The sequence below is a fragment of the Photorhabdus noenieputensis genome (assembly GCF_018448935.1).
GTDB lineage: Bacteria > Pseudomonadota > Gammaproteobacteria > Enterobacterales > Enterobacteriaceae > Photorhabdus > Photorhabdus noenieputensis.
Genome location: NZ_RCWC01000032.1, coordinates 1 through 57,671, shown reverse-complemented (window position 1 = coordinate 57,671; position 57,671 = coordinate 1). Strand labels below are relative to the sequence as shown.

At 40.1% G+C, this 57,671-nt stretch carries 49 protein-coding genes; 26 read left to right on the top strand and 23 right to left on the bottom strand.

The genetic code is table 11. From position 1 onward, the window contains the following. Positions 1–708: 708 nt before the first annotated feature. From EAE91_RS18360 to EAE91_RS18330, 7 genes are all read left to right on the top strand, one after another. On the top strand, positions 709–2,073 hold the full coding sequence (locus EAE91_RS18360) for a sulfatase-like hydrolase/transferase (protein WP_214089743.1): 1,365 nt from the start codon (positions 709–711) through the stop codon (positions 2,071–2,073). Between the two features lie 383 nt (positions 2,074–2,456). Further along, the gene (locus EAE91_RS18355; RefSeq protein WP_214089742.1) at positions 2,457–2,978 is read left to right on the top strand and encodes an AidA/PixA family protein; all 522 of its coding nucleotides are present in this window, start codon (positions 2,457–2,459) and stop codon (positions 2,976–2,978) included. 36 nt (positions 2,979–3,014) lie between these two features. Beyond that, positions 3,015–3,605: an AidA/PixA family protein gene (locus EAE91_RS18350; RefSeq protein ID WP_214089741.1), complete on the top strand. Its 591-nt coding sequence runs from the start codon at positions 3,015–3,017 to the stop codon at positions 3,603–3,605. Between the two features lie 535 nt (positions 3,606–4,140). Next, positions 4,141–4,722 carry an AidA/PixA family protein gene (locus EAE91_RS18345; protein WP_214089740.1) on the top strand — a complete coding sequence of 194 codons (582 nt, stop codon included), beginning with the start codon at positions 4,141–4,143 and terminating at the stop codon, positions 4,720–4,722. Positions 4,723–4,761: 39 nt separating this feature from the next. Further along, the gene (locus EAE91_RS18340) at positions 4,762–5,358 is read left to right on the top strand and encodes an AidA/PixA family protein (protein WP_214089739.1); all 597 of its coding nucleotides are present in this window, start codon (positions 4,762–4,764) and stop codon (positions 5,356–5,358) included. 599 nt (positions 5,359–5,957) lie between these two features. Continuing rightward, positions 5,958–6,539 (top strand): AidA/PixA family protein, encoded by a 582-nt coding sequence (locus EAE91_RS18335; RefSeq protein ID WP_214089738.1) that lies wholly within the window; start codon positions 5,958–5,960, stop codon positions 6,537–6,539. A 39-nt stretch (positions 6,540–6,578) separates the two neighbouring features. After that, entirely contained in the window at positions 6,579–7,175 is a 597-nt protein-coding gene (locus EAE91_RS18330; protein WP_214089737.1) for an AidA/PixA family protein, read from the top strand. Positions 7,176–7,542: 367 nt separating this feature from the next. On the opposite strand, the gene EAE91_RS18325 is transcribed toward EAE91_RS18330, so the two are convergent. Further along, entirely contained in the window at positions 7,543–8,115 is a 573-nt protein-coding gene (locus EAE91_RS18325) for a tyrosine-type DNA invertase (RefSeq protein WP_214089736.1), read from the bottom strand. Positions 8,116–8,799: 684 nt separating this feature from the next. Here EAE91_RS18325 and EAE91_RS18320 point away from each other — a divergent pair. From EAE91_RS18320 to EAE91_RS18275, 10 genes are all read left to right on the top strand, one after another. Next, positions 8,800–9,339 (top strand): fimbrial protein, encoded by a 540-nt coding sequence (locus tag EAE91_RS18320; protein ID WP_214089735.1) that lies wholly within the window; start codon positions 8,800–8,802, stop codon positions 9,337–9,339. Between the two features lie 83 nt (positions 9,340–9,422). Next, positions 9,423–9,971 carry a fimbrial protein gene (locus EAE91_RS18315; protein ID WP_214089734.1) on the top strand — a complete coding sequence of 183 codons (549 nt, stop codon included), beginning with the start codon at positions 9,423–9,425 and terminating at the stop codon, positions 9,969–9,971. 19 nt (positions 9,972–9,990) lie between these two features. After that, positions 9,991–12,546, top strand: coding sequence for an outer membrane usher protein (locus EAE91_RS18310; protein WP_214089733.1), 2,556 nt, complete (start codon positions 9,991–9,993; stop codon positions 12,544–12,546). Positions 12,547–12,637: 91 nt separating this feature from the next. Beyond that, the gene (locus EAE91_RS18305; RefSeq protein WP_214089732.1) at positions 12,638–13,387 is read left to right on the top strand and encodes a fimbria/pilus periplasmic chaperone; all 750 of its coding nucleotides are present in this window, start codon (positions 12,638–12,640) and stop codon (positions 13,385–13,387) included. Positions 13,388–13,411: 24 nt separating this feature from the next. Continuing rightward, positions 13,412–13,996 carry a fimbrial protein gene (locus EAE91_RS18300; RefSeq protein WP_214089731.1) on the top strand — a complete coding sequence of 195 codons (585 nt, stop codon included), beginning with the start codon at positions 13,412–13,414 and terminating at the stop codon, positions 13,994–13,996. Then, the gene (locus EAE91_RS18295) at positions 13,989–14,555 is read left to right on the top strand and encodes a fimbrial protein (protein ID WP_214089730.1); all 567 of its coding nucleotides are present in this window, start codon (positions 13,989–13,991) and stop codon (positions 14,553–14,555) included. The genes EAE91_RS18300 and EAE91_RS18295 overlap by 8 nt, the downstream gene beginning before the upstream one ends. 14 nt (positions 14,556–14,569) lie before the next feature. Continuing rightward, on the top strand, positions 14,570–15,061 hold the full coding sequence (locus EAE91_RS18290; protein ID WP_214089729.1) for a fimbrial protein: 492 nt from the start codon (positions 14,570–14,572) through the stop codon (positions 15,059–15,061). Positions 15,062–15,072: 11 nt separating this feature from the next. Beyond that, positions 15,073–15,618 (top strand): fimbrial protein, encoded by a 546-nt coding sequence (locus tag EAE91_RS18285; RefSeq protein ID WP_214089728.1) that lies wholly within the window; start codon positions 15,073–15,075, stop codon positions 15,616–15,618. A 27-nt stretch (positions 15,619–15,645) separates the two neighbouring features. Further along, positions 15,646–16,464 (top strand): MrpH family fimbial adhesin, encoded by an 819-nt coding sequence (locus tag EAE91_RS18280; protein ID WP_214089727.1) that lies wholly within the window; start codon positions 15,646–15,648, stop codon positions 16,462–16,464. 30 nt (positions 16,465–16,494) lie between these two features. Continuing rightward, entirely contained in the window at positions 16,495–16,800 is a 306-nt protein-coding gene (locus EAE91_RS18275; protein ID WP_214089726.1) for a helix-turn-helix domain-containing protein, read from the top strand. 190 nt (positions 16,801–16,990) lie between these two features. Here the strand turns inward: EAE91_RS18275 and EAE91_RS18270 are convergent, their stop codons facing one another. From EAE91_RS18270 to EAE91_RS18235, 8 genes are all read right to left on the bottom strand, one after another. Continuing rightward, on the bottom strand, positions 16,991–17,137 hold the full coding sequence (locus EAE91_RS18270) for a hypothetical protein (protein ID WP_214089725.1): 147 nt from the start codon (positions 17,135–17,137) through the stop codon (positions 16,991–16,993). Positions 17,138–17,329: 192 nt separating this feature from the next. Next, positions 17,330–17,758 (bottom strand): NUDIX domain-containing protein, encoded by a 429-nt coding sequence (locus EAE91_RS18265; RefSeq protein WP_214054628.1) that lies wholly within the window; start codon positions 17,756–17,758, stop codon positions 17,330–17,332. Positions 17,759–17,774: 16 nt separating this feature from the next. Next, on the bottom strand, positions 17,775–19,034 hold the full coding sequence (locus tag EAE91_RS18260) for an adenylosuccinate synthetase (RefSeq protein WP_214089724.1): 1,260 nt from the start codon (positions 19,032–19,034) through the stop codon (positions 17,775–17,777). Between the two features lie 180 nt (positions 19,035–19,214). After that, positions 19,215–19,874, bottom strand: a complete 660-nt coding sequence (locus EAE91_RS18255; protein WP_214089723.1) for an HAD family hydrolase — start codon at positions 19,872–19,874, stop codon at positions 19,215–19,217. 2 nt (positions 19,875–19,876) lie between these two features. Continuing rightward, on the bottom strand, positions 19,877–21,079 hold the full coding sequence (locus EAE91_RS18250) for a phosphoribosyltransferase (RefSeq protein ID WP_214089722.1): 1,203 nt from the start codon (positions 21,077–21,079) through the stop codon (positions 19,877–19,879). Positions 21,080–21,081: 2 nt separating this feature from the next. Beyond that, positions 21,082–21,858 carry a HisA/HisF-related TIM barrel protein gene (locus EAE91_RS18245; RefSeq protein WP_214089721.1) on the bottom strand — a complete coding sequence of 259 codons (777 nt, stop codon included), beginning with the start codon at positions 21,856–21,858 and terminating at the stop codon, positions 21,082–21,084. Positions 21,859–22,714: 856 nt separating this feature from the next. Next, positions 22,715–24,055 (bottom strand): MATE family efflux transporter, encoded by a 1,341-nt coding sequence (locus tag EAE91_RS18240; protein WP_214089720.1) that lies wholly within the window; start codon positions 24,053–24,055, stop codon positions 22,715–22,717. Between the two features lie 1,357 nt (positions 24,056–25,412). Beyond that, positions 25,413–25,844: a bleomycin resistance protein gene (locus EAE91_RS18235; protein WP_244868924.1), complete on the bottom strand. Its 432-nt coding sequence runs from the start codon at positions 25,842–25,844 to the stop codon at positions 25,413–25,415. 550 nt (positions 25,845–26,394) lie between these two features. Between EAE91_RS18235 and tnaC the strand changes: the two genes are divergently transcribed. The 3 genes from tnaC (at position 26,395) to mtr (ending at position 29,366) form a co-directional block, all read left to right on the top strand. Next, positions 26,395–26,493, top strand: a complete 99-nt coding sequence (gene tnaC / locus EAE91_RS25065) for a tryptophanase leader peptide (protein ID WP_214089719.1) — start codon at positions 26,395–26,397, stop codon at positions 26,491–26,493. A 122-nt stretch (positions 26,494–26,615) separates the two neighbouring features. Next, on the top strand, positions 26,616–28,016 hold the full coding sequence (gene tnaA, locus EAE91_RS18225; RefSeq protein WP_214089718.1) for a tryptophanase: 1,401 nt from the start codon (positions 26,616–26,618) through the stop codon (positions 28,014–28,016). A gap of 105 nt (positions 28,017–28,121) precedes the next feature. Then, a complete protein-coding gene (mtr, locus tag EAE91_RS18220) occupies positions 28,122–29,366 on the top strand; it encodes a tryptophan permease (protein ID WP_214089717.1) in 1,245 nt (414 codons plus the stop codon). 347 nt (positions 29,367–29,713) lie between these two features. Here mtr and EAE91_RS18215 read toward each other — a convergent pair whose 3' ends face one another. Continuing rightward, on the bottom strand, positions 29,714–30,925 hold the full coding sequence (locus EAE91_RS18215) for a Tm-1-like ATP-binding domain-containing protein (RefSeq protein WP_214089716.1): 1,212 nt from the start codon (positions 30,923–30,925) through the stop codon (positions 29,714–29,716). 236 nt (positions 30,926–31,161) lie between these two features. Here EAE91_RS18215 and EAE91_RS18210 point away from each other — a divergent pair, with 236 nt between their 5' ends. From EAE91_RS18210 to EAE91_RS18185, 6 genes are all read left to right on the top strand, one after another. Beyond that, on the top strand, positions 31,162–31,782 hold the full coding sequence (locus tag EAE91_RS18210; RefSeq protein WP_214089715.1) for a TetR/AcrR family transcriptional regulator: 621 nt from the start codon (positions 31,162–31,164) through the stop codon (positions 31,780–31,782). Positions 31,783–31,849: 67 nt separating this feature from the next. After that, entirely contained in the window at positions 31,850–32,818 is a 969-nt protein-coding gene (locus EAE91_RS18205) for a threo-3-hydroxy-L-aspartate ammonia-lyase (RefSeq protein ID WP_214089714.1), read from the top strand. A gap of 396 nt (positions 32,819–33,214) precedes the next feature. Then, positions 33,215–35,530 (top strand): hypothetical protein, encoded by a 2,316-nt coding sequence (locus tag EAE91_RS18200; protein WP_214089713.1) that lies wholly within the window; start codon positions 33,215–33,217, stop codon positions 35,528–35,530. 134 nt (positions 35,531–35,664) lie between these two features. Further along, complete coding sequence (locus tag EAE91_RS18195) at positions 35,665–38,553, top strand: Tc toxin subunit A (RefSeq protein ID WP_214089712.1); 2,889 nt, start codon at positions 35,665–35,667, stop codon at positions 38,551–38,553. Positions 38,554–38,599: 46 nt separating this feature from the next. Continuing rightward, on the top strand, positions 38,600–43,015 hold the full coding sequence (locus tag EAE91_RS18190) for a Tc toxin subunit A-related protein (protein WP_214089711.1): 4,416 nt from the start codon (positions 38,600–38,602) through the stop codon (positions 43,013–43,015). Between the two features lie 105 nt (positions 43,016–43,120). Continuing rightward, on the top strand, positions 43,121–43,360 hold the full coding sequence (locus EAE91_RS18185; RefSeq protein ID WP_244868923.1) for a type II toxin-antitoxin system HicB family antitoxin: 240 nt from the start codon (positions 43,121–43,123) through the stop codon (positions 43,358–43,360). A 50-nt stretch (positions 43,361–43,410) separates the two neighbouring features. Here EAE91_RS18185 and EAE91_RS18180 read toward each other — a convergent pair whose 3' ends face one another. The 13 genes from EAE91_RS18180 to EAE91_RS18120 form a co-directional block, all read right to left on the bottom strand. After that, a complete protein-coding gene (locus EAE91_RS18180) occupies positions 43,411–43,722 on the bottom strand; it encodes a helix-turn-helix domain-containing protein (RefSeq protein WP_214089710.1) in 312 nt (103 codons plus the stop codon). Positions 43,723–43,802: 80 nt separating this feature from the next. After that, a complete protein-coding gene (locus EAE91_RS18175; RefSeq protein ID WP_214089709.1) occupies positions 43,803–44,165 on the bottom strand; it encodes a helix-turn-helix domain-containing protein in 363 nt (120 codons plus the stop codon). 119 nt (positions 44,166–44,284) lie between these two features. Next, positions 44,285–45,340, bottom strand: coding sequence for a ferric ABC transporter ATP-binding protein (gene fbpC / locus EAE91_RS18170; RefSeq protein WP_214089708.1), 1,056 nt, complete (start codon positions 45,338–45,340; stop codon positions 44,285–44,287). A gap of 15 nt (positions 45,341–45,355) precedes the next feature. After that, the gene (locus EAE91_RS18165) at positions 45,356–47,434 is read right to left on the bottom strand and encodes an ABC transporter permease (RefSeq protein WP_214089707.1); all 2,079 of its coding nucleotides are present in this window, start codon (positions 47,432–47,434) and stop codon (positions 45,356–45,358) included. 121 nt (positions 47,435–47,555) lie between these two features. After that, entirely contained in the window at positions 47,556–48,587 is a 1,032-nt protein-coding gene (locus EAE91_RS18160; RefSeq protein ID WP_214089706.1) for an ABC transporter substrate-binding protein, read from the bottom strand. A 17-nt stretch (positions 48,588–48,604) separates the two neighbouring features. Next, entirely contained in the window at positions 48,605–49,945 is a 1,341-nt protein-coding gene (gene uhpC / locus EAE91_RS18155) for an MFS transporter family glucose-6-phosphate receptor UhpC (RefSeq protein ID WP_214089705.1), read from the bottom strand. Between the two features lie 73 nt (positions 49,946–50,018). Next, on the bottom strand, positions 50,019–51,563 hold the full coding sequence (locus tag EAE91_RS18150; protein ID WP_214089704.1) for an MASE1 domain-containing sensor histidine kinase: 1,545 nt from the start codon (positions 51,561–51,563) through the stop codon (positions 50,019–50,021). Continuing rightward, entirely contained in the window at positions 51,560–52,192 is a 633-nt protein-coding gene (locus tag EAE91_RS18145; protein WP_214089703.1) for a response regulator transcription factor, read from the bottom strand. Before EAE91_RS18145 ends, EAE91_RS18150 begins: the two co-directional genes overlap by 4 nt. A 658-nt stretch (positions 52,193–52,850) precedes the next feature. Then, positions 52,851–53,123 carry a PAAR domain-containing protein gene (locus EAE91_RS18140; RefSeq protein WP_214089702.1) on the bottom strand — a complete coding sequence of 91 codons (273 nt, stop codon included), beginning with the start codon at positions 53,121–53,123 and terminating at the stop codon, positions 52,851–52,853. A 3-nt stretch (positions 53,124–53,126) separates the two neighbouring features. Next, entirely contained in the window at positions 53,127–54,272 is a 1,146-nt protein-coding gene (locus tag EAE91_RS18135; RefSeq protein ID WP_214089701.1) for a DUF3396 domain-containing protein, read from the bottom strand. A gap of 37 nt (positions 54,273–54,309) precedes the next feature. Beyond that, positions 54,310–55,455 (bottom strand): DUF3396 domain-containing protein, encoded by a 1,146-nt coding sequence (locus EAE91_RS18130; protein WP_214089700.1) that lies wholly within the window; start codon positions 55,453–55,455, stop codon positions 54,310–54,312. 16 nt (positions 55,456–55,471) lie between these two features. Next, positions 55,472–56,830 carry a VRR-NUC domain-containing protein gene (locus EAE91_RS18125; RefSeq protein WP_214089699.1) on the bottom strand — a complete coding sequence of 453 codons (1,359 nt, stop codon included), beginning with the start codon at positions 56,828–56,830 and terminating at the stop codon, positions 55,472–55,474. A 2-nt stretch (positions 56,831–56,832) separates the two neighbouring features. Then, positions 56,833–57,671, bottom strand: an 839-nt coding sequence (locus tag EAE91_RS18120; RefSeq protein ID WP_422615664.1) for a bacteriophage T4 gp5 trimerisation domain-containing protein, incomplete at its 5' end; no start/stop codon positions are given.

Below are 57,671 nucleotides of genomic sequence, written 5' to 3'. Positions count from 1 at the left end.
TTTGTAATAACAGATAGTTTGGTCTGACTCGCTTCCTCTATTACTGAATATCGATTGAGAGGATAATATTTCTTTGAGATGCGCAGTGCTTATGGCAGATGTTTTTACTATTTTTCAATTAGTTACTGTTATCTCCAGATATATGCTTTCGTACATAAACCATTTATTAAGTATAGTTTAAAATCACGATCAGGATCGATATATTCAGAACTTTTGCTATTAACAAAAAAAACGCATATTATTTACATGCCGTTAATCAAATATGGACAATTAATAACTGTCTTGCTTAGGAAATCCTCAACTAAGTTATAGATAAATGAGTAAGGTGTTTTTTTATGCGTTAGTTTAATGACTCAGTGTAGCAATCTGCATGGTGCTGCTTGGAATTGTGGCACGTGGTAGTTGATTAACCCCAGATTTTCTTATTGAAAAACCACGCCTATTGATAAGAAAAGATTATGAATTTTTTGATGTTGTATTACGTAGATTATTGCATAGATTTAAAGGAAATGAGTGAGTATGCTGTTGAGTAAAAAAATCCAAGAAAATTTCACTTTGATATGCTTATTTGGTTTTATTTCATTGGCCCATTTAAGCCTTGGATATCAGCTAAAGTTTATATATGTATTTAGTGCTTTTTCAATGCTGATATTATTATCCAGTTTTAACAAATATATATATTATATTTTGGTATTTATGATTGGGTTAATGAGTGTGATCTATTCCCCTGTAGGATTGAATTATGGTTGTCCCGATATCAATTCAGTGGGATCTTTAATTTACACGAATAAAAATGAAGCGTTAGAGTTTATCAGCGGGCTGCCTCTTTTTACCTATTTAGTGGTGTCGGCTATTATTCTATTAATGATTTTATCTTTTAAGGTAAAAGTGACGCTGAAGAGAAAGAGTACAATATTTTTATCACTGTTTTTTGTGTTTTCAGCTTTCTGGTCACCGGTAAAAGGGTATATAAATTCCGGTTTCAATCCTGATTTTAATCTATTGGCATCAGGATTACCCGAAGTGAGATTTTTTAGTGATGTCGTTGAGAGCTATAAAGAAGTTAATTCAGAAAGAATTAGGTTCGCTGAAATAATAAAACAGAAAGACTCTTGGCAGCCGGTGGTAAAAGAGGATAAATATGAAACCTATATCATGGTCATTGGTGAAAGTGTTCGAAAGGACTTTATGAATGTGTATGGCTTTCCTTATAACAATACGCCGTGGCTGGATAAAGCTAATGGCAAGATATTTACAAATTATATCTCATCGGCGGCATCGACACAGTTATCTTTGACTAACTCACTGGCTCTGAAAGGTGAGAATGCGATCAATTTGAATGATAGTGTCATAACGTTGGCGAAAAAAGCTGGGTTTTATACCTATTGGATATCTAATCAGGGGATGAAGAGTGCTTTTGATTCTCCGGTGGCGTTGATTGGGCAACAGGCAAATAGCGTCCACTTCCTGAAAAGTGGAAGTTCTGATGACCGGCGTTATTTGCCTGATGATAAATTGATGCCTTACATTAAAAAGGCATTAATACCGGAAAAGAAGAAAAAACTGATTGTTATTCACCTGATGGGATCTCACCCACAAGCGTGCGTCAGAACGAATGGAAAATATGATCTGTTCTTACAATCGGAAGAAATTTCTTGTTATGTCAAAAGTATATCTAATACAGATAAATTGCTTTCTGACATTGCGTCTGAGGCTAATCATCATCATTTAAGATGGACGATGCTTTATTTTTCGGATCATGGGCTTTCTTATGTTGATAAAGGAACCGATCAAGAAAACCTGACACATGATGATGAAAATAAACAGAGTTTTCAGGTGCCGTTTTTTATTACCGGCAGTGATTATTCTTATCGTGAAGAGATAACGGCACAAAGAAGTGGATTACACTTTCTGACGCTATTTTCTGAATGGCTTGGAATAAGAGAAAAGAATATTCCCGACGATTGTCATATGATGTCTAATAGTCAATGCAGTGGGCAAACTAAGATAGTTACCTTTAAAAATGAAGTTAAAGATTATGATGAATTAAATGAAGATTTTCCCGATACATAATTCTTGTCGAAAAATATCAATTGATGATTTAATCATTGAGTAAAATTGTATGAAGATAAGGGATTTCCTCTTTGAGGAAATCCCTTATGCAATCGCTCACACTTTAGTTAAATGCTGATGACATATATTGTTTTACCTTTTAAAAGAATACTAATCTGTTTATGAACTAATATCGTCATGATATTAATTTGATTTGAATTCTTTTTTAAAACAATAAATTATCGGTAGGATTTGGCTGTGTCTAAAAAGATTTCTGATAAATATATAAGTAAATTTCTTATCTAAACTGTGATTTATACCAGTAGTTATTTCAGGTTTAGTAGTTAATTATTAGAGTGATAGAGGACTCTTAGGGCGACTTAATCCAATGAAGGGGTAAAAAAATGAATGAAACTGTAGATGTTCTTATTTGTGTGGATGTTGATGGTATTATTAATAACTACAATAAACTGGGAACAAATCCAGACAACCCTGCAATGGTAGATAATAAATATTTTCATTACATTACTAATAATGAAAATGCTGATATACCTGAAGATAATGCTACGGGTAAATTGATAGTAAAAGTGGGTGTCGGCGATACTGTCAGGTGGAGAGTAATATCTTTAACTCAACAATTAATACATTCAGTAAACTTATACAAAAAAACTAAAGAAAATAGTTATAAAACTATCGCACCGATAAAGTATATTCAAGAAGTCACAAGGGTCAATTACCCAGAACAAGATGATAAGCAGTTACCCGGTACACCGTTTAAATATGGAGTAGAATCTGTAACACAATCTTATATAGAATCAGAAGGTAAGAAATCAGGTAGAGAAAAATTGACTTTTATAATAAGCATACATTATAACCTTGAGTTAATTGGGTATATTTCTCATAGCTCTTTTGTTCACGTTTTGTAAATTACAAAATCAATATAAGATAATAGGGCCAACATTATGAATACTGATGATAATGCTGAATTTTCTAAGAGTATAGATATTTTAATCTGTATTGATGTGCAATCTATCTTAAATAAGTTTGACCGTCTGAGCCAGGATTATAAAAAGCCGACTAAAATTGATGATAACTTGTTATATTATATTACCACTGAGTATCAAGCATATTCTCCCGAGAAAAACGCTACAAATTCACTTAAAGTTACAGGTAAGGTAGGTGATATGGTTAGGTGGCAATCTTCTAGCATATCTGCTCAATTTAACCATAAGGTGTTTTTATATCGTCTGGAAAAAAAGGATGCTGATGATTGCATTTCTCAACCAATGACTATATATACATTAACGAATGTTGTTGTTCCCAAGATTAAAAAAGCGCTAATGCCTCCGAAAGAAGATATTATTGAATTGCCACAAGAGCCTTTATCCGATTTTTTCTATGAAAAAAGACATATTTACTATCAAAAATCTACGCTGCGTAGACCTGGTATAGTTCAATATGCATGGTATCTATCTATCTATGATGACTCAAATAAGCTTGTTGGTTATTGCTATCATACGCCATTAACTAGTATCGTTATTTCTGAAGATTAATTGTAATCTAACTATTTAACTAGCTAATGTAACTTAGTATTTTAGTTTGACGAATTAATATACGTGTTACGCCAAGGATAGGCAGAATGGTATTAAATATAAAAACTTAAAGTTTCACTGCCATATTACTTACTAAATATATTAAATTTATTTTCATTTTATTATTAAAATATAAATTTATAGTTAAGTTAATTATTTAATATTTTATTTTTACTACAATATTTTTATTGTTAATTTCTTATAAATAACAGTAAAAAATTAATTTTACGGTTAAATATCACAAAAGTATAACTTTAACTCAAGAGAGAATGTTGAATTATTTATGTTTGCAAATGGTGATTTAATACTAAAAATAATAATTTTTCATTTCAATATTAATATGGAATTTATTTATATATTAAATTAATTATTTTAAATATATGGATAATTTATTTTTAAAAACTATGATTTATATCAGTGGTTTTTTTTAACTGAATTATTAATATAATAGATGATTGTTAAACAATCTAACACTTTATTGTGAAGGAGAATAGATATGAGCGACGTTATAGCGATTTTGAAAGATCAAGTTATAGATATTCTCATTTGTGTGGATGTAGAAGCTATCCTTAGTAATTATGATTTAAGTAAATCAAAAACACTAGGGACGGCAAAATCAGTACATAATAAATATTTTTATTATGTAACAAGCACTGGAAATCTTTATACGCCTAAAAATAATGCCAAAGGAGAGTTGGAGGTAACTGTTAACGTTGCTGATGTCATTAGATGGAGGCCAATGTCTTTGACGCAGCAATTTGAATATACAATACTTTTATGCTACATGAGATTACAAGTTAATGACGGCAATGGCGTTTCGCTTATAACATTACCACAACTTGATTTTGGTGATATTTCTATTCCTTATTTGGCTAAAGATGATAATAATAATATAAGTAGTGTGGTATATAAAAGGGATGGAGAAGATAACGGCGGGCTAATAACAAGATATTATCATGAGTCAATAGCCCAGAGAGCGGGGCGTGGTTCGTATGTCTGGTATATGAAAATATATCGTAAAAAACAACTAATCGGATATATTGGTCATGACCCTTTCATTACAGTTCTAGATAATTAAATACTTATAAAACCAATATATAAAAAGAGGAATAGTATTATGAGTAATATTGAATATACAGATCTAGATGATATAAAACCCATTATTGGTGTACAATTTATTGATGTTCTTGCCGTTGTTGATGTAAAAGCTATCACAAACGATCTGAGTAATTCCATTAGTCAGGACCCTAGCAAACCAACGGTAATGGATGATAAATACATTTATTACATTACTTCTCAAAATAATATCTATATTCCCAAAAATAATGCTCAAGGTACACTTTTAATTCAAGGTAAGGTAGGGGATATTGTTAGATGGCGAGCTTCGACGCTATCAGCTCAATTTGATGATCAGGTATTTCTATATCATATGGCCGGGGTAGGCACCCAATCGCTGGTTTCGCCACCAACGCTAACTTCAGCGATATCTCAAGTCGCGGCCCCAAGCAAAGGGGCAACGTCAGGGACTAATCAAGACTATCCTGTCGTGTTTGAAACTCGTAATATTTTCAATCAAGGATCTAAATTACGTACTCCAGGTATAGCCAAATATTCATGGTATATATCCATTTTCGAAAGATGGAATGTGAAAGACAACGTTGGTAATCTTGTTGGCTATCTTACTCATTCTCTAAATATTCAAGTCGTTGATTAAATTTAACATTGCCTAAAAAATGAATAAATCAACCATGAAATATTAACAGTTGGTAAATTATCACTGGAAAACAGAGTATAATTTCCAGTGATTTTACTTCATTTACGATGATTAATGGTAATCTAATTATTCAACTGATTGATATATGTGTTATGCCAAGGGTAGGCAGAATGATATTTAATATAAAAGTTTCACTGCCATATTACTGACCAAATATATAAAGTTTTCCCTTATTTTATTATTAAACTAAAGGTTTAAAGTTAAATTAATTACTCGATATTTTATTTTTTACTCAGTGTTTTTATTGTTAGTTATGAAAAAAATAATTTCATAGTTAAATATCAGGAAAGTATAACTTTAACGCAAGAGAGAATGTTGAATGACTTATGTTTACAAGTAGTGATTTAATACTAGAAATAATAATTTTGTAATTCAATATTAATGTGAGTCTTATTTATATGCTGGAAAATCATTATAAAAATACAAGTAATTTGATTTTAAAAACTATGATTTATATTAGTGGTTTTTTTGGTCTTACTTATTAATATAAAAGATGATTATTAAACAATCTAACACTTTATTGTGAAGGAGATAGAGATATGAGTGACTCTATAACGATTTTGAAAGATCAAGTTGTAGATATTCTGATTTGTGTCGATGCAGAAGCTATCGTTAGTCGTCATGATTTAAGTAAATCACAAACATTAGGAACTGCAAAAGCGGTATCTAACGATTATTTTTATTATATAACAAGTACTGGGAATCTTTATGCGCCTAAAAATAATGCTAAAGGCGAGTTGGAGATAACTGTCAATGTTGGTGATGTCATTAGATGGAGACCAATGTCTTTGACACAGCAATTTGAATATACAGTACTTTTATGCCAAATGACAGGAACAGCAATTGGTGGTGGTGGTGTTACGCTTATATCATTACCGGAACTTGATTTTGGTGATATTTCTATTCCTTATTTGGCTAAAGATGATAATAATAATATAAGTAGTGTAGTATATAAAAGAGATGGAGAAAATAGTGGCGGATTAATAACAAGATATTATCATCACTCGACGGCTCAGAAAGAGGGATACGGTCAATATACCTGGTATATGAAAATATATCGTAAAAGACAACTCATTGGATATGTTTGTCATGATCCTTTCATTAAAGTTCTGGATAATTAAATACTTATAAAACCAATATGTAAAAATAGGAATGGTATTATGAATAATATTGAATATGCAGATCCGGATGATATAAAATCCGCTATTGGTGTACAATTTATTGATGTTCTTGCCGTTGTTGATGTAAAAGCTATCACAAACGATCTGGGTAAGGCCATTAGTCCGGACCCTAGCAAACCAACGGTAATGGGTGATAAATATATTTATTACATTACCTCTCAAAATAATATCTATATTCCCAAAAATAATGCTCAAGGTACACTTTTAATTCAAGGTAAGGTGGGGGATATCGTTAGATGGCGAGCTTCAACCCTATCAGCTCAATTTGATGATCAGGTCTTTCTATATCATATGGCCGGGGTAGGTACCCAATCGCTAGTTTCGCCACCGACCCTAACTTCAGCTATATCTCAAGTGGCGGCCCCAAGTAAAGGGGCAACGTCAGGGACGAACCAAGACTATCCTGTCGTGTTTGAAACTCGTAATATTTTCAATCAAGGATCTAAATTACGTACTCCAGGCATAGCCAAATATTCATGGTATATATCCATTTTCGAAAGATGGAATGTTAAAGACAACACGGGTAATCTTATTGGCTATCTTTCTCATTCTCCAAATATTCAAGTAGCTGATTAAATTTAACATTACCTAAAAACTGAATAAATTAACCATGAAATATTAAAAGTCAGCAGGCTATCACTGGAAAACAGGGTATAATTTCCAGTGATTTTATTTTCTTCATTCCTGTGAAAATATCCATTTATGTAATAATATAATTTATTGTTTAAATTACCCTTAAATACATGGTTTTATTTATTTTTTTCTAAACAAGTAATTATAAGAAATAATAGGTAATATCTTATGAGATGAATAACGATTTTATCGAATAAAAATCCTCATCAATAGATGGACGAGGATTTTTACAATTGAATAATGAGATGATTTTTTGTTTCAAAGAGAAATAGTTTCTCATGTTACATATCTTACATAAAAAATATTGAAATTAATCGAGTCCTTTCGTAGGAGCCTCCCATATCTTGAAGAATCGTTTCACATTGCTTGCGGTGTAAATAACGGTATGGGATATATTTCGATGACCGAGGTAATCTTGAATAAGGCGTGTATCTCTTCCTAAATCAGCGAGAGCGTAACCACAAGCATGTCTTAACATGTGTGGATGAGGTGAAATATTAACTAATGCTTGCTTGCCATAACGTTTTAATAAACCATAAACTTGCTGGCGTGAAATAGCCCCTGATTTTTGTGATAAAAAGACCCATTCCGTATCTGATTCTCGCCAACTTTTTCTAATATTAAGCCATTGATTTAGTGCTTTAATTTCTTCGGGTATTAGCGGGTGTGTTGTTGATAATCCCCCTTTTAATCGCCTGACGTGAATAATTTCCGAACTAAGATCAAGATCGGATAACGTTAGATTACATAGTTCGCTCACTCTAAAACCATGAATAAAGCACATCAATAACATGCAATAATCTCGCTCGGCGTGACGTCCCTGACGTGCTTTTTCTAAAATCGCATTAATTTCATATCTGGTTAAAAACTTACGTTTCTTCATGAAAATAATTCCTGTGCAATTGGGGCGGATAGTTATAGGTAGAAAAATAATATTAATCTACCGGAATATATCAATTAATAGAACTTCTATAAAATTATTAGCTGGTAACTCTATTGATTTTGACAAAAATCTATAAATATCGTTTTTAGATAGTTATAAATAGCCATTTTTTAATAGAAAATATCAACTTGTTAGCTTTGTAATTATATATTTGGAAATTATTTAACAATAAAAAGAAACTGAACAGAATGCACCAAACTGTAAATATGTTCCTATAAAACGACTGATTAAGTCAAATTTTGTGTAATGCCAAATTGCCAATGCTTAACTATTTATAATATATGATTTTTTTTGATTATTTTTTACTATTTTTTATACTCTGCCATTAATTTATTGTAAAAAATTAGTGGGTTCATCTGAATTCAATCAAATATTAATCGATTAATTAGATTATAAGTTCAAATTAATATATTTTTTCAAGTGTTAACTCCGAAATATTATGCACTCTTAGTGTTTTTGACTAAAAAAAACAGTTTGGTGCATTTTGTTTGGTTTAGAAAAATATTAATCCGATATTTTTAAATTATTTTGCGCTGAATATTGGGTGCATGGAGCTGGAATCCTGCACGGTTATTTTTTTATGGTATTGGGTATTTTATCCTTAAATTCAAGGAATTAATTCACATGAGATTGAATAAATTGGTTATGGCCCTGGGGTTAGGTGTAGCTTTGGCTGCGGGTTCTGTCAATGCAGCGAATCCTAGCCAAGGTCACGGAACGGTGACTTTTACCGGGTCTATTACTGATTCACCTTGTTCTATCACCCCGGAAACAGTTGATCAGGTAGTCCCACTAGGCTCTATTTCTAGCTTATCTTTGCAAAACGGTGGCCGTTCTTCTTCCACGCCATTCAAAATTTCTTTAGATAACTGTACGACTGAAACGATAAGTACAGTCACCACGACGTTTGTTGGCGCTAAATCTAGCATCACCGGCGGTGATGGTTTGCTAGGTATCGAAGGAATTGCTAAAGGTGCGGGTATTGCGATCACTGATGCGGGTGGTAACAAAATCAAACTAGGTACCCCTTCACCGGCTGTCGCTCTGCGTGATGGTAATAATGATCTGCGTTTTGCTGCCTATCTTCAGGGGGATACTTCACCTGATGCTGTTGTTCCGGGTAATTTCACCGGCATTGCCAACTTCCAGTTGACTTATCAATAAGTCTTTTCATGCACGGAAACGCTGACAGGGAGGCGGGCGTTTCCTAATCAAAAGTTTTGAATAAGTTTAGCTGGAGAGAAGTGATGAGTCGATATGCTGCCGTTGTTGTAGCGCCCTGCCTGTTAATGTTTTCTTGTGTTATTGAAGCTGAAACGGCTGCTTCACGAGGAACGCAAGGATATGGTCGCGTTAGCATGCAAGGCACCATAATTGATACGGCCTGTGCAATTGACGCAGGTAGCCGTGACCAGACGATTGAGTTAGCCACAATCCCGGTAAGCCGGATGATACATGATGGACAGGGACCCGTTCGCCCCTTTTCCATCCGTTTGATTAACTGTGTACTGACTTCCGCCACCTTGGGTAAACCCGATTGGCACCGCTTTCAGGTGACGTTTGACGGGGTGCCGGATGGGAACAATTTCCGGTTATCTGGTGTGGCTCAAGGAGTGGCATTACAAATTACAGATACATACGGCAATCAGGCGCATCCGGGAACTCCACTACCGGTGGGGGACTTACAGGCAGGGAAGATGACGCTTAATTACGCGATGCGATTGGTGGGTAATCACCAGTTATTGCAAGCGGGGCAGTATCGAACCACGGTTCGGTTCAGGCTGGATTATCATTAATCATCGATCTGGGAATGTTATGGCTTTATTTTTGGGTTTGACCACTGAATATAACAAGGTGGTCTCGGTTCGGTGTGTCCTGAAACCTCTTATTGTTTCGGTACTGCTTGCTTTCATGGGTACTCATGCTGTGTATGCGGAAGAGGAAATTGAATTTAATACGGATGTATTGGATGTTCAGGATCGTTCTCGGATTAATTTAAAAGAGTTTTCCCGCGCGGGTTATATCATGCCGGGGGATTATCAGATGGCGATAAAGCTGAATAAAAGCGAACTGTCGGAAATGCCGGTCACTTTTATGGGACCACCGGATGATACTCAGGGGAGTGTGGCATGTTTGCCGCCTGAATTGGTGAAACAGTTAGGGCTGCGGGCGGAATGGGAATCAAAGATTACTTGGTGGAACAATAACCAGTGTCTGGAGACTAAAACGCTGCCTGGCATGACGGTGCGCGGTGATCTGAGCAGTGACACATTATACCTGAGTGTGCCTCAAGCCTATCTCGAATATAGCTCACCAGACTGGGACCCACCGTCACGTTGGGATGAAGGGATTTTCGGGATGATGTTTGATTATAACGTCAATGCCCAAGTTTCTAAGCCGACGAAGGGAAATGAAAATCAGAATATCAGCGCTAATGGTACGACCGGGATAAATTTGGGCGCGTGGCGTCTGCGGGCAGACTGGCAATCACAATATAACCACATCTCGGGGCGAGGAGGGAGTACTGAGAAGAATTGGGATTGGAGCCGTTATTACTTATACCGGGCAATACCGCGTTGGCAGGCTAAGCTAACGTTGGGTGAGGATTACCTCAATTCAAATATCTTTGACAGCTTCCGTTTTACCGGGGTCAGTCTGGTAACGGATGACAATATGTTACCTCCGAACCTGCGAGGCTATGCGCCGGAGGTGACAGGGGTAGCGAAAACCAATGCCAGAGTGACGATTCGTCAGCAGGGACGGGTGTTGTATGAGGCCCAAGTTGCGCCAGGGCCATTCCGTATTCAGGACATTAATGACGCAGTGAGTGGCAAATTGGATGTACGGGTCGAGGAGCAAGATGGCGGTTTACAAGAATTTCAGATAGATACCGCGAATATTCCTTATTTAACCCGTCCGGGCCGAGTGCAGTACAAACTGGCGGCGGGCAAGCCAACTAACTGGAAGCATCATAGTGAAGGAGCGGGTTTTGGTATCGGCGAATTTTCTTGGGGAATAAACAACGGTTGGTCACTGTACGGCGGGATATTGGGAGCCGGGGATTATAATGCGTTGTCATTGGGGGTTGGGCGTGATCTGATGGCTTTCGGTGCGCTTTCCTTTGATGTCACTGAATCCCGCGCCCATTTACCTGCTGAGGATCAAACGTTGACTGGCGGCTCTTATCGTCTCAGTTATTCCAAGCGTTTTGAGGAGTATGACAGCCAGGTGACTTTTGCCGGTTATCGTTTCTCGGAACGTGATTTTATGAGCCTGAGCCAGTATCTGGATCGTCGTTATCACGATGGTGACGCGGAGAGCAATAAAGAGCTGTACACCATTATGTTGAACAAGCAGTTCACACATATTGGTACCAGTATCTACTTGAATTACAGCCACCAAACTTATTGGAATCGTTCGAATAACGATCGCTATAACGTATCAATATCACGCTATTTTGATATTGGCAGTTATAAGAACATTAACCTGAATCTGTCTGCTTACCGTAATAAATATGAAGGTAAAAATGACGACGGAATGTATATGACATTATCCCTGCCGTGGGGTAATTCAGGAACTGTCAGTTATAACGCAATGGCCAATCGGGAAGGTAACTCCCACACGGTAGGTTATTACGACCGGATTAATGAAAACAGTAACTATCGTTTAGCGGTTGGCACCAGTATTGATGGTAAGGCCGCGGCTAACGGTTATTTAACCCATTACGGTGATCGTGCTCAATTGACGACCAGTGCGAGTTATCAGGATGGGCGTTATACCACGGGAGCGCTTTCTATTCAGGGGGGGATGACTGTGACGCCGAAAGGCGCGGCACTGCATCGCATTAATATGCCGGGTACCACCCGTTTGATGGTAGATACCGATGGTGTCGGCGGCGTACCCGTGAAAGGTTTTGGCGCGATTACCCATACCAATATGTTCGGTAAAGCGGTGATCTCTGATGTGAACAACTATTACCGTAACAGTGCGAGTATTGATTTGAACAAACTGCCGGACAACGTGGAGGCAGTACGGTCGGTACAACAAGCAACACTGACGGAAGGGGCGATTGGTTATCGTAAATTCCAGGTGATATCCGGTGAAAAAGCGATGGCGCTGATCCGCTTGCCGGACGGTAGCGCACCGCCGTTTGGGGCAACGGTACTGAATAAGGATCAACGGGAGATCGGTATCGTCAGTGATGGTGGGAACACCTACCTGAGCGGGATAAATCCCGGAGAGAAACTGGATGTGCGTTGGGATGGGGAATTGCAATGTGTGATTGAGCTGCCGCATCAATTACCAAAAGTCGAAGAGATGGCTTCGTTATTACTGCTTTGCCAACCGGCCGACGGTAATAAACGGCCATAACTTTGATTGACTGGCAGCGTGAAAACTTTATTGCGGTCACCGAAGTGTATCGCGGTGACCTGCAATGATTATTCTAAGAATGAGTATGAGCATGAAATTGAAGAACACAATCAATGTAGTCACGATCGCTATCTTAAGTCTGTCAGTGATCAGTGAATCAATGGCGGCCATTGCGCTGGATCGTACCCGCATCGTATTTAACGGTGAGGACAAATCCACCAGTATGGATATCAGCAACCAGAACAAAGAGTTGCCGTATCTGGCGCAGGGATGGATAGAAGATGAACAGGGTAACAAAATCAATGGTCCGTTAGTGGTGACACCACCGGTACAGCGGGTGGAGCCGGGCGCTAAGAGTCAGGTGAAAATACAGTCACTACCAACAACCGCACAGTTACCACAAGATCGGGAAAGCTTGTTCTATTTTAATTTGCGTGAAATTCCGCCGCGCAGTAAGAAGCCGAATACCTTGCAGATTGCGCTACAAACTCGAATCAAGCTGTTCTATCGTCCGAAAGCCATTTTTGCCAGCCGCACCGATTTGGATAATCCGTGGCAAGAAAAGATGACCTTGACGCGTCAGGGAGACCAATATCAAGTGAACAATCCGACACCGTATTACATCACTGTGGTAGATGCGTCGAGCCAGCTTAAGGGAGAGACGGTGGCGGGCTTTAAACCATTTATGGTAGCGCCTAAAAGCAGTGCGGTGCTGAGTGGTAGTGCCGTGGCATTAGGGAGTGCGCCGGTACTGACGTATGTCAATGATTATGGTGGCCGACCGCAATTGACTTTTAGTTGTGCCGGGAACCATTGTCAGGTGACTAAACGTTCGTCGTGATGGGTAAAGTCGGGAGGGGCGACGATGAACATCAAGCGGGTAAGTTGCGTATTGGCACTGGCGATCTGGCTGATACCAGTGATGGAAAATCAGGCGGGGGCAACAGATATAGACGAGTTGCGTGGTGAACTGCATGTGTTTGGTGGGCTGACTGAGGCGGCTTGTAGACTGGACATGACCTCTGCATGGCAGGAGGTGAATCTGGGGAGCACGCCAAACAGTGACTTACGCCAGCCAGGTGATAAAGGGACACCGATACCGTTCACATTGAAGTTTCGTGACTGTCTAAGAACCAAAGGGGCTGTCGATGACAGGCGGACCGGCAATCTGACGTGGGATCAGTTACAGCCGGTGGTGACGGTTAGTTTTGTGGCACCGGCGGATCGCGATTATCCACATCTGGTGCGGGTGACCGGTATCACCGGGTTGGGGTTACAGATAACAGATAGCGCGGACAATGATATCCGGTTGGGAGAGCGGGGACGTCCACGTTTTGTGGCAGCGGTGCAGGACAGCTTGGAATATTACGTAACGCCGGTGCGGACGCCGAGAGCGCTAGGGATTGGGCAATATCGCGCGGTAGTGGATTTCAGGGTGAATTATGACTAATTCTCTGTGTTCTCTGCGAATAAAAAAACAGTATCACAGGCAGAAAAAATGGAGCGTATTACTGTTTGGCTGTTTGTTAAGTGTAAATGCTCAGGCTGATTTACTGACAAATTTAGCCGCAAGACCTGTCAGCAATTTTGCGGGTAAAACACCGGTCAATATTTACGGCGTGGTTATCGCTCCTCCACCTTGCGTAATTAATAATGGCGATACTATTGATGTGGACTTTGGCGACGTGATGATTACTCGGATTGATGGGGTTCATTATATGCAACCTGTCAAATACAGCGTGAAGTGTGAAAAAATGCCGGCTAATGCGATGAAAATGATGATATCGGGTAACACTGCCAGTTTTGATCGAACGGTGTTGCAAACCAATCACTCTGGGTTAGGTATCGCCGTTATTCATAACGGACGAAAATTGCCCGTCAATGACTGGATGAAATTTAGCTATCCTAATTTTCCTGAGTTACATGCGGTGCCGGTAAAAGATATGGCTGCGGTATTGCAAGGCGGCGACTTTGGCGCGGGTGCGACCATGATGGTTGAATACCAGTGAACGGGAGACATGCAATGAACCCTCTGATCTATCGTGTTTTCTGGGGTGCGTGCTGGGGGTTAATCAGTGTGATGCCGGGACAGGCGGCAGATAATATGTGGTTTCACGGCACACTGCTTGAAGCGCCCCCTTGCGTGATTAACGACGGCAATATGATTGATGTCTATTTTGGTCACAATGTTGGCATTTATCAGGTGGACGGGGTGAATTATACCAAGCCCGTGAATTACCAGTTGGTATGTGCGCCTAATATCTCAGGTTGGAGTTTAGGATTGACCGTGATTGGCCCGCCAACTTCATTTGATGCCGCCGCGTTGCAAACCAATATTACGGATTTAGGCATTCGTCTGACGTTGGATGGTAAAGCATTCACCCTTAATGAGCGTATTCCGGTGACATCACAGAAACAGCCGGTAATACAAGCGGTGCCGGTGAAAAAACCAGGAAGTACGTTGCCGGAAGGGGCATTTGAAGTGACGGCGACATTACTGGCGGAATACCAGTGAAAGGAAACTAAATGAAATACTTAAAATTATTCGTGTTGCGTGTTGGTTTTATGGTGATTGCGGCCACGGTTTATGGTCATCAAGGGGTACAGGCTGCGGATAATATGCATTTTCACGGTGCATTAGTTAAAGAACCTTGCACGATTAAATCGGGTGATGAAGATATCCAGCTTGATTTTGCAACAATTTCTGAGAAATATTTGTATTTGCATGGCAGGACCCATAGTGAGCTTTTTCTACTCAGGTTATCTGGTTGCGATATGAGTGTGGGGAAATCGATTAAACTGACATTCAGTGGCATGGAAAATACGCAATTGCCGGGCTTATTAGCATTAAGTGCAGGGAGCCAAGCCTCTGGGATTGCCATCGGTATAGAAACGGCAGAAGGCAAACGGTTGTCGTTGAATAAAGAGGGGGAAGAGTATCCGTTAAAAGAGAGGGAAAACTTGATTGTACTGCAAGCATATGTGCAGGCAGAACCCACTGCGCTAGCTAACCAGACGATTAAGCGAGGTGTATTTCATGCGATTGCAACAATTAATCTGAATTATGACTAATTTGCACGGTTTTATTAGGTAACTTAAATGAAAAAGTTATTCTCTATTTGCCTGGTACTTTTATTATCGCTGTTTTCATCAAATGCGGTTGCATCGATATTTTCATATATCACTAAATCCGAGGGTATTCCGACAAATGCCTATTATACTTTTGTCATTGAACGTTGGGACCAAGAAAACGATTTTACGCCAAATCCTTGTTATGGTTATTCTGCGTGTTGGATATCGGTTAACCATCGCCATTTTGCTGATGGTTATTCAGGGCAGCCTTATAGGATATTTAATACTCGCGTGGAAAGATTCAAGACAATGAAACAAGTGCAGGCGGAGATATTGAAATATACCAGTTTTCCGATCACCGGAGTGGCAAAACATTTTGGTCCTGCGATTCGATCGCATCAGGAGTGTGTCGGGTTATTTTATGAGACTGATCAAAATGGCTTTCATGGAAGATTGTTGCCTGGATCTTTATGCGGCGTTGCACCACCGCCGATAGGATTTTGTCAAGTCAGTGAAGGCTCCGTTGAACTTAATTACGGTAGTATTGATGAGGCAAAACTGGAAGGCGCAACCAGAGCGGAAAATATCAATGTGACCTGTAATGTAGACATCGAGATTATCGTGACAGCGACGGGACCTGACAGGGGATTAGTACCTTTAAGAAGTGATGGTAGCTTGAAAGCTAAATTGCTCTTAAATGAGAAAAATGGTGAAGACGGTGTTGCTGTGTTTGTCCCGGCGGGAGGAAATGTACCCGTTACAGTGAAATCAATTTTACAGAAAAATGGCAGGGTAGAGGCAGGACCTTTTTCAGGATCAGGGGCAATAATTTTGGCGATGCCATAATAAAGGTGTTTTTTTAATTTAAAGGCTGGGATGAAAATGAAACAAGATCATCTATTAGTAGGGAAGCGTATTCAAAAAAGAAGGAAAGAGTTGGGTATGACCGCCGCCAAATTGGCGGAAAGAATAGGTATTAGTCAGCAACAACTCTCACGTTATGAGAGGGGGATAAACCGAATTAATTTATCCCATCTGGTGCAGATCGCTTCAATATTGGAGACGCCGATAAACTGGTTTTTCCTTGATTGTAGTTATCCTGTAGCCAATAACAGCATCAATAAATTAACAGACCAATATATCCCTATTGCGGAGGCTACATTGGGTAAATTTGGATGTTAACTGATCTCGACGCCAGTCGGGGGATCGATAAACCCGTTGATGACTGAGTTTCGTGACCGACGGAACGGTCACTTTTATGATTTATTCGTTAGCTATGTTATTACCGAAATGTTATTACCACAAATTAAAGAGTCCATTCTTATTCATCTCCCCTTTTGAAGAAGTGATTAAAATTCATATATTAATTTAATCATGTAATAGCCCGGTCATCCATTGAAGCAGGAATCCTTTTCAAAGCCCAATATGCTCCGACAATGCTGAAAAATTTATAAGAATGACTGATCGTAACTGGCATAGATAAATCTGCACTGGAGAGCTTTGTTTCCTTAGGATTCATGATCTTTTCCAATCTGTGAGTTCATTACGGAACAATAGCACAGGGGTTATTTTTACTCGATATATACCCTATGGATTTCAAGATGGATTGCGGCGGCAAGGGAGCGAATCCCCGGGAGCATAGAGAACTATGTGACCGGGGTGAGTGCAGCCAACAAAGAGGCAACTTGAAAGATGACGGGTATATACCGTACTAACCCCGCATTTCTGTTATCTCTATCTCTTTATCGAAACGTAAATGCTCATCGGCCGCCATCGGAATCAACCAACGTAAATTATAGATCACATTATCGGGTAATGAATTTGTTTCATAGATATTAACGATCTCTTTTTCAATAGAATTGACAGAATAGACCCGATCATCATACATGTAGAGAAAATTTACCTGATAAACGTCAGGGCGAGTTAAGACGGTAAATAATCGCCACTCTTCAGGCCGTGTTTCAATGCCGGCTTCTTCGGCAAATTCTCTTGCCATTGCTTGTTGAGGGCTTTCACCAGCCTCTATTTTTCCACCAACCCCGTTAAGCTTCCCTTTTTGCCAACTGGGTTGTAATTTTGAAATCAGGGAAACATGTTTTTTATCTTTAGAAAACATAAACCCTGTTACATAGTGAATCATTATTTTCTCCACGCTTTTATTTCATGACTAATGTCTGATTTCTGTCTGGCCCATAGGAAATATATTTGATTGGGATACCAGCATAGTCTTGAATAAAAGTTAAGAAGTCAATCAGCTCAGTAGGTAGTTCTGTTAAATGTGTATATGATGAGTTAAGTGCGCCCCAGGGTTTAAATGTTTTATAGATAGGTTTGGCTCTATCGAGCTGTAATAATGCTTCATCGCAACAGATGGGCTTATCATCGATTTCATAGGCAATAGCGGCTTTTATTTCATGTAAATCAGCAAGAACATCAACATTCGTTATGGCGAGTTCGGTTACGCCATTGAGTTTCACCGCGTGTTTAATCAGAGATAAGTCCAGCCAGCCACAACGCCTTGGCCTTTTTGAAACGGTGCCATACTCGTTTCCGCGTTCTCGAATGTAATCAGCCTGTTCTGTCAATAATTCTGTGGGGAATGGTCCGTTACCGACACGGATCATATAAGATTTCATTACACCGACAATATGCATTTTTTGTGCCGGTATACCTATCATGGCAAAGCAGGTTTGCACTAATGTCTGATACGCCACGGTATAAGGATAAGTACCGAAACTATTATCTAAGAAAGTGGCTTGTGATGTTTCAAGTAAAACATCCTTTCCCGAATTAAGTAAATCACCGATAATTTCATTAGTGAACGTGAAATAGGGTGCTATCCTCTTGCCATATTGATGTGTTGTTTCTAACATCTCTTCAAAATTTAATGTGGTTTGTGCATTAAAAACATGATTGATTTGTTTTTCTCTGATATTCCAAAGAAATGCTAATTTACTCCTTAATTTTTCTTTATCAAGTGTATCAATAAGCCGAATACCATGACGGTTGGTTTTGTCTTCAACACAAGCCCCGACACCGACACCAACTGAGCCTATCTTCTGTTTACCTTTATATTTTTCTGACGCTCGATTTAACTCGGAGTGTAATGGTAAGACAATATGGCATCGCGGGTCGATAAATATATTAGAATCAATGTGTTCTTTTTGTATAAAGTCGATCTCTTTAACCAGAATGGGAAGACTGATTAAAGCACCTTGGCAGATATATAAGTTCTTTTTGTTGAGTGATGCGGGTAATTGAGAAAAAGAGCCTCTTAGATTACCATGTTGCACACAATGACCTGCATTAGCGCCGCCATTGAACCGAGCAATATTATTGATATTACTAGATAAATAGTCAACAAATTTTCCTTTGCCTTCATCTCCAAATTGGAGTCCAACTACAGCCGTTAACATGAATCTATTCCTTAATTATTTATTGATTTACCCTAAATAATAGTTAAATCATCCAGTTTGGATAATCTTTTTTAAGATGAATAATCTGCTCTTTTAAAACTAATATGCTAACTATCTATTCGTACACCGTTATAAATTATCCCTTTTCTTATCCGATTATTTTGAACAACCTATTTATAGTTATTTATGGACCAAAGAGTCAGCTATTAATAACGCTTCACTTAATGTATCAACCACGGGAACACCGGCAGTTTCAAGACTGACACGACTGTGGGTTCCTCCGGTATAAAGAATGGCATGAGTTCCTGCTGCTAATGCGGCAATTGCGTCATCGGTGGCGTCGCCAATAACCACACTTTGTTCAGGAGAAACATTGAGTTTTTTGAGATGGTTAGCCAATTGCTCTGATTTGCCGGTGATCAATAATGGCGTATTTCTGCCATCTATTTGGGTAAAGAATTTGCCAATACCATGATTATCAAGCATAGGGACCAATTCATGATGCTCCATCAATGAGCATATTGACTGAGTTGCACCTGTTTCATAGCGGGAAGCGAGGAGCTGGTTTACACCTTCTGTTAAACTGGCTTTCTGAATACCTGGGAGATAGTGAAAATTAAATATTTTTCCGATTACTGACCATTCAGAAGATGAAGGTTCTCGGCCAATCACTTGTTTATAGAAAGTTTGTACTGGAACACAATAATGTTCCCGATATTGATCCAGCGTCAGTGGTTCAATACCAATTTCTGCTAGTGCGAAATTGGTTGCGCTCAATGAAACATTGACATCATTAAGTAATGTGCCATTCCAATCCCAAATAATATGTGCTGTTGTCATAATCAATTAACTCCTTTTCCAAACGAGTTTTTGCGAGCTGAACATTCAGGACATTGGTGTGCCAAGGCTTTAAATGCATCGATTGGCTGTTCATAATTCAGCGGTGTTTGTGCTTTTAGATTTAATAAAAAACGCAATAATTTGACTGCCCATGTTGAGTCTGTCAGGGTGTCATGAAGGACGGACAATAAACTGTATGAATAGGCAACCCAATCCGCCGTAGTTGTATAAGTATATTTATCATCAGCGAAAGGCTGATGAATTAAACGATTCAGGACTCGATGATGTCTGAAACACCAAGGCGTCAATACATCTAAAGTTTCAGGGCTGAATACACGATCAGCATGTCCATAAACGCGGGTGCGTAATAATTTTTCCCAATGCAGTTCGACGGCTCGGGCCTTCGGACGTTGCCCGGTTTGGGCCATGACCAGATCGATTGCCTGACGTAAGGTGTCACCTGTTCCACAATTATCATCAATAATTGTCACGGTTCGCTCAGGTGGAATATTGCGCCCCCAGAGATGGTTGCCTTTGTGAGAGGTATCATCGTAACGGGAAACTTTCACTAAATTTAGCTCACTATTCCATGCTGCGGCTGTGACTGCCGCCGCCGCTGATCCTCCTAACATGATGCCAATAACAGATGAGTTGGGGCATTTGTCAATTTGGGCTGCGGCCAAAGTTAACAGATGATTATCTCCTTCAATAAACGGTCTGGGCACTTGGTGTTCCGTAGATGAAGGTAATTTCAGGTCATGGATCGGCGAGGGTGAAAAAGTGAATGCTGTGCCCATTAGCGTTGAGCTGACGACTTTTGCACACTCTTTGATCCCATCAATAAATGACACAATATCTTCGTTAACCGTCTGCGGAGAACTTAATAAGCTATCAACAATTCTGAGCAGTTTTGCCAGGCTATGATCGGCCAATATATATTTTGATGGGGCAGTACACAGCTTGTCGCTACACTCAAGTTGAGCGATATATTCTGTGTAATATTTCGCCGTCATCAGTAGTTCGTGACAAGGTTTTTGTTCGTAATAGGCAGCACCGCGGGAACCCACAAATTCTGGCTTCTCCGTGAGTAAACTAGGTAGTGCCATTACTTCTTTCGTTAAATATCTTGTGTTGGGCACGCTACGTAATTCGCCCAGTAAACCAATAGAGCGAAGATCCAAAGCAGGAGATAAAAATTCAGGCATATTCAACGTCTCGATGATTGTGTTGCAGCAAGGGCATCTTCGAGAGGAACCTTACCAATATGTAGAGCTTGACCAAGAATTGCACCTTCGACACCGATAGTGGACAGATCGGCTAAAGCGCGAAGATCATCCAGGCTCGATACTCCCCCGCCGGCAATAACGGGTGATGATGTTTTCGCACAGACTTCCTGTAATAGCGTGAAGTTTGGCGAACTCATCATGCCTCCCCGCTCAATATCGGTGACGACGTAGCGTTGACAACCCTGTTTGTCTAGACGCTCAAGAACATCCCAGAGATTGCCTTTGCTGACATTCCATCCATGCGTAGCCAGTTGATAACCTTCTGGTGTGCTTTTTACATCCAGAGCAATGGCGATCTTATCGCCATATTCTGCAATCGCTCGGGCGCACCAATCTGGATTTTCTAATGCCGCGGTCCCCAAATTAACTCGTTGGCATCCGGTTGCTAATACTTTGCGCAAGATGGTTTCATCTCTGATTCCGCCACAGACCTGTACATTAATATTGACCGCAGCAAGGACATCAGCAATCAGATGGCTGTTTGAGCCTCGCCCTGATGCAGCATCAAGATCAACAACATGTATCCATTTTGCCCCGGCATTTTGCCAGGCGAGAGCCACTTCCGCCGGAGTGCCTAAAGGTCGCCGTAATGTGGGGCTTTCACCACGGGTTAATCGAATTGCGGAATTTGATGTCATTGCTATTCCGTCAACAATATCTATAGAGGGAAATATCTCGAATGTTTCCTTACTTATCATTGAATGCATCCTAATTAATTATTTAAAAATTAATAACGATTGTGATTAATGCAATTACAGCTTGTAATGTAACGAATAAATATGTCTTTTGCTTCTTTTAAAAAGAAATCGGATTAAAGAGTAAAGGGTTGGTTTAATAAACTCAATAACCTTTCATCGATTTATAATAGTGGAAAGAAAAAATTTCTCAATAAGGTTATTAGCTAAATATGACAATTTAGATAACTTTGTTAAGCCAATTGGTTTTATATTTACTTAGGAAGAGTTATTTTTAAGTTAGATAAACAACGATTCAGTTTAAATATATAAAGAATTAATTCTGCTAATGTTGATAGGAAAGATTTGGGCACTGTTTATCTAATATTTTAATTGCAAAAGTAATATAGATCTATTTTTTTAGGAAATGGATGTAATATATATAAATTTATCTTAAATAAAAGTGTTTAATAATTGTGTTTATTGGCTTGGTTAATTTTAATTATGAGTAAAATATCATCGCCTAGAATTTAAAATAGTAACGATAATAAATATGCAATTACATTCTATTTATTCAGTGGGAATTATTTGTTTATATTATGTATGAAAATATTCCATAGATAATTGCTATAAAAATAATTTTTTTTAATCACTAAAAATGACAATTCATATCACAATATTATTGTGATGATATAATTCCATTGGTTATTTTGTATAAATGTATATTTGGAATGATATTAATCGCTATGTTTAACAATGCTTTTTGCTCATCAAGAATATCGGAGGCAATGGAAATGAATATTGTGCGTTTTAATAAGAGGTACCCATTGGGTACCTCTTATGGTGTGTGGGGAAACTGGAAGGAACTTTAACTATTCTCTTAAATATCGAGCCGTTTAGTTTGCCATTTTTTAGATTTCCAACGCCAGATGTTAGTGAGCCCGCGCAACCATTCATCACAGAAGAAACCGATCCAAATGCCTAAAATGCCCATTTCCATTTTGATCCCCAAAAAGTATCCCACTGGAATAGCAATACACCACATAAAGAACATGGCCGCATAGAGTGGGAAACGCGCATCACCGGAAGCGCGCAGTGCGTTCACCATAACGATATTCGCGGTACGGATTGGCTCCATAAAAACGGACAGTAAGAATAGTGGTAACAACAGTTTGATAATGGCTTCATCTTGCGTCAGAAAATGCAGAATTGGCACTCTGAAAAACCAGAAAGCGGTGACCACTACAATAGTGACGATACAACCAATTTTCAGACTATTAAGGCCACGAATATAAGCATCTTCAAACCGCTTAGCGCCGACCAGATGGCCGACCATAATTTCGTTACCGATGCTGATAGAAATGCCAAACAACATCACGAACAACGATAGCTGGAAATAGAGTGTTTGTGCTGCCAATGGAATTTCACCCATTAGCCCAATGAATGCTATAGCTGCCATATATTGCAGTATCCACACTACGTTTTCACCCGCAGCGGGTAAACCGATATATAAGATTTTGCCCAACATACCTTGTGACCAGCGCAGGAAACCTGCCAGCGTAAATTTGATCCGCAGGCCATAACTGAGCAGGCAAAATAATAGGATCACGGCGACAATCCGGCCAAAGACCGTAGACCAGGCGACACCTTCCAGACCATATTTAGGTAAGCCGAAGAAACCATATAGGACGATCATATTACCTATCACTGTCAGCAAGTTAGCAATCAAAGTGACATACATCGCCGCTTTCGATTTCCCATAAACTCGCAGACAAGCAGCCAGAATAATCGAAATGGCTTCGGGGATCAGACAGATACCGAGAATGTGCAGATAGTTGAAACCATCTTCCATCAGATGTTCCGGCATATTCATGATATGCAAGATTTTATAGCCGAAGAAGACAGTAATCAGTGCACAGCTAAACCCAAGCAAAAAGTTGAATGCAATAGAAATATGGATCGCCTGGCTAGCTTTATCCCGTTTGCCTGCGCCAATATATTGAGCAATGACGACAGTGCATCCAACACTGATAAAATTGAATATAGTGATAAACAGATCAAATACCTGATTACCTACAGCCATAGCAGCCAGATAAGAAGTAGAAACGTGGCTCACCATATAAGTGTTAATTAATAAAGTGGCCAGATGAAGGAGAATATCAATAAAAATCGGCCAGCTTAATGAAAAGAGCGAACGCTCAGTAACATCAGTTTGATGCATTTGAAAAACCTGCTTATTGAAAAAGGTAAATGAATTATTTCTTGAGATGCCGCGTACTCAAAAAATATCTGCGCATTGTACATGGTTTATTTATCCGTTAACAGAGATGAGATAAAGAAAGATAAAAAAATGAATTCTATGATTGGGTTTGTTCTGTTTTAGAAACTCTTTGTGGTGCAAATTAAATAATGACCAACGAGCGTCATAAGGAGAATGATTGGCAACAAATATCAGCGTCGCCATTTGTCTAATATGTTAGAAAAACTGATGAATTTTTGCCGGGCATGTTATACATGGTGAATGTGGAATTTGAGAACCAAGTGATTTTGTCATGGTCGAAGGAGGTTGCCAAATTTAGTACCTATTTTCCCGCTACGGATGCGTATACTGTGGCTACAGTATTATTAATATATTTAGTTAATACATTTAGTTATAGTACGTTTGTTGTGAGGAAATGTAGATCAAAAAGTAAATAAATTTAATTGTAAATAATTAAGATATTTAAATGATTACCTGAATTGATAAAAAATTTAAACGCCAAATTTGAAAAAAATTTCATATAGTTTCTTTGATTAATTATTTTTATTTATAAGATATCAACTTTTTCAGTTATAATTATCTTATTATGCGGATTAAACCATTAGATAACTTTATTCAAATGTTGATTATAGTTTAATATTGATAAATAATTTTATTGAGTTATGAGATTTTTAGAATCTGGTTATTCAAATTTTTATGACAACTTAAACGATTTATCAACGAAGTGATAAAAAAAACTTTGCGGTTAAATTTTGCTCTATAATTAATTTAAAGGAGTCGAATATAAGGAAATGAAAATATACCATTCAGAGAGGTGATATGATGACAAATAGACCACAACACCAGTTACTTTGGGCCATTTTAACGTTGACTTTCTTTTCTGCTTTTTCTACATCTACCCATGCTTGTATATTGTCTCCGTACTTTCCTATATGTGCGGCAGAATGCGTTATTTTTTCATCTAATACTACAACATGTATTATCGGTTCTCAAACTCCTAATCATTTAAATTCTGATTATTCAACGTCTATTGTATCTGAAAAAAAATAGTTAATCGAAAATGGAATTCTATTAATATTAAGTTAGCACAGTTATAGTATTATGCGAAATTTTACCTTTCTTTATCTCTATTTTTCGCCCTTTAATTAGGGCGAATTTTTTTGAAATTAACTTTAGTTACTAATATTCTATTTTAATATCAATTGAATGAGACTATTTAAATTAATAACATAATATTGCTATGAGTGTTACTGAAATAGTTTCAGATTAGATATTGAAGAAATGTGAGCAAATTGTCTGATATAGCAAAATATTATGTTCAATATGACATTATGTTCTCTATAAATTGGCTGAAACGTAGCAGATAACCGTCAGGATCTTGTACAAGAAATTCTCGTTGGCATGCAATCACTTCATCAATACGGTAGTGATTATCTTTAACCTCTTGGTATAGTTTGATGTTATTAACTTTTAAGCTGTGCAGTAAAGGTGCTAAATCATCAACTTCAATCTGAAAATTCACGCCTCTTCCAAGAGGATAATTTAATGGGGCTGTGTTCCAGCCATCATCATGTAATGCTTCAAGCATGAGTTGCGCTTCACCAAGTGTTAAGTATGCAAAATCTGGATTACTTCGTCGAATAAGCAATTGGAAGCCGAGAATGTTTTGATAAAAATCCAGAGATAGAGAAAAATCAGTAACAGTAAGTTCTGGAACCATACGATTCCAATAGGGCTTATGTTGTTCCATTTGTTATCCTATATTCTAAGATATTTATTTTATTATATGAGAATGGATTAATTTTATCCAGAATAAAAATATTATAGCCTAATAAATTAAATAGTAATATACCCGTCATCTTTCAAGTTGCCTCTTTGTTGGCTGCGCTCACTTACCCCGGTCACATAGTTCTCTATGCTCCCGGGGATTCGCTCCCTTGCCGTCGCGATCCATCTTGAAATCCATAGGGTATAGATCTAATAAAGCTATTTTTTATTTCTGGAAAAACTGAGTAAATAACTCTATTAATTTTTACGTTATTTAACTTGTTTTTTTAAGCTCTTATGGGGTGGTTTGCTGTGTTAGTGATTTTTTTAATTGATGGTGTTTAATTGTATTGTTATTTTTATTAAACTCAATTTATTATCTGTTTTTCTTGTTGATTTATACGATTCATTAAATTGAACTCATATGTAAAATGATATTTATAATATTTTTGTTTTTGTGGAATTGGTCACGGATAATTTAAATATTATCTATATCTTAATGGCTGATTTTAATCAGGGAATAAATTAATTTTATGATTTCTATATTTTTACGTTATTGTTTTATTTGTTCTTGTAATGTTCAAGCATGGTTTAATGTCGATCATCGTATTTCTCATTTTTTCCCTGATTAGTTGTTCTGGTTATATTTAAAATTAAATTTTTTAATCATTGCATTTATTTTGGCATATTTCTGGCTGTTTTTGTAAATTTGTCTGAAATATGCGTATAGCCAACTATTGGATAAAAAATATATATGAAACGTATTCCAGAACCTTTCCGTATTAAAATGGTAGAAAATATTCGCATGACTACCCGTGCTGAACGTGAAAAAGCATTAGCAGAAGCTGGATATAATCCATTTCTATTACCCAGTGATGCGGTTTATATTGATTTGCTGACAGATTCCGGTACCGGAGCAATGAGTGATCGCCAGTGGGCGGGCATGATGATGGGGGATGAGGCTTATGCAGGTTCCCGTAATTATTATCATCTATGTGATAAAGTTAATGAATTAATTGGCTATCAATATACTATTCCAACTCATCAGGGGCGCGGAGCTGAGCAGATTTTATTCCCGACATTAATTGCCCGTAAAAAAGCGCAAGGTGGTGCAAAGCATCCGGTCTTTATTTCTAATTTCCATTTTGATACGACAGCGGCTCATGTTGAATTAAATGGCGCGAAAGCGATTAATGTCGTCACATCAAAAGCCTTTGATACAACTACGTATTATGACTGGAAAGGCGATTTTGATATTGATGAATTGAAAAAAACGATAGCAGAACAAGGCGCTGATAATGTTGTCGCGATTGTGACAACCGTTACCTGTAATAGTTCTGGTGGTCAGCCCATCTCTCTCGCTAATATGAAAGCCGTGTATGAGATTGCAAAGCAACATGATATTCCTGTAGTGATTGATTCAGCTCGTTTCTGTGAAAATGCTTGGTTTATTAAGCAAAGAGAAAAGGGCTATGAAAATAAATCCGTTAAACAGATCGTCAAGGAGATGTATCAATATGGCGATATGTTAACAATGTCAGCTAAAAAAGATCCTTTAGTTAATATTGGTGGTCTTTGTTGTTTCCGTGGTGATGAAGATCTCTTTAATGAAGTGCGTACCCGCTGTGTGCCAATGGAAGGGTTTGTGACTTATGGCGGTCTTGCCGGGCGCGATATGGCGGCACTGGCAATTGGCCTTGAAGAGGGGATGAATGAAGATTATCTGGCATATCGTATTAATCAGGTGGCTTATTTAGGTGACAGATTAAGAGAGGCAGGTATTCCTATACAATATCCAACCGGTGGTCATGCGGTATTTGTTGATGCTAAATTATTATTACCGCATATTCCGGGGGAACAATTCCCGGCTCATGCACTGAATAATGAGTTATATCTGGCGGCGGGAATAAGAAGTGTGGAAATTGGTTCTTTGTTATTAGGTCGTGATCCAAAAACCGGGCAACAGAAACCATCACCAATGGAGCTTTTGCGATTAACTATTCCTCGTCGCGTTTATACTAATGATCATATGGATTATGTTGTAGAAGCCTTTATTTCCTTGAAGGAGCGATTTTCTCAGATTAAAGGATTAACTTTTACTTATGAACCATCCGTACTACGTCATTTCGTTGCAAGATTAAAACCAATTCAATAATAAAGATCGGGATGCTGCTTGTCTGAGGGCATCCCCAATTTTATTGCTTACTATACCCTATGAATTGAAAGATAACGGGTATAAAGCAACGCTAGGGTAACGCATATGGCTACTTCGTCGATAGAAAAATCGTCTCCATCTTTATTTGGCGGTGCCATGATCATTGGTGGAACGATTATTGGTGCGGGCATGTTTTCTTTACCGGTGGTCATGTCAGGGGCATGGTTTTTCTGGTCAATTGCCGCTTTAATTTTTACCTGGTTTTGCATGTTGCATTCAGGATTAATGATATTGGAAGCCAATCTTAATTATCGGATTGGTTCCAGTTTCAGTACCATCACGAAAGATTTATTGGGCAATGGTTGGAATATCATTAATGGTATTACCCTTGCTTTTGTTTTATATATACTGACCTACGCTTATATTTCCGCTAGCGGATCGATTATTCAACATGCTATGCGGGAGGTATCGATAGATCTTTCTCCTGGGTTTGCTGGTTTTTTATTTGCTTTGGTTGTGGCATTTATTGTCTGGCTAAGTACTAAAACTGTCAGCCGGATAACATCGATTATTCTTGGTGCTAAGGTATTAACTTTCTTCATGACGTTTGGCGGTTTGCTTTATAACGTTAAACCAGCAGTATTGTTTAATACAACTGAAATCAATTCAACTTACTGGCCTTATGTATTAATGACTTTACCTTTCTGCCTGGCCTCATTTGGATATCATGGCAATGTTCCTAGCCTGATGAAATATTATGGAAAAGAGCCAGAGAAAATAAAGAGATGCCTGTTTATTGGCACATCAATGGCCTTGGTGCTTTATTTGATCTGGTTGATTGGAACAATGGGCAATATTTCCCGGCCTGATTTTGTCGCAATTATCGCAAAAGGGGGCAATATTGATGTTTTGGTTCAATCATTAAGTGGAGGATTGAACAGTTCAGCTCTGGGCTTATTATTAACGCTCTTTTCTAACTTTGCGGTTGCCAGCTCATTCCTTGGTGTCACGCTTGGGTTGTTCGATTATCTGGCTGATTTGCTTAAATTTGATGATACCAAGTTAGGGCGTTTCAAAACGGCGTTGGTGACGTTTCTTCCGCCAATGGTTGGTGGAATGATTTACCCGAATGGCTTTATTCATGCGATTGGTTTTGCCGGCCTTGCTGCGACAGTTTGGGCGGCTATCGTTCCCGCATTACTTGCCAGAGCATCTCGTAAGCGATTTGGCAGTCCTATGTATAGGGTTTGGGGAGGTAATGTGATGATCGGCTTGATTTTTCTATTTGGTGTACTGAATGCTGTCGCGCATATCTTATCAAATTTTAATCTATTGCCGGTTTATTCATAAAAAAACTCCTGCGGTGGGGGCCGCAGGAGCCTGGTGTTGACGGAAATAAGCTCCGAAAGGGAGAAAACAAAGCAGGTATATTTATGTTTTAATTTAGTTTGTTAACTCCTAACATCTTACTGCAAGGTTATTAACAGGAAGTTCTTATGGCTTCCCTTTAGAACACGAATAATCAACCGCTTTAATTTCTTTTAGTACAACGTTCCAACAGACACGTCGTAAGTTCGTCACTGATAGAACAATAGCATTAGAATGCCCTCTTTTGGCAACTTTTTGCTTAGTCATTAATTAGTTGTATATAATCTTTCAGTGTCAGTGTTGTTTTTGCAACGGTCTTACCGTCGATGCTAAGCCATCATCTGCCGGTATTCGTTAATCACCTGTTGGCAAAAATCAGGTGAATTCACATGATGAGGGCTTTTAATTAGTTGTCTATTTTCCGTTTCTATCAATGTAGCTGCAAAAGCTTGGATAAATGCTTGATTAGCATCGGGATTCCAGAATGGCCCATCTTTAATATCCAAAGCGGAAAAACCACCTTCTGGAATAATGAATTTTACTTTTCCTTCGCACTGATTGAGTTTTTCAGCGATCCAAATTCCCATTTGCTGATTCTCTGCGGGTATGGTGCGCATTAATGTTACTTGCGAATTGTGACGGTAAAATTGCCTGTATTTGTAGCGTTCTGGGATAGTGTTTAGATGACCAAAGTTCACCATATCCAACGCTCCGCAAGAGCCAATATAAGGTATTTGCGTGCGGGCGATTGCCCCCAGACGGTCAGCGTCACAGGCAAGAACACCACCAAACAGATAGTCACAGACTTCAGTGGTAGTGATATCCAGTAGACTGTGAAGCAAACGGCTTTCGGCTAGTTTTTCCATTGTTTTGCCACCGCTACCGGTTGCGTGGAAAACCAGACAATCATACTGCTGTTCCAACTCTCTGGTTAATAACTGTATGCAAGGTGTCGTCACACCAAACATCGTCAGACCAATAGCCGGTTTATCTTCAATATTGTTCTCTTCATGAAAATAGACAGCCCCTGCAATTTGGTTGGCCGCGTTTTTTAACACTTGGCGAGAGATACGGTTAAGACCGGATACATCGGTGACTGAATACAGCATGGATATATCGCTAACACCCACATAGCCAGAAACATCACCGGAAGCCATAGTAGAAACCATAAGTTTTGGTATCCCTACGGGTAAAGATTGCATTGCCGGTGTGATCAGTGCTGTGCCGCAGGAACCTCCCAAACCTAGAATTGCTAAAACATCAGTTTGTTTTGATAAAAACACATTGAAAGCAACTGACATCGCGGAAATGGCTTTCCCCTTATCACCACAGAAAACGGCTTCTTTACCTTGCGGGTGATATTCTGCTACTGTTTGAGCAGTAATATCGGCACCTCTTTCCAGTGAGCCTGATTGAGTAGTCAAATCCACAGTTCGAACAGCAAGGCCAGCTTTTTTGATCAGATCCCTAACGTAGAAAATTTCTGCGCGTTTGGTATCAAAAATAGTAGCGATATAAACATAGCCTTGGTTTTTTTTCATTATAATTATGAATACTTCCCTAGTGCTGACTACTCATTCATGGACAGATTATAGTCAAGATGGGACTCAAGTATCACTGTTATATTATCAAATTGAGACAGTCATCTCATTTTATCCATAAATAAGATGAATCAATTTGATCGTTTTGTAGATAGTTGAGTAGAGTGATGATAGCGAAAAAGTATTTTAACCATAAGTGTTAATCTAGCGATTTTTATTGTGAAAGAGTTGTGGGGATGATGGACTCGAAGAAGAAAACTCATTTTACCGGTACTCGGAAAAAAACTTATACATTGCTAATAAATGCGGCGTTGGAACTTTTTGAACAGAGAGCGATACCTTCGGTTTCTGAATTGGCAATGCATGCTGGTGTTTCCAGGGCAACGGCCTATCGCTATTTTCCGACTCAAAGTGATTTAATTGATGCGATTGTTGGTGCCAGCCTTGGGCCGATTCTTACCTGGAAGCCGACCAGTGAAAAAACGGAGGAGCGGATTATTGAGTTGTTGAATTTTGCCTATCCTCGCATGTTTGAACATGAAGGCGCGTTACGAGCTGCTCTGCTGGTTTCCTTGCAGCAATGGGCTCAGGGATGTTTATCTGAGGATAAACAGGAAAAGAAATTGGTTCGTGGGCATCGTAAAGATATCTTGGCAATGGTTGTTGAGCCATTAAAAGGGCATTTTCCGCCGGATACTTTGGAAAATGTCATCCGTGCTTTTTCCCTGATTTATGGTTCTGAGGTCTTTTTGGTGATGAAAGATATTTGGCAGATGGATAATGAAGAAATTATTGAGATCACTAAATGGATGGCAAAAGCAATTATTAATCAGGCGCACAGAGATTCTGAATTATAGTTATTTTGATAGGTTTTCCTGGAGTAGATATTTTGTCTGCTATTTCGTATAACTTACGGTTATTCCTATGAAAAATATTCCTGTTTATGATGATGTTATTGCTGCTGCCCGGTGTATGGAAGGTTATGCTTATCGTACGCCAGTTCTGACTTCCCGCACTGCTGATGAAATGACTGGAGCCAAGTTATTTTTTAAATGTGAAAATTATCAGCGAATGGGAGCATTTAAATTTCGTGGTGCTTTTAATGCGCTATCACAATTTAGTGACGAACAACGCCGCAATGGGGTTGTGACTTATTCATCGGGTAATCATGCTCAGGCGATTTCATTGGCGGCTCGTATACTGAATATGCCGGCGACAATCATTATGCCGTTCGATGCGCCAGCGGCTAAGGTAGCAGCGACTGAAGGTTATGGCAGTAAAATTGTTTTTTATGATCGTTATACGGATGATCGTGAACAGATTGGCCGTGAATTATCAGAAAAGCAGGGGATGACCTTAATTCCTCCTTATGATCATCCGCACGTTATTGCCGGACAGGGAACCGCGGCAAAAGAGCTGTTTGAAGAAGTTGGGGAATTGGATGCGTTGTTTGTCTGCCTCGGTGGTGGAGGGCTGCTTTCAGGGAGTGCGCTTGCTGCCCACCATTTCTCTCCTGAATGTAAAATTTATGGTGTAGAGCCGGAAGCCGGTAATGATGCTCAACAATCATTTCGTCAGGGCAAAATTATTCATATCGATACGCCTAGAACCATTGCTGATGGCGCGCAAACTCAACATCTTGGGCAATATACTTTCGATATTATTCAAAAAAATGTTGATGATATTTTCACTGTTTCTGATGAAGAATTGGTGGATGCAATGCGTTTTTATGCGGAAAGAATGAAAATGGTTGTCGAACCGACCGGCTGCCTGAGTTTTGCTGCTGTACGCCAAATGAGTACGCAGTTGCAAGGACAGAGAGTTGGGATCATTGTCAGTGGCGGTAATGTGGATATTGAGCGTTATTGTGCTTTGCTGTCAAAACAATCTTAGACAGAATAAATTATATAGAAAGGGTTTTTAGTATTCACAGAACTTATAATATATGTTTTACAGTGTAATTATTGCTTTTTGTATTTAAATATTAATTATATGGCTAATATTATATATTAGCCGTTACATGTTTTTTATTAATGTTTCACTGTATTATATTTTCATTAATATATGTTATGCTTATCATATATATCCTAATTGATTGCTAATCTATTAGGGTAAATTGAATAATATATATTTTTCATTCAACTTATGTCTAAGTTGGCAATAGAACACGAATATAAATTATTCTAGTGATTACTTTCATATTATTTAATTAATATGATAGCGGCAGCTATTGTCTAATACGCTTCCTCTAATAACAAATCTTTTATGACGTCTAAAATAGGTGATTATATGACCACGGAAAATAGCATTATTGATGATTTTAACGGTAAAACAAAGACTTTGGAATGGGATATTATTGCTGCCTATGATAGAACTAAAATAAATATGCTGTTTGAACAGCAATATGTAAGAAAAGTAAGTGAAGGTACACATTTTTCGCCTATTTGCTGGGAAAGTGGAAATAAAAAGATAAAATTTGATAATTTGATATTGGGAGTGCCGTTAATTTCCTTTGAAAATTCATCAATTGAGAGTTCTAAGGCAACGGTAAAATTAAACTTTATTTCTGGCACGATAATAGAACTTTATGATGACGGTAGAGTAAAGAATTATCAAAGAATTACGCCGAATAATGATTACTATATGACAATAACCGTAGACTTGATTGCGGCGACAGGTTCTGTTGATAATGATGGAAAAGTTGTTGTTGAATTTAAAAAGGGAAATTTGAATGTAGTCAATGTTATTGATGATGCGCCAGCAGAAGTCAAGGAGTTTTTCCGTAATTGGCTTAAAGATAATGACGTAACTTATGAGTTAGGTATTTTGAAGCTGGATAATATGGCTGGACTGGTTCCAATAATGTTTAAAATTAGAACTCAACCGGCACCCGGTGCTAATTTATATGGTTCTAATAATTATGGTCATGGGGCGGTGTTGTTATTTATTGCAACAAACTATAATCCTAACGGTGGAAAATTACCAATTAACTCAAGTAATTTTCCTTATTTGATACCGGATAATCGTTCTGCGACGCTAATTATCAGTAATAAGACACTTTTTGAGAATATCCTTAAGCCGCAATATGAAAGTTTATTACCGAGTTCAACGGGTGTAAATTTAGAATTAGTTAAGTTAGATAGTCAGTCGGATGACTCAGCTAGCTATTTGAATATAACAAGTGGGTATGCTGAGAGCAATGAACCTGTAAAATATGAAGGAGGAGGGTATACAGTATGGACAGGAATGGTGAAATATCATGATAACAGTAATATGTGGTTAGAGAATGCCAAGATCCCCTATTCAGGAATGCATATTAAACCAGGCAAGGAAAAAATTGTCTTTTCTGGGGAGGATAATAATGGCCACTCTTATCATTTTACCCAACCAGTTGGTATTCTTAACGATTCTCCGATAAGCGGTGGTTGGTACAAGTCTAAAATTGATTTTTATATTGATGGTTCGATAGATATTACGCCTCATGTAAAATATAATGATGAGATTGAATTAAAATTAAATAATAGAATGAGCACCAGATATGACAAACTAGATGAACCTGTTTGGGGAATACATTTTTACCCTAAAGAAAAGTTTATTAATAAAACAGCAGAAATTGTTAAAGGTGTTGTTGAAAATAATTTATCCAATGTTGCAAAGATTAAATTAGATAGCATTAGTCTATTTGCGGTTAATCACCTTCTGTTTCCTGAAAGCAATTATCTTGAATTTGATAAAGTGTATGTGCCTGGGGATATGGTGCTATTTGGTGATATTTCTCCAACATCAACCGCTTTTAAAATTAATGATCTTCAATTAACTATGCCAGTGAAAACTAAGCATAAATTTACAACCAACACCAATGCAACGGTAAATTGGTCCATTACTCCAGCGGAATTGGGCAGTATTGATGCTAATACCGGAGATTATACGGCACCAACTAAGATAAAAGGGAATAGTCAAATTGTGACAATTACGGCGACAGACTCAAAAACAAACGCTAAAGCTTCAGCGGTTGTCACTCTGTTGCCTTCCTCAGTATCGGTTAGTCCTTCTTTTGTTGTTATCAATGAGAATGATGTTAATAAGGAAGCCAATTTTACTGTTTATGGCAATAAGAAAGTGAATTGGAGTGTGGAAACGGGTACTGTTTATGGCGTTGTTGATGCGAATGGCAAATATACGCCTCCAGCTTCTTTCCCGGCCGGATATAATATGGTTACGGTGACGGCTGTTGCTGATAATGGCGATTTAGATAAAGTTAATATTTTGCTTATCAGTAAAAGTACTATAGCTGAATTCAAGATTGATCCTAGCTATAATCAAGAGTTATTAACACCCGATGCTGTAATGAAGTTCTCTTCTGTCGGTAATGATTTGACTTCTCCAAGTGAATGGAGCCTTATGCCTGCAAGAGGAAATATTAAGGTAGGTGAACCAGAAGTCATAAAAAATGAGTTTGGTGATGACATCGAAAAATATACTGCAACTTATACTGCACCAAATGATATTACTCGTTCGGAAATTGTTTTACTCAGAGTGACACATAAGAATAAACCCAATCGTGCGGGATATGCTCTGATTACACTTGAGCCGAAAATCAGTTGATAACTAACTGCTTTTAATAACCATCAGATGATGCAATAAACTTCTTATTCTTTATTGCATCTCTGTTCTCAAGCCTATTATCGTTTTTAGATAAAATACCCATCCATATATTTACAATAAATAAAGGCGATCCTATGAGTCATGATATTAGCCCGTTGCTAAATAAATTAGGTAATAAATATAACTTTACCGATAAGATAATGGAATCAGGTTATAAATCTATTTTTGATATTATAAGAACTCCCCGTAATATATTTTTAGAGAAGTATAATTCAAACCATCAGGTAGCAGATATTTATGATATGGCAAACAGCTATGCTATACAAATAGCCCGTAAATTTCGCCAGCAGCATTACACTCATAATACATATGCCAAAAATTATTCTTCGCTTTCATTAAAAGAAGGTCCTCAATATCAATCCTTATTTCAGGATAATTGGCAGCAGTACTGCCCAAATGGCGCACCGGAAGCAAATAATTCACCGGTTGCTTATTTAGCAGAGATTTATAAATTAGCGATGGATATTGAATTCAATGCAGAGGATGAGGCAATTAAAATCGATGAGCGCCGTTCTGATTTAGCGCATTTAATGCTGGATGATGTCAGTATTAATCAGGAGATTTCAACACTGTCATTGGTTAATACTATGCTAAGTCAACGTTTGCAAGCTATATTAAAACAACAAGGAAAGGCAAATTTATCCAGTTATGATCTTTTGGCTAATGTACGTTATCCATTTCAACTCCCTTATGATTATGCGCAAAACCAAATTAACTTAACATTTGATAATAAAAAACTTTTTTGTTTGGAAATGATGCAACAGACAGATAAGCGTTATCCTTATTTTCTTAAATCCAATCTGAATACTGCTAATGGAGAATTTGTCGCCCCTTTAGCAAATCAACTAGGTATTTGCCAACAAAAAATAATTAATGAGCCATTGAATGCGTCTAATAGCCAATTCTATCAGGATAATTATGGCGTTAGTAGTGCAGAGTTACTTGAATTGTTATCAACTTTCACTACACAAACAACTCTTTCTGTCGCAGAAGTTGAGCAATTATTGTGTATAAAAGGAATATCTACCAATAAAGGGACGGTATTAGAACAAAATAATGTGAGATTATCTAAAAATGTGCTTAATTTAGCTATACCTGCGGCTCCTTATAGTTATGGCGCTGTTTTTATTAATGGGCCAAATGCAAAAGAGAGTGATTTTTTACATTTGTATCGTGAATTTGTCTCCAGTGATCATTTGCCACAAGCGGTAAATAAACTATCCGGTGTAAATCATGAACGCTTTGATAGATTAAATCGCATGATACGGTTGTGGAAATGGGTTAATTTGCCGGTAGATAAACTTGATTTATTGGTGACGGCAACTATGCGGGCAGAAGGGGAGGCAAATAAACAGTTACAGATGAATGATAATACCTTACGTATGTTAGGAATTTTTCATCATTGGAGTAAAAAATATCATATTTCGCCTGATGATTTTGCCGCATTGATATATCAAATTACCCCTTTCTCGACGGGCACAGCTATTTCTTTCTTTGATCAGATTTTCAATTCACCTTCGTTATTTGATGCGCCATTGGTGATTGATGATCGTGAATTTTATTCCGAGACAAAACAGGATGATAAGATTATTGGCAAGTTATGTGCTGGATTAAAAATTGCAGCGAAGGATTTTGCTCTATTAGCGCCATTAATTGCTGAATCGATAGGCAAAAAGAGTTTAACATGTTCACTTCCTGTTGTTTCTGCGTTTTATCGCATTGTGCGATTGTCGAGAGTTTTGGGGTTAACACCACAGGAAGGTGTGGTTTTGTTAACGCTGATAGGTGGCAATAAAGTATTAAAACAGGTCGCTGGTATGCCTTATTTATCGCAGGCAGGAAATAATCGGCAAACAGATATGTTTGATATTATGATTGCTATGGAGCAAACCACAGAATGGTTGAGAATAAATAAATTATCTGTTGGTACGCTTCAACTATTCTTATTACCAGCTAATGAAGTGGTTATGACCGGCAATGCGGCACAGGTGGCCTTTATTAATCAAGTTGGATTGCATCGTAATTCAGCAAGTTTAACCCTGGAAAGTTTATCATCAAATATCTTACCTACATTGGATAATAATGGTGATTTGATTGATTGGTTAACTCCACGTCAAACTGTTTTAGATGCGGTATCTCACCAAAAATATGGTTTAGTTAAGCCTGATGTTAATGTTACTGATGAAATTAATAAAGCGATAAAAAACATATTGCTTGATGATAAAATAAAAGTATCTATTACTGAGCAATGGGCTGCAATTATTACTCAAACTCAATCCGCACAAAATGCAATATCGGCTAGTATGTTGGCAAATGCATTTCAGCTATCACAACCGTTCCCTCTATTTATTTTAAACTGGAACGGCTCAAGTAGTTACGATTTTTTATTAAAGTCATTTGAACTGTTTGATAATAAGAATTTACAGCCAGAGATGATCGGTCAGGATTATTTAGTACTGATGTATGATTTATCGCGATATATTTCAGTGATTAAGACTTTCCAACTGAGTACTGTGATGTTGAAGCATTTTTCTGAACATCCTGAATGGTTTGGCTGCCAGAATACGCAACTTTCTTTATCGGTTATTTATTATTTCAGTCGCTACCGAGATTGGATGCAATTAGTTTCTTCTTTAGATAACGCGGAAGATAAAATATTGCGTTATTTGGAGCTAGTCAATAAGAGTAATAAAAGTAACGATAAAGTTAATATGGTGAAAATATTAACTGAACTATTGTCATGGCAGAGTGATGAAGTGCTATTAGCTAATTCACATATTGTTGGCAAGGAAGATAATACAGTCAAAACATTAGCTCAAATAGATATTATGATGAGGCTTAAAGTTTGGTCTGAGGAAATGGCACTTTCCATGCGTTCATTATTAGCGACGATAAATATCAATGCTCATTCCTCTTATGAGGATTATAAACAGGTTGGTACAGCGATGGTAGCAACTCTGTAAAAGTAATTTTCATGGTGGAATAAAAAATTTAATAGAGGTTCAGAATATGAAAAATATTGTTGCTAAAAAATTAGCTGAGAATGTTCGTGATGGATTGGTTAGTTATTACTTGGGGCATATTGCAAAAACAGCGAATGTACCCGATTTAAAAACACCGGATGATTTGTATCAATATTTACTTATTGATAATCAGGTGTCTAGTCAGGTTAATACCAGTGTCGTTGCACAAGCGATTTCCAGTGTTCAGCAATATATTAATGGCATTATGCTTAATATGGAATCAGGATATGATTATCAATATGAAGATAAAGTAAAAACATGGAATAATGTTTTAAGCCAATATAATATTTGGGCTGGTTTTCAACAATTATGGAATTATCCAGAGAATTATATTAGTCCTATATTACGTCAAGGTAAAACAAGTGATTTTAAAGAGTTGGAGGATAATTTAAATAAAGGAAAATTGAGTGATGAAGTTGTTCAAGAAGTTATATTGAATTATTTGAATAAATTTGAAGAGATAAGTAATTTAGAGTTAATGAGTGGCTATATCAATACGACTAAAGAATTAGCACCCGCTCAGGCTGAATATTATTTCATTGGTAAGATGAATATTACGCCAGGTCAATATTATTGGCGATCGCTGAATATGGCTAATCGAAATATGCAAGATGTCATTAACCCTACTGCTTGGCAAGAGTGGGAAAAAATTGGTATTCCTGCTACTGGGGAAGTGATTAAGATCAGGCCAATTGTTATTGATGGTCGTCTTCATATCGTTTGGTTGGCACATGAAGCTGATAATAATAAAGAAGAAAATTATTATAGTATTAATTTGATATATCGAAAATTTAATGGTGAATGGAGTCTTCCAAATAAATTACGTACTTTTACTGGCGATAAGAATAAAATTAATGATGGCTTTGAACTGATTGCATTAATGGATTTACGAGCTGAACCGGTATTAGTTATTTCTGCTATTTGTAAGCCAGTAAAAACAGAAAATAATAGATCAGGAGAAAAGAATTATCCGTACTCCTGTAATTTACTATTTAATGAAGTTCCTGTGCCTTTGGTTGGTGATAAGTCATTAGATCTCTATATTTATCAACAGATGAAATCTAATCCTACGCAAGATCTTACGCAATCGAATATGTTGTCAGCCTATTTTGGGGATACATACAAATTAGTTGATAAACCTATTTATCGGGAGTCAGGAAGTTATCCTGGGCTTGCGACAGGGAAAATGACACTATTTGCTGAAATGGGTAGTAGAAAACTACGTCTCAGTGGTAATAATAGTTTGTCGATTGGGAAAGAGATTATTAAATCTGTAGCATGTGATATTGATCTTAAAAGTAAATCTAGTGAAGCAGGAAAGGTTAATATTTCACTCGCTGATGGCGCTAAAGAAAATAATGGAAAAATAACGGTTTCTGTCGCGGTGACTATTAATGATAATAGTTATGCATCAGGTGACTATTTTTATATTATGTTTAATTCTAGTCAGAGTGGTTATCCTGAGTTGAATGTTAATTTTTCTGAATGGGGACAAAAGCAAGGTAATGCTTATCATTTTATCAAAGAAATGGAAGTGCCTCTGTCTGGATTACAAGAAGCTAAAGTATTTAGTTCAGAACTCAATAAGTCTGGTGGTAAACTTGTTGCTTCTGGAGAGGGAACGCCAAAAGTAGATATTGATCATTCAGGTTATAGGGAGGCTGATTTCTGTTTATGGCATACTAAAGGGGGGAGTGATAGTCTGTTATATTCAGAACACCAATTACTCAATGGAAAGAGTATTATTCCTACGGTAGAACTTGATCTCGCTGAAATAAATGGTAATGATTCGAGTATGTTTTTAAAATTAGGTTATAAGAAAGAGGGTGAAGATGCGGACTTAGGTTATAACTATTATGAAGTTAAAATAAGTAAAACTCCCTATCCTAATTTGCTGTTGACTTATGATAAAAAAACGCAAGCACAGTATCTGGATATTACTGAATTGCAATTTAAATATCGATCTATCAGATTAAATACCCTATTTGGCAAAGAGCTTATTGCGCGGGCTAACCATTGTATTGCTGATGTACTGAATTGGGAGGCACAACATATTAAAGAGCCGCCTATTCCGGGGAGTGATGAAAATAATGATTCAGCGCTTAACGGAGCAAATAGTATTTATTTCTGGGAGCTTTTCTTCCATGTGCCTTATTTAGTTGCGTATCAACTCAATGCCTCACAACAATATCAGGATGCCCAAAACTGGTTACACTATATTTTCAACCCAGGAGTAAAGAATAAAGCTAATGGTAGCCTAAATTATTGGAATTGCAGCCTGTTAGAGGTTTCTCAAGATAGCTCAGTACAATTAAAAGAATTACAAGATCCAGATGCAATAGCTTATGCTGATCCGGTACATTATAAGAAAGCCATATTTCAAATGTATGTGCGGAACTTAATTGATTTTGGTGATAGTTTTTATCGCTTTCTGACTAATGACGGACTTAATAATGCTAAATTACGCTATCTTCAAGCACAGCAATTACTTGGACCCAGACCCGATTTTGATTTAATTAGTCATTGGCTACCGATTGAATTGGCAGATGTTACCTCTTCAAAGAATAATAAATTACGCGAATTTGAGAGTAATATTGATCCTGATATATTAATTGATCTGCCAGCCACTAAAGTCAGTGCTCATACGGCGGTCGATAATGCGATATTCAGAGTGCCTTTGAATAATGATTTACTGTGGTATTGGGATATTTTATCCAGTAGATTTTATAACTTGCGCCATAATTTAACGTTAGATGGTAAACCTCTGTCGTTACCATTATATGCAACGCCTGTCGATCCAAAAAATTTGCTTACTTTAATGGCAAACGGTGGATCATTATTGGCAGCCAGTAGTACGGGTATTTTGAATATACCGCCTTATCGTTTCCGCGCGTTGTTACCCAGTGTTTATCATGCGGTAGATACATTAAGTCATTTTGGTGATTTACTCTTGAGTGCGCAAGAACGTAAAGATCGTGCGGAACAGGAAGAGTTGAATCAATTACATTTAAAAGATTTAGCTATTTTCGCTATTTCATTGCAGAAAGATGCTGTCGCAATTGCTGAAAAAGGGAAAGAGGCATTATTAAAAAGTCAGCAGACATTACAACAGCGGATTGATCATTATAAGGCGCTTTATGATGAAAACATTTCTACAGATGAAACTAATGCTCTGAATTTACAAGGTACGGCAAAAATTATTTCTTCTGTTGAAGAAGGAATGTTAACCGCCGCCGGTGCCGCTTCGCTGATACCTAGCATTGCGGGGACATCATTTGGTGGACAACGATGGCATATGCCGCTTGTTTGTTCTGCGGGTATTACACGTACTGCATCATTAATCATGCAGATGGCGAGTGATACATTAAGTATTAAAGCGGGTTATAACCGGCGACGTGAAGAGTGGGAGATTCAATATAAACAGGCGGAAAGTGAGCTGGAAATGTTGAAAAAACAGCTTGAACAGCAAGAGGCACAAATCTCCGCTGCGAATACAACATTACAACAATCTCAGGCACAACTGCAAAAAGAGCAGGATATGTATCAGTTTCTGACTGTAACCAGGGTAACGAAATCTTCGCTTTATCAATGGCTGAATGATCAGATGATGTCATTATATCGTCAGGCTTACGATGCAGTGCTTTCGCTATGTTTAAATGCACAGGCATGCTGGCAATATGAAATGGGAGATTTTGCCACCCAATTTATTGTGCAAAATGGTTGGGATGATAACCATAATGGTTTATTGGTAGGAGAAAAAATAAAACTGAATTTACTGAAAATGGAATCGGCTTATTTGAATCGTAATGAACGTCGTTTAGAGTTAACTAAAACTATCTCGTTAAAAAATCTATTATCTGATACGAAAAAATGGACAGATATTCAATCTGAGCTTAAAACTGGTGAAGGAATTACATTTATACTGAATGAAAAATTATTTGATCAAGATTATGCCGGGCATTATTTACGCCAGATCACTTCTGTATCGGTCACGCTGCCGACATTAATTGGTCCTTATCAGGATATTAAAGCGACTTTAACTCAAACCAAAAGTTATACATTGAAAACGCCGGATATTAATGGTGTGAAATATTTACTTTCAAATAAAGAAGGCGATAATAAACAAATTGTTACGAATTTGAGAGCGAGCCAACAAATCGCACTTTCATCAGGGATTAATGATAGCGGTACATTTAATCTTAATTTCGGTGATGATCGCTATTTACCTTTTGAAGGAACGGGCGCGGTTTCTGACTGGAAACTCATTTTCCCATCAGCGGCAACAGACAATATACAGCGAGATATTTTGGATAATTTGACAGATATTATTTTGCATGTACGTTATACCGCGAAGGATGGAGGTGAGGTATTTTCTGGTCAGGTAAGAGAACTATTTAAATAATATGTTTATTTGTTGTTGTTTTTGTGTTTAATATTTAATCAGGAACCTGGAGAGTTTATTTCCATTATTTGCCAGGTTCTTGCTGTTTTAGTCGAGAATTAGGTCATGATCAACAATACATTAAAAATTGACGGCCATGTGGCTGTTATCACTTTTGATCAAGAAATCGAGATGTTTCGCGGTGAATTTGTTGGGTTAAGTGGTGGCGCTGACTTTTACGCTTATAACATTGGTGAGTTGAAGAAAGAAGGAACTAAATCTTTGGCGATCTTCTTTGATGAGTGTAAAAAAGAGGGTATAGAACCTTACAAATTGTATAGCGGTAATGAAATCAGGGGCTTTTAAGTAAAAGTGAAATTCAGTGCGTTAAGCACTGGATCTCACTTTTGCTAGGGTTAAACGGCGGGCAACGTGGTTAAAGCGACTTCCGGCTCGCTTATCTCGATATGCCGGATATACACACCTGCATGAGCCATCATCGTAATCAGTTTATCCACACTGAAAAGCTGTATTTTCCCCCTAGCAAGCTCTGAAACATGGGGTTGGGTAATCCCCAGTACTTTGGCGGCTTCAGCTTGGGTAAATTCCCGTTTTGCTATCCATGCATTGAGAATATTTATTAGTTGAGCACGGATCTTCATGTTTTCGGCCTGCTCTGGTGTATCACTGATCGCGTCCCATACGCTTTCAAAAGTCTGTATTTTCATAATTTCTGCTCCTGTATCAGTGCTTTAAACGAGGTTTGTCAGCGGTCAGAGCACCCCGAAAGGTACCTTTAATGGTTATGTTAAGCAGTGATAATTTTCAATCCTTGTTTATCAATGAGGTTTAGCATTCTTAATGCTGCCCCATTGGGCTTAATTTCACCACGCTCCCATTTCGATACGCTTTCTTTCGTCATATTAAGCGCCAGAGCTAAACTAGCTTGAGAAATGTTATAACGGTCGCGTAATTTTTTGATTTCATCTCCAGACATCGGGCGAGCTTTAGCTATATGTTTACTTAAATTGCGAACCTGAATTCTAGCTTCAAGTTTTTTGGTTAAATCACCGTTAGAAATACCAGCCTCTTCCAGCTCTTTTGCAAAGCTAAGCATTTCGTCCAATTTAGTGCTTACTTTCACTTCTACTAAAAGTCCCGGTTCGAGCATTTTTTATCATCATACTGCAAAAGTTCTGCGGCAACGTATTTTTAACCTTCTAAATCATCTTTCTCAGGCCGCCATTTGGCGGCCTCTTGATCTAAAAGTTAGAATTTTTTGTAATCAAATTAACTGCTGCTTTTCTCGGTCAAAATAAACATTCCAAACGGATGAATTTCCAGATAATAATTATCGCCAACATCGGGTTGCAATTGGGTAGCGTTAATCTGTAACAACAGAGTTTGCCCTTGCCAATCGACTGTGACTTCATATTGTGGCCCCATGTAAGCCACATGGCTAATGGTGCAGCGTTGGCTGCTATTTCCTTGATGGCTCAGGGTAATCGCTTCCGGTCTGACGCCTACCGTTACCGATTGCCGGTTGGTGGTGAAGTTTGCTGGTCGTGGCAGGCGATATTGGAAAATTTCAACATAACTAGTACCCAAAGTCGCCGGGAAGATATTGGCATCTCCCATAAAACTTGCCATAAACTCAGACGCCGGTTGGCGATAGAGTGTTTGTGGCGTGCCAATTTGCATGATTTTACCTTTATTCATCACCAGTACCGCATCGGAAACGGCAAATGCTTCACTTTGATCATGGGTAACGTATAGCGAGGTAATATTAAATTGCTGCTGTAATTCGCGGATTTTCTCGCGCATACTGCGGCGCAGATTGGCATCAAGGTTACTCAGCGGTTCATCGAAAAGTAACACTTTAGGCTTGAGGATCAGCGTGCGAGCGAGAGCGACACGCTGTTGTTGACCGCCGGAGATTTGGTCTACGTAACGATCTTCAAAGCCGCCTAAGTCCACCAGCTCCAGCGCCTCTTTAACCCGTTCCCGTATTTCTGTTTTAGGCCGCCCTAGCATTTTCAACCCGTAACCGATATTTTCCCCCAGTGACATATGCGGGAATAGGGCATAGGACTGAAAGACCATGCAGATATCTCGTTGCTGAATAGAGCGATCTGTGACGTCTTCACCGTCAATGAAAATTTTACCTGCGCTAGGTTTCTCTAGCCCGGCAACCAGACGTAATACGGTGGTTTTGCCGCAGCCGGATGGCCCTAACAGTGTCACCATATGTCCCTGCGGAATAGAGAGATCCAGATTATCGATCACGGTGTTGCTACCGAACCGTTTGGTTACATTTTTCAGTTCGACAAAATTTTGTTGTGTCATGTCGTCACTCCGTGATTACTGTGTATTTTTGGCTTTGGAACGCGAGATCCGCGCTTCGCCAATCAGGTAGTCAAATAAGAAAATAATGGCCAGCATAACCACAATCAGGATCGAGCCATAAGCGATAGCCACTCCGTATTCACCATCTTCCACCCGATTCAGAATATAAGAGGTTGCTACGCGGGTGTCTGGGGTGACTAGGAAGACAATCGCGCTGACGGTGGTAATCGCACGAACGAAGCTGTAGATCAGTGCAGATAAAATCGCCGGGCGTAGTAAGGGCAACAGTATATGGAAGATGGTTTTCATCGATCCGGCACGCAGGCTGAGTGAAGCTTCATCCAGTGATTTATCAATTTGTCCAAGACCGGCAATCCCTGCCCGAATACCCACCGGTACATTGCGCATGGTCATGGAGATAATGACGATTGCCGCCGTTCCGGTGAGATAAAAAGGTGAATCGTTGAAGGCCAGAATGTAGGAAACCCCGGCGACGGTGCCCGGTACGGCAAAGCACAGCATGGTGGTGAATTCGATGGTTTTTTTACCGCGAAATTCCTGACGTACGACAATGTAGGCAATTAGCAAACCGAGGATGGCGGTAATGGGGGCCGCGATACCGGCGTAGAGCAGGGTATCCAGTAATGATGGCCATGCGCCGTCGTGCATACCTTGACCGAACAGTTTGATAAAGTTATCGAAGGTCAGGGTGTAATCCACGCCCCAGTTGACGGTGAAGCTGCCGTAAAAGATGCTGCCGTATAACAGAATGTTGAACACAACCCAGATAAATAGGATGGCACAGACACCCCAAATCAGCGAAGTTGGCAACGGTTGTACATCACCACGGTAGGATTTGCCGGAAACCGTGACGTAGGAACGTTTACCAATCCACAGGTATTGCACGCAGAAGACCAGTAGCGAGAAAACCAGCAGCGAAGCGCCGAGAGTACTGGCGGCTTGATAGTCGAGTTGAGAACCGGTGATATAGAAATAGATCTGGGTCGCCAGTACGTCAAAGCTACCGCCCAGTACCAATGGGTTACTGAAATCCGCCAGTGACTGGACAATGACAATCAGGAAAGAGTTCGCCAGTGCCGGTTTCAACAGTGGGATAAAAACATTGAAGAACGTCTGATAGCGATTGGCACGCAGAGTATAAGCCGCTTCTTCCAATGAGGGATGGATGGTTTTGATAGCGCCATCAAGGATCATAAAGGCCATTGGCGTGAAGGCCAGAACTTGCGCCAGCCAGATGCCGGTAAAGCCATACAGCCAGTTGGTGTTGGTTAGGCCAAACCAGGTTGCCATAAATTCAGTGATATAGCCGGAACGGCCCATCATCAGGGTGACGCCTAAACCAACAACAAACGGTGGTGTGACGATGGGTAAGATGGAGAATACCCGGCCGATAATCGCGGAGCGGCGGGCGATTCGAGCGGTATAAATTGCCAGTACCAGCCCGAAGAAGGTGCAACCTGCGCCAACCGCCAGCGAAAGCAAAACAGAGTTGATGATAACCTGAATAATATGTGCTTGCCCTAGGATCGATATAAAAGCAAATGGGGCAAACTGACCGGCGTCATCCGTAAACATCGGAATAAAGATGGCAATACTCGGATAAAGGATAAATAGGCCGATGAGGGCAATAACCGCGACTAATGAACCGATAACAAAACTATCACCACCTAACCATTCAAGGCGAGACAGGGCCAGAGTAATAATCGCGCCTAGCGAGATAAACAGGAAAATCGTGGAGTAGCCCAGCCCACGACCGATAATAGCTGCGCTGATAACCACAAATAGCGCGCATAATAAGGCATAACCTGCATCAAAATAGTGGCGGCTATACTGATTGCGGTTTGCTGGTGTGAGCGGACGTAGCAGCAACGCCGAGGGCAGCAGGAACCACAGTAAGCTGATGTTTAATCCGTTCCAGCCGTAGGCGGCGAGCAGTTCATCTTGAGTAGATTCGAATAGGCCATAGTCCAGGCTCCATGATGGCAAAAGCGCGAAGGCCAGCCACATCAGAGCAACCCACCAGAACACGGCATCCTGCTTTTGTCTGATAGGCAGAATAAAGGCGTGAGACATAATTTCCCTCTATTTTATTATTGTGTGGTAGCAGCAGTAAGAAGCTATCCATTGGTGCGGAAACATAAAGTAGCCTGACGGATAGCTTCTAAGGGCGGAGGTGATCCGCCCTTGACTGGCTTTATTTAGCCATTTTCACTTCTGTCACCCATTTGGTAATTAACTCTTTGCGTACATCACTGGCACCATATTTATCCATGTCGTAATTGATCAGTTTCAGATCCGATAATTTAAGTGCCAAAGGAGCCGCTTTCGCTTTGGTGTTGGTCAGGATTTGATAAGCTTTCCCTTTCTTCCAGCTCAATTCTTGTGCTTCTTTGGATAACACCCAGTCAACAAACAGCTTGGCGTTGTCCATGTTGCGGGCATTTTTGATGATACTTACGCCGCCGATTTCATAACCGGTGCTTTCACATGGCGCGATAAGTTTTAGTGGTGCGCCATTTTCTACTTCCAATGAGTAATCATGCAGGAAGCCGATGCCAATCGCAGATTCGCCACGAGCGGCATTTCGTGCTGGGGCAATGCCGGATTTGGTGTACTGAGAAATATTGGTGTTTAGTTTTTTCAGATAATCAAATGCCTGATCTTTGCCCCATAACTGAACAAAGGTCGCTAATGCAGTGTAAGCCGTGCCTGAACTTTGAGGATCGGCAATCTGAATTTCGCCTTTATATATCGGCTTGGTGAGATCTTTCCAGCAGGTTGGAATCGGCAGATTTTTCTCTTTTAGACGTTCAGTGTTGACGCCATAGCCCAGAATACCGACATAAACGGCGGAGCTGTAGTTGCCTTTACGTTTAGCCGGGTCGCGGAACTGTGGCATGATTTGCGCCAGATTAGGGGATTTATAAGGTTCTAGCAGATCCATCTCTCCCGCTTGAGATTGTGGGTCCAGAGTACCGCCGTACCAGACATCCGCTTGTGGATTGCGTTTTTCGGCTTCAATTTTTGCCAAGGTACTGCCTGAGCCATTACGGATAAAAGTGGTTTTTACATTGTATTTTTCACCGAATGCTCTGGTTTCGGTTTCACACATAGCGTTAGTGGCGCTGCAATAAACGATCAATCGCCCGGCGGCTTGAGCGCTGTTGGTAAATGCAGCAACGACCAGACCGGCTGCGATAAGTGTAGAGAGAGGTTTCAGTTTCATTGTCTTATCCTTAGTATTCAAAACTGCTTATTATTAGAAAGTAGCGAGGCTACTCCATGTTCCCTTTTACCAACGTCTGCCATTAACAGTGGCATTAACAGCAAACCCATCATGGCGGCTGCGGCGGTGAGCAGGGCAAACATCCCTGACCAGCCATAGTGGGCAACCACCTGACTTAGCGGCCAGCCTGCGATTGCCGCGCCCAGGTAGGCGTACAAACCCAGATAACCCGTGACGGTACCGGCGGCTTGTTTATGGCAATATTCTGTAGCGGCCAGCCCAATCAGCATTTGCGGGCCAAATACAAAAAAACCGATACTAAAAAAACAGACTGCCAACAGCGCGTAGTGATGAATGGGAGTCAGCCACAATGCGGTGACAGCTACGAATAGTCCAAGAGCAAACAGGAGAATCATTGGGGCGCGTTGGCCGCGGAACAGTAAATCAGATCCCCAACCAGAAAACAGTGCACCGGTTAAACCACCGAGTTCAAACAGTGAGAGCGTCGCATTGGCACTGAGCAGATTGACACCATGTGTTTCCGACAACCATAGGTTTCCCCAATCGTTAATCGCCATTCTGATGAGATAGACCAGAATGTAGGAGAATCCTAGCAACCAGATAGTTCTGTTAGTTAAGATCGTATCCCGCAGTATCTGCATCATCGGCATGGGGGGCGATAGTTGTTCGTGTCGAAGCTCCAGTAAATCCTGCCGCCACTGTCCTACACTGGGCAAACCTTGTTGTTGTGGTATGTCGCATAACTGATGGCAGAGCCAGATACCTAATAAAATGCCGATAATTCCCGGCATCATCAGCGCTGTTTGCCAGCCGTAAGTTGTCGCCAGAAAAGCGGATAACATCGGGACGGTAATACCGACAATATTAATGGAGGTATTCCAGCATCCCCACCAGAAGCCGCGCTCATTGCGGGAATACCAGTGTGTCAGCAATCTGGCGCAGGGCGGCCAGCCCCATCCCTGAAAGAAGCCGTTTAGTGTCCAGATGATCAGCAGTGCGGAAAATGATGAGCAGAAAGCAAAGATAATGTTTAACACACCTGTCATCACTAATCCGGCACCCATAAACCAGCGATAACCGGTGCGATCATGAAATACGCCGGAAATAAATTTTGAGCTGCCGTAAGCCAGATAGAACAGACTGGTTATCCAGCCGATATGCCCTTTATCCAGTCCTAATTCCGATTGCATAACGGGCATGACAAAGTTAAAGCTTTTTCGCGTCAGATAAAATGCGGCATAGCCAATGATCATGGAAATTAGCAGACGACCACGCCAGCGGCGATAGTGTTGTGAAATCTGTTCCTGGCTGGTGGCTTGCATACGAGACTCCTCCATGAAAAGAAAATGTAAAGAAAAATTAATGAAAATGGATGGGGTAAGGTTTTAGGAAAATAGGAATAATTCTTATTTATGCCTGATTTTCATCAGAATTTGTGGGCAAGTTAACAGTTATGCGTGTGCCGTTATCATTACTTAATTGCCAATCTCCCCCTAATGCACGGATACGTTCTTCAATACCCTGGAGGCCAAATCCGCCTTTTATTTTGTCTTCTGCAATGCCGATGCCGTTATCACTAATTCTGAGTTCGATCACATCCCGGTATTGCCGCAGGATGATAGCGATTCGAGTCGCTTGAGCATGCTTGCTGATATTGTTCAGTAACTCTTGAACCAAGCGGTAAAGGGTAAAAACCACCGTTTCATCCGTTGGATTTTGAGGAAGCTGGTAATCCAACTGGCAATCGATATTTTGTTCTTTAAATGCAAGTTCATGGATCAAATGGTGAAGTGCTTTTTCTAAAGACATCTCTTCTAAAACCGGTGGGCGCAATTGGCGTAATAATTGACGTGTGGATTGATGAATCTGTTGGGCAAGATGATTGATCTGCCCTGCGATCATCTCTGTTGCCGGGGTAGCGGCGGTACGTTTTATCAGCGTTGCCTGAATTTGAATGGCGGTAATATTCTGACCAATTTCATCATGTAACTCGCGGGCAATGCTTTTACAAACGTTTTCTTCTGTGTGAATCAGTTTCTTCATCAGGATACGGCGGGCGGTTAACTCCCGTTCTAGCAATTCACGGTAACGTTGCAAATTTTCAGCGAGCTGTTGCTGACGGCTGATTGCTATCCCTAAGCCCATGCCTAATAAGGACTGAATGGTCAGGAACATTTCCAGTTCGCTTAAGTCGTTAAAAGTACCACTGAATTGCCGAGCTGATGTAATCATGAGACTGCCTAACAGAGCCGCCAGTACGCCACCTTGCCAACCGTAACGGTAGGCCATAAAGACATTGGGAATAAATATGAGAATGATTAAAAGATTCTCAATTTCTGGTGACATAAAGATCTGGGCGCTTAACCCGAGCAAGCAGAATAGACAGCACCACATCAACAAGGAAGGGCGTAACTGCGGATCAGGATCACTCGGTTGCAGCATATTTCTTAAATGTTGCTGACGCAGATATTCATGGATCAGATAAACAAAAGGTGACAGCAAAACGCCACCGGTTATCGAGGTGAGAAACAGATGGCTGGCACCGACAGTCAGCGTAAACCCCAGACAAACGGCCTGTAACACACTATTGGCGGCTACGCCGACTAGCAGAATCGAGAGCCGCTGCCAATACAGAGTATAGCGCTCCCAGAATTGCTGCACTGTAAGGACAGGTATTAGGCTGAGAAAGGGGGATAACAGAATGATATTGTGAGTAATAAGTTGTTCACTGCCGAGCCATAGCAAAATAATAATCTCAGTGGCTAATAAGGTGGGTAAGTAACGACGCCCCAGTAGGATAAACAGTGCCAGCCGCAACCCTTGTGGCAAAAGCAGTGCCGCTTGTTGCCCGTTATCATTCAGGTAGAAGCTGATAGTCCACAGAGCAAGCCAACTCAGTGAATAGAAAAACAGCAGAAAAAGTGATATCAGGCCAAATCGTGATCCTCTGTTCATAAGTTCCCCGTTAGAATCTGGTGTTGCAGAGCGTAATGAACCAGATCAATAGTGCTATCGCACTGGAGTTTGCTAAGAATATTGGCACGATGAACATGAACTGTTTTATGACTGAGGTTGAGTTGTTCTGCGATAGTTTTAACATTGATGCCATTGATAAGTAGAGAAAATATTTCTCGTTCTCTGGGCGTCAGAACTTGCAGTGCTTTAATCTCTTGTGGTGTCTGACGCAGTGCTTTTAGTGCATCGGCGCACAAGTAGCAACCGCCTTGATGTACGGAACGTACTGCTTGTACTAATTCTTCCGGGCCGCATCGTTTGGTGAGATAGCCGCAGGCACCGGCATCCAGCGCGCTTTGTACAAATGCCGTGGTGTCATAAATACTGAGAATAATGGTACGAAAATCAGGCCGTTTTTGCCGTAACCGGGTGAGCAGGTGTAAACCGCTTTCATCGGGCATATCGATATCCATCACAGCAACGTCAATCGGGTTTCTGAGTAAACCCAACCAAGCTTCTTTGGCATTGGCGTATTGCCCGGCGATTTCAAGATCCTTTTCAAGCGCGAGTAGTTGGGCAAAGCCGGAACGGACAACGACGTGGTCGTCAATAAGTGCAACTCTAATCATAAGTTTTCGTTAATGGATAATGGTTAATGAAATAATTTATATGATGTGCAGGAAAGGCAGGTTGTGCAAATTAATCAACTAAATCTGCAAGAAAGCTAACAAATTTAGCGAGTTGTCGGATGACTAAGTCGATGGAGGGAAAGGATTGTTTGTTAACTATGAATTTGTGAGCCGCCTTTATGCTCTGAGTACTGGCGTGGCGCAAGCCAGAAAAATAGGGATTGGCAAAAACCGCCGTAAACCCTCGCATTAGGTCAGGATTTACGGGGCGATTGTTAAAAACCCCTTTTTTATCTATCAGTGTGGTTTTAAAAGCGGGAAAAGAGACCAAGCTAACCACGAAAAAACAAAAGGTGATAATTTATAAAAGCTCGCAGAATTGCCAGTAAAACAATATTAGTAAAACAACATTGGTAAAACCATGTCGGTAAAACAGTGTCAGTCAAAATAAATCGGATATGATTAATGCTCATTTAAACGTAAAACTACGATATATCATGATGTTTAAATTTAGCAAAAAACTAATATCCAAAAGATAAAAAAAGATTAAAACCAGATACCGATTAAAATCATACGTTAAAAAAACAACTTTTAATCACAGTTTAAAACCTGCTCTGGTTTTATGGGTATTTGAATTAAAGGCTTTAGCATTTGATAGTTATGACCGTACCTTTAATCGACAATCGCCGGTCGGGCAACCACAATTAACAAGGTGCCCCTCCAGCGCGACAGGTATTCCTTGTATATTGAACAAGTTAGAACCTTCCGCAACAGCGCCGGTTTGTTTACAGGCGGGACAAAACACCGGGTCACCTTTACAGGCAACCGATAGTTGTTGATTTACCAAATCGGAACCCTTTAAAACCTCGCCTCCGGTTGTTGTGGTATCACCTTTAAGGATAATTTTTTTCCCTTCCACTACACTACGCATTATTTACTCCGTTGTATTTTCCGTTTCCCGTATTAAATGCCAGAGGGTTGTGCCCTTCTCTGCACCTTCAACATCAAAAGCCATCGCCCCCTGAGCAAAGAAGTACTGTTTGTCAGGCAGGCTATCGGTTTGCCAGATCCCGCTGACCAGTGCCGGATGATCACCTCTCAAAGGGGTCACTTGTAGCGGTCCCCGGTCATAACGGGCATACCAGGCCAGGGTGGAAGTTGAATTAAAATGCCCTTCACCATAGAAGTGCAATGAATGGCCTTCACGAGGTGTCACCCGTATTGGGCGTATCAGTTGGTTAATAGCAAAATAACTCTCCGGGACACTGCCCGGTAGTGGCGTTAAGTCCGGGTATTGACCGGCCCGGATAATCAGGCCATCGGAATAAGAACTAATCACCACATCCCGGTAGGGACGCAGCACATGACGTATCCAATATTCCCCACCCAGTCGGTTTACAAATCGTTTGGACAGCAGGGTGATCCAATTAATGCCACGGATGGAATGTCCATACTGTAATTTGGCTGTATGAACAGCAGAATTAACCTGCAATGAAGGGTAACGTTGCGCTAGCTGGTACTCTAAGGGAAAGTAGTCATGGTAATCTCTGGGCAGCACCAGACAGTAACCACAGTCCCCACTGTCCGGTTCGAGTTGTTCACACAGAAAGTCCAGCCAGGCCATAAACCGGCTCATGCCCTCTTGTTCTTTCAGATAATCCCAGGGCAATACCAGACTCAAGTAAGAGCTACTGTCGTCACCATCAGCTTCATCGGAATCCAGGTAATGCATCAGATAGCGAGGGGCTTCATAGAGATTTCTAGCGTCACTAACATCCCAACTAGAGGGCTGATTTTTTTTCTGATTTAGGATTCCTTCTTCGACTTTGGCAATATTTTCCGGTGAATATTTTTTTAACCCCTTTAATTCATGAGTATGAAAACGCAGTTGAGTACCAAACTCCTCCCGAAAACGCCGGTAACAAGCCAGAATGCGTTGCTTTTTCTCTAGGGTGTAACCCTGTTTAAAAAACAGGGTAATCGAGAGACCCAGACGAGAAACAGTCAGTCCATCGCCATTGAGGAAGGTAAATGCGGTCAGTTGTGATTTCAACTGGGCAAAGTTGTCTAAAGTTTCCATCATATTCTCCGTGAGTGATGAGTCGGTGGATAATCTGTTATTCCCACATACTTGCCGCTTCCCGTACCAGATGCCAGAGGGTTGTGCCCGTCTCTGCACCTTCAACATCAAAAGACATCGCCCCCTGAGCAAAGAAGTACTGCTGGCCCGGCAGGCTATCGGTTTGCCAGATCCCGCTGACCAGTGCCGGATGGTCACCTTTCAAAGGGGTCACTTGTAGCGGTCCACGGTCATAACGGGCATACCAAGCCAAGGTGGAAGTTGAATTAAAATGCCCTTCACCATAGAAGTGCAGGGAATGGCCTTCACGGGGAATGACCCGTATCGGACGTATCAGTTGGTTAATAGCAAAATAACTCTCCGGGACACTGCCCGGCAGTGGCGTTAAGTTCGGGTATTGACCGGCCCGGATAATCAGACCATTGGAATAAGAACTAATCACCACATCCCGGTAGGGGCGCAGCACCTGACGTATCCAGAATTCCCCACCCAGTCGGTTTACAAAGCGTTTGGATAGCAGGGTGATCCAGTTAATGCCACGGATAGAGTGTTCATACTGTAATTTAGCTGTGTGCACTGCGGAGTTCACTTGCAGGGAAGGGTAACGTTGCGCCAATTGGTACTCTAAAGGAAAATAGTCATAGTAATCTTTGGGCAGGACCAGACAGTAACCACAGTCACCACTGTCCGGTTCAAGCTGTTCACACAAAAAATCCAGCCAGTCTATAAACCGGGTCATACCCTCTTGCTCTTTCAGATAATCCCAGGGCAGTACCAGACTCAGGTAGGAGCTATCATCGTCACCATCAATTTCTCGGGAATCCAGATAATGCATCAGATAGCGTGGAGCTTCATAAAGATTTCTAGCGTCACTAACATCCCAGCTAGAAAGCTGGTTTTTTTTCTGATTAAGAATACCCTCCTCAACTTTAGCAATATTTTCCGGGGAATATTTTCTTAACCCTTTCAGCTCATGACGGTGAAAACGCAGGTGAGTACCGAATTCCTCCCGAAAACGGCGGTAGCAGGCCAGAATGCGTTGCTTTTTTTCCTGAGTGTAGCCCTGTTTAAAAAACAGAGTGATAGAAATCCCAAGACGGGAAACGGTCAGCCCATCGCCATTGAGGAAGGTAAACGCAGTCAGTTGTGATTTCAATTGGGCAAAGTAATCTACAGTTTCCATATTTTCTCTCCGTTAATTATGAAGCGGTGGCGAATGTCACACTCGCCAATATTGCCAGGACGGCGGCTAACGCGGCGGCGCTAACTGCGGCAGCGGCAGCTAAAATTTCCACCAGTGCAATCAATGCGGCAGCGACGGCAAGGGTGACCAGGATAACAACAGCAACACCGGCAATAATCACCACCATTTCCAGCATCCCTTCACCCACCTCTTTTAATATTTGCATCCAGCTAATGTTTTTTAGCTCTTCCAGGGTGATATCTGAACCCTGTTGCACAGTCTGCCACCGGGCTTTTATCTCACTCTCCGTCCAGGTCACGATTTTTCCCGTTTGTTCACTGACCCAGGAAAATGCGTAGCTGGCCTGATGGCTTATCGGGTCAATAATTTCTTCACACACCCACTTGCCGGTTTGATTGAGCCATGAACCAAACTGGGCAAGAAGCTCCCGGGTACTGTCGCGGACATAATTCAACCCATTATCGGCTAAACCCGCCACCTCCTGCCCGAGGACAACCCAGTCTTCATAGCTGGGTAAAAACGACCAGCGGGAAGTGCTGAGAAGCGGTGGATTTTTTGTCAGAGGTTGCGGAATAGTCCCCGGTACACCCTCTGCGGGAGGAGCGGGTAAAGCTTCATCATCAGGCGGCGAACCGGGCGGCAGCGGGGCCAGTGGAATGGGATTTTTATAGTGCTGGGAACCGGGCTGATAAAGTTTTCGCCACGCTTCATCATACTGTTTTTGCTCTTCTGTGCGGTTATCGTCGATACGCATCACACCAAAGCGGTCTTCGGTCGCAATCTGAATGTAATCAGTTTGTTGCCCTTTAGTGAGTTCATCCCCCGGAAATTTCACCTCAATCAACATCTTTAGATTATCAGGGTGCACAGAACCATCGAAGTAGGTGGCATTTCTGCCCGGCCAACGGAGAGTCTCATCTTTAACCAAAATAATATCGGGCCGACGGATACTAACAACACCAAATTTCTCCGCGTCGTCGGCAGAAGGCCGGGCGAACGGATTACTGGATTGCGGTAAGTTATCGCCATAAAGCTGTTTAGAGGCCAGACTGGTCGCCAGCATAGGCAAAGGAACATCCTTCTTCCCCCGGATAGCAAACACCACTTCCGCTTTATAGGGCCATAAAAAGTCATGCTTAAGCTCCTCAACCTTAATCAACCCACTCATAATGACTTGATTAAGAAAGCGAATAGCGCCCATTTTGGTGACGATCATTGCCGGCAAACGCAGAGCGTATTCGGCTTTTCTCGCCAAATAACAGGGATCTTCATCGGCGGGAAAGACCCCTATTTCCATCGTACAGGTGATTGATGTGACAGCCGGGCACATCTTGCCGTTGTTGGATATTGCCATACTTATTCCTCCGTAAATTCCATAACATGCTCTACCGGTGTGTTATCACTGGCCTGATATAAGGTTTGCTTCGGTTTCGGTGGGTTTTCTGGTGAACGCAGTTGCAGATTTTCTTCTGCCGCACTCTGCACCGTCACTGTTCTGCCCAGTGCGTCAGTTTTACCCGGGATGACCTGACCATCGCCGGTGGTGATGGTGTAGGGGACATTCACCAGCGGCTTATCGCTGTGCTCACTGAGCAGGGTATAGCGGGCGGAGTAGTCAAACAGCGCACCGGCGGATTTCTTGCCAGTAATATGGTCAGTCATGGTGATGCTGACCCCTTCGATGCGGATATTGCCCATCGGGTCAATAACTATCTGCCCGCCTGCGTTCCCAATGATGATTTGCCCGCTTTCAGAGTGCACCGTGATATGTTTACCCACGGTAATTTGCTGGTTATCGGCGATGTTTAATTGATGGCTTTTACCAATGGAAAGGGCTTGCTGACCTTTAATGGTCACCGTTTGATTTTGACCAACTTCAAGCGTCTGGCCGCCCTGCACGGCTTCATCATCATCGTTTTTAATTATCGCCGTGCGGTTATGCGCCACTTCTGTTTGCTGGTCATGGCCTATCTGCGTGGTTTTGTCCCAGAGAATCTGGCTATTCATATCCCGCTGAGCATGAATAAACACTTCCTCTCTTCCTTTATTATCCTCAAAGCGCAGTTCATTAAATCCCTGCCCTCCGAGAGTCCGGGTTTTAAAGGTGGTACGGGTTTTCTCCAGCGGTAAATTAAGAGGCGGGCGGTTGAGGCCGTTATAGGTACACCCCGTCACAATCGGACGGTCGATATCGC

Bases quoted from the DNA above. Each gene is read 5' to 3' on its own strand.
- EAE91_RS18360 (WP_214089743.1), top strand. From the start codon at position 709: ATGAGTGTGATCTATTCCCCTGTAGGATTGAATTATGGTTGTCCCGAT.
- EAE91_RS18355 (WP_214089742.1), top strand. From the start codon at position 2,457: ATGAATGAAACTGTAGATGTTCTTATTTGTGTGGATGTTGATGGTATT.
- EAE91_RS18350 (WP_214089741.1), top strand. From the start codon at position 3,015: ATGAATACTGATGATAATGCTGAATTTTCTAAGAGTATAGATATTTTA.
- EAE91_RS18345 (WP_214089740.1), top strand. From the start codon at position 4,141: ATGAGCGACGTTATAGCGATTTTGAAAGATCAAGTTATAGATATTCTC.
- EAE91_RS18340 (WP_214089739.1), top strand. From the start codon at position 4,762: ATGAGTAATATTGAATATACAGATCTAGATGATATAAAACCCATTATT.
- EAE91_RS18335 (WP_214089738.1), top strand. From the start codon at position 5,958: ATGAGTGACTCTATAACGATTTTGAAAGATCAAGTTGTAGATATTCTG.
- EAE91_RS18330 (WP_214089737.1), top strand. From the start codon at position 6,579: ATGAATAATATTGAATATGCAGATCCGGATGATATAAAATCCGCTATT.
- EAE91_RS18325 (WP_214089736.1), bottom strand. From the start codon at position 8,115: ATGAAGAAACGTAAGTTTTTAACCAGATATGAAATTAATGCGATTTTA.
- EAE91_RS18320 (WP_214089735.1), top strand. From the start codon at position 8,800: ATGAGATTGAATAAATTGGTTATGGCCCTGGGGTTAGGTGTAGCTTTG.
- EAE91_RS18315 (WP_214089734.1), top strand. From the start codon at position 9,423: ATGAGTCGATATGCTGCCGTTGTTGTAGCGCCCTGCCTGTTAATGTTT.
- EAE91_RS18310 (WP_214089733.1), top strand. From the start codon at position 9,991: ATGGCTTTATTTTTGGGTTTGACCACTGAATATAACAAGGTGGTCTCG.
- EAE91_RS18305 (WP_214089732.1), top strand. From the start codon at position 12,638: ATGAAATTGAAGAACACAATCAATGTAGTCACGATCGCTATCTTAAGT.
- EAE91_RS18300 (WP_214089731.1), top strand. From the start codon at position 13,412: ATGAACATCAAGCGGGTAAGTTGCGTATTGGCACTGGCGATCTGGCTG.
- EAE91_RS18295 (WP_214089730.1), top strand. From the start codon at position 13,989: ATGACTAATTCTCTGTGTTCTCTGCGAATAAAAAAACAGTATCACAGG.
- EAE91_RS18290 (WP_214089729.1), top strand. From the start codon at position 14,570: ATGAACCCTCTGATCTATCGTGTTTTCTGGGGTGCGTGCTGGGGGTTA.
- EAE91_RS18285 (WP_214089728.1), top strand. From the start codon at position 15,073: ATGAAATACTTAAAATTATTCGTGTTGCGTGTTGGTTTTATGGTGATT.
- EAE91_RS18280 (WP_214089727.1), top strand. From the start codon at position 15,646: ATGAAAAAGTTATTCTCTATTTGCCTGGTACTTTTATTATCGCTGTTT.
- EAE91_RS18275 (WP_214089726.1), top strand. From the start codon at position 16,495: ATGAAAATGAAACAAGATCATCTATTAGTAGGGAAGCGTATTCAAAAA.
- EAE91_RS18270 (WP_214089725.1), bottom strand. From the start codon at position 17,137: ATGAATCCTAAGGAAACAAAGCTCTCCAGTGCAGATTTATCTATGCCA.
- EAE91_RS18265 (WP_214054628.1), bottom strand. From the start codon at position 17,758: ATGATTCACTATGTAACAGGGTTTATGTTTTCTAAAGATAAAAAACAT.
- EAE91_RS18260 (WP_214089724.1), bottom strand. From the start codon at position 19,034: ATGTTAACGGCTGTAGTTGGACTCCAATTTGGAGATGAAGGCAAAGGA.
- EAE91_RS18255 (WP_214089723.1), bottom strand. From the start codon at position 19,874: ATGACAACAGCACATATTATTTGGGATTGGAATGGCACATTACTTAAT.
- EAE91_RS18250 (WP_214089722.1), bottom strand. From the start codon at position 21,079: ATGCCTGAATTTTTATCTCCTGCTTTGGATCTTCGCTCTATTGGTTTA.
- EAE91_RS18245 (WP_214089721.1), bottom strand. From the start codon at position 21,858: ATGATAAGTAAGGAAACATTCGAGATATTTCCCTCTATAGATATTGTT.
- EAE91_RS18240 (WP_214089720.1), bottom strand. From the start codon at position 24,055: ATGCATCAAACTGATGTTACTGAGCGTTCGCTCTTTTCATTAAGCTGG.
- EAE91_RS18235 (WP_244868924.1), bottom strand. From the start codon at position 25,844: ATGGAACAACATAAGCCCTATTGGAATCGTATGGTTCCAGAACTTACT.
- tnaC (WP_214089719.1), top strand. From the start codon at position 26,395: ATGATTTCTATATTTTTACGTTATTGTTTTATTTGTTCTTGTAATGTT.
- tnaA (WP_214089718.1), top strand. From the start codon at position 26,616: ATGAAACGTATTCCAGAACCTTTCCGTATTAAAATGGTAGAAAATATT.
- mtr (WP_214089717.1), top strand. From the start codon at position 28,122: ATGGCTACTTCGTCGATAGAAAAATCGTCTCCATCTTTATTTGGCGGT.
- EAE91_RS18215 (WP_214089716.1), bottom strand. From the start codon at position 30,925: ATGAAAAAAAACCAAGGCTATGTTTATATCGCTACTATTTTTGATACC.
- EAE91_RS18210 (WP_214089715.1), top strand. From the start codon at position 31,162: ATGATGGACTCGAAGAAGAAAACTCATTTTACCGGTACTCGGAAAAAA.
- EAE91_RS18205 (WP_214089714.1), top strand. From the start codon at position 31,850: ATGAAAAATATTCCTGTTTATGATGATGTTATTGCTGCTGCCCGGTGT.
- EAE91_RS18200 (WP_214089713.1), top strand. From the start codon at position 33,215: ATGACCACGGAAAATAGCATTATTGATGATTTTAACGGTAAAACAAAG.
- EAE91_RS18195 (WP_214089712.1), top strand. From the start codon at position 35,665: ATGAGTCATGATATTAGCCCGTTGCTAAATAAATTAGGTAATAAATAT.
- EAE91_RS18190 (WP_214089711.1), top strand. From the start codon at position 38,600: ATGAAAAATATTGTTGCTAAAAAATTAGCTGAGAATGTTCGTGATGGA.
- EAE91_RS18185 (WP_244868923.1), top strand. From the start codon at position 43,121: ATGATCAACAATACATTAAAAATTGACGGCCATGTGGCTGTTATCACT.
- EAE91_RS18180 (WP_214089710.1), bottom strand. From the start codon at position 43,722: ATGAAAATACAGACTTTTGAAAGCGTATGGGACGCGATCAGTGATACA.
- EAE91_RS18175 (WP_214089709.1), bottom strand. From the start codon at position 44,165: ATGCTCGAACCGGGACTTTTAGTAGAAGTGAAAGTAAGCACTAAATTG.
- fbpC (WP_214089708.1), bottom strand. From the start codon at position 45,340: ATGACACAACAAAATTTTGTCGAACTGAAAAATGTAACCAAACGGTTC.
- EAE91_RS18165 (WP_214089707.1), bottom strand. From the start codon at position 47,434: ATGTCTCACGCCTTTATTCTGCCTATCAGACAAAAGCAGGATGCCGTG.
- EAE91_RS18160 (WP_214089706.1), bottom strand. From the start codon at position 48,587: ATGAAACTGAAACCTCTCTCTACACTTATCGCAGCCGGTCTGGTCGTT.
- uhpC (WP_214089705.1), bottom strand. From the start codon at position 49,945: ATGGAGGAGTCTCGTATGCAAGCCACCAGCCAGGAACAGATTTCACAA.
- EAE91_RS18150 (WP_214089704.1), bottom strand. From the start codon at position 51,563: ATGAACAGAGGATCACGATTTGGCCTGATATCACTTTTTCTGCTGTTT.
- EAE91_RS18145 (WP_214089703.1), bottom strand. From the start codon at position 52,192: ATGATTAGAGTTGCACTTATTGACGACCACGTCGTTGTCCGTTCCGGC.
- EAE91_RS18140 (WP_214089702.1), bottom strand. From the start codon at position 53,123: ATGCGTAGTGTAGTGGAAGGGAAAAAAATTATCCTTAAAGGTGATACC.
- EAE91_RS18135 (WP_214089701.1), bottom strand. From the start codon at position 54,272: ATGGAAACTTTAGACAACTTTGCCCAGTTGAAATCACAACTGACCGCA.
- EAE91_RS18130 (WP_214089700.1), bottom strand. From the start codon at position 55,455: ATGGAAACTGTAGATTACTTTGCCCAATTGAAATCACAACTGACTGCG.
- EAE91_RS18125 (WP_214089699.1), bottom strand. From the start codon at position 56,830: ATGGCAATATCCAACAACGGCAAGATGTGCCCGGCTGTCACATCAATC.